Here is a 50,747-nt window from a genome sequence, read left to right as displayed (position 1 = left end):
CCACAGACCGGCCCCTTCCGCGGATCCCGGTCCGCCCGGAACACGTGGCCGGGACCGCATGACGAACGCCCCCGGTTCGGGCCGGGGGCGTTTCGACGGCGTGTGTCAGGGGGCCTCGGTGGGGTCCTCTTCGAGGAGGTCGTCGAATTCGCCGTCCTTGACGCCCGCGATGAAGGCGTCCCACTCGGCCTCGGTGAAGTAGAGGATGGGGCCCTCGGGCTTCTTGGCGTCGCGCATGACGACGGCCCTCTCACCGAAATCCTTGTGCTGGACGGGGACGTCCTTGCCATCGATGAACTCGATGATGACCCCGTCGCTGAGGATCGGTTCCTGCTCGGTCACTGGCACACCTTCTTCGTCCTGGCGCTGTCAGCCCCCAAGGTTAGTGCGTGAGGGGCCGGTGACACAGCGGAAAGCGGCCGGTCAGGTGTCGATGAGAAGGCGGGCGGCGGAGATCTCCAGCCGGGCCTGAATCTCCTCGGCGGTGGCGTTGCCGCGGAGCATCTCGATCATCTCCATGGTCCAGATGCCCGACAGCGCGCGGGCGACCAGGCGGCGCGGGTCGTCGGCGGCGATGGCGTCCGGGCGGCCGGACGCGGCGAGCAGCAGCAGCCCGGTCATCCGCTCGCCGAAGTCGGTCTTGACGTCCGAGAGCAGCAGCGAGCGGATCAGCGCCTCGGCGAGCTCCGGCTCGCGCATCAGCCCGCGGGTGGCGCGCATCAGCACCTCGACCGCGCGCTGCGGCGGGTCGCCCGCCCGGGGCGGGCGGCGCTCGATGCTGCGCTCCAGGAGGTCGAGCTCCTCGCCGACGACGGCGACGACCAGGTCCATCTTGGACGGGAAGTAGCGGTACAGCGTGCCGAGGGCGACCCCCGCGCGTTCGGAGACGGTGCGCATCTGCATCGCCTCGATGCCGCCGCGCGACGCCAGCGCCGCGGCGGCCTGCACGATACGCTTGCGCCGCTGGTGCTGGCTGCGGGAGCGCACGCTCTGCCCCGGCTGCTCGGCCGCCTGTCCCGGGGTCCCGTTCCCGTCCCCGGTCACCGTCGGCTCTGCGGTCACGGTGATCCCTCCTGAGCGGGCGCGGTCGCCCGACGTGTCCTGCCAAGGATACAGCCCGCGTGAGAACGTGTTATCTGATCGGTGCGGGCGGCGGTCCGGGCCGGATCTCTCTCTCCGGTCGATTGACCCTGACATGCTAGGCGAATCTGCCCGGGAACGAGCCCGATCATGCCTCTGGACACAGACTAGAATCTGTTCTACTTTTTCGCCGTGGGGTCGGCCCGGGAGGTGGCAGGGTGAGCGTCGCGGCACTGCTGGAGGCAAGGGCGGACGACGACCGCCCCGGGCTGCGTTCGGCCGACGACGGCCGGTCCTGGACCTGGCGCGAGGTCGTCGCCGAATGCGCGTCCCGCGCCGCCTGGATGGCGGACCGGCGGGTCCAGGGACGTCCCGTTCACGTGGGCGTGCTCCTCGACAACACGCCTGAGCTGGTGTTCCTCCTCGGCGGGGCGGCGCTGTCGGGGTCGGTCGCGGTCGCGCTGAACCCGACCCGGAGCGCCGCCGAACTCGCGGGCGACGCCGAGCGCGCCGACTGCGACCTCGTCCTCACCCAGCCCCGGTACGCGAGGACCGCCGCCGAGCTGGGGCTCCCCGTCCGGGACGTCGAGGGCGACGAGTACCGGACGTCGCTCGCCCCCTTCGCGGGCTCCCCGCTCCCGGACACCTCGGATTTGGGCGACGCCACCCTGCTCATGCTGATCTTCACGTCCGGTACGTCGGGACGCCCGCGCGCCGTCCGCGTCACCCACCGCAAGGTGCGCGTGCCGGGCGTGATGCTCGCCGAGCGCATGCTGTCCGCGGAGTCGGTCGTCTACTGCCCGATGCCGCTGTTCCACTCGGGCGCGGTCATGGCGGCGTACGCGCCCGCGCTGGCCGCCGGCGCCGAGCTGGTGCTGCGCGGACGGTTCTCGGCGTCCGCCTTCCTGCCGGACGTGCGCGCACACGGCTGCACCTACCTGCACTACGTCGGCAAGGCGCTGTCGTACGTGCTGGCGACGCCCCGGAGGGAGGACGACGCCGACAACCCCGTCCAGTTCGCGTTCGGGAACGAGGCCGCGCCGCTGGAGCAGAAGACGTTCGGGGAGCGGTTCGGCTGCTTCGTCATCGACGGCTACGGCTCGACCGAGACGGCGATCTCGCTGGTGCCCGACCCGTTCGGCCCGGACGGCGCCATCGGCAGGCTGGCCGACGGGGTCGCGATCCTCGATCCGGCGACCGGCCGCCCGTGCCCGCCCGCGGTGCTCGACGAGGCCGGACGGCTCGTGAACGGGGACGAGGCCATCGGCGAGCTGGTCGGCACCGGAGACCTCGGCCTGTTCGACGGCTACTACAAGGAGGACGCCCCCGACCGGCTCCGCGACGGCATGTACTGGAGCGGGGACTTCGCCTACGCCGACGCGGACGGCTACGTGTTCTTCGCCGGGCGCGACGCCGACCGGCTCCGCGTGGACGGCGAGAACTTCGGCGCCGCCCAGGTCGAGCGCGTCCTGGCGGAGCTGCCCGGCGTCCGCCAGCTCGCCGTGTACGGGGTGCCGGACGCGGCGTCCGGAGACCAGGTGATGCTGGCGATCGCCGCCGACGGGTTCGACCCCGAGGCGTTCGCGGGCTACCTGCGCGGGCGCGCCGACCTGAGCCCGAAGTGGCCCCCGCGGTACGTGCGGGTGGCGCGGGAGCTGCCCGCGACCGCCTCCAACAAGATCCTCAAGCGCCGGCTGGTGAAGGACGGCTGGCGCACCGACGACCCGGTGTGGTGGCGGCCCGGACGCGACCTCGACTACCGCCCGATGACCGCGGAGGACGCGGCCCGCATCCGGTCGGAGTTCGAGCGCAGCGGACGGCTTCACCTCCTGGAAGGGAGCGGATGAGTGGACTTCAACCTCGACGAGACCCAGCAGGAGATCAAGGGTCTCGCCGCCGGAGTGCTCGGGCGTGAGGCCGCGCAGGAGCGCCTGGAGGCGTTCGAGAAGAGCGGGGCCCCCTACGACGACGTGACGTGGAAGGCGCTGGCCCAAGCGGGGCTGCTCGGGATCGTCCTGCCCGAGGAGTCCGGTGGCGCCGGGCTAGGCCCGGTGGAGCTGGCGGTCATCCTGCGCGAGGTCGGCCTCCATGTCGCGCCCGTCCCGGTGTACGCGTCACTCGCGCTGGCGGCCGTCCCGATCGGCGCGCACGGGACGGCGGAGCAGCGCGCACTGCTGGCGCCGCTGACCGAGGGCGCCGCGGTCCTGACCGGCGCGTACCGCGAGGCCGGCCCGGCGGGCGAGGTCGCGACGACGGCGCGGCGGGACGGCGGCGGGTACGTCCTCGACGGCGTGAAGACCTTCGTCCCGTACGCGCGGGAGGCGTCGCGGATCCTCGTGCCCGCCCGGGTCGAGGGCGAGGGCGTCGGGGTCTTCCTGATCGAGCCCGGCGCCGCGGCGGTCACCGCCCAGCCGTCCGCGACGAGCGAGCCCCTGTCACGGGTCGAGCTGGACGGCACGAGGGCCGGCCCCGAAGCCCTGCTGGGCGGGACGGCGGACGGCGCCGCCTGGGACACCCTCCGCCGCTCGGCCGTCGCGGGCGCGGTGGCCATCGCGTCCGGCGTCATCGAGGGCGCGCTGGAGCTGACCAAGGAGTACACCCGGACCCGCGAGCAGTTCGACCGGGCGCTCGCGCAGTTCCAGGCGGTCACGATGCAGATCAGCGACGTCTACATCGCGAAGCGCGCGCTGGACGTCGCCGTCTGGGCGGGCGTCTGGCGGCTGGCCGAGGGGGCCGGCGACGCCGAGGAACTGCTGACGATCGCCTCCTACAACGCGTGCGATCCCGTCGTCAGGGCCCTTTACACCTGCCAGCACCTGCACGGCGGCATCGGCCTGGACGTCACCTATCCGCTGCACCGCTACTTCGCCTGGGGCAAGCACTGCGGACACCTGCTCGGCGGCGCGGAAGACCGCCTCGACGCACTCGGCTCGCTCGTCGCCCAGGAGGCCTGAATGTTCATCGACCTGACCGCCGAGCAGAAGAGGCTCCGCGACGAGCTGCGCGAGTACTTCGAGAACTGCCTGACCGCCGAGCAGCGCGCCGCGATCGGGGCCGACCCGTTCGGCGCCGCCTACATGGAGCACTGCAAGCGGCTCGGCCGCGACGGGATGCTCGGCGTCGCGCTGCCGAAGGAGTACGGCGGCCGCGGGTTCGGCCCGGTCGAGCAGACGATCTTCGCCAACGAGATCGCCCGCGCCGACGTCACCTACCCGCTCATCACGCTGAACTCGGTCGCGCCGACGATCCTGCAGTACGGGTCGGACGCCCACAAGGAGTACTTCATCCCGCGCATCCTCGCGGGGGAGTGCCACTTCGCGATCGGCTACAGCGAGCCGGGCGCCGGCACGGACCTCGCGGCCCTGCGCACCACCGCGGTCAGGGACGGCGACCACTACGTCGTGAACGGCCAGAAGATCTTCACCTCCGGCGCGCACCACGCCGACTACGTGTGGCTCGCCGCGCGCACCGACCCGTCCGCGAAGAAGCACAAGGGCATCTCGATGCTCATCGTCGACTGCGAGGACCCGGGCTTCTCCTGGACGCCGATCATCACGATGGACGGCGCGCACCACACCAACTCGACGTACTTCCAGGACATCCGCGTCCCGGCGGACATGCTGATCGGCGAGGAGAACAAGGGCTGGGACCTCATCGTCAACCAGCTCAACCACGAGCGGGTGACGCTGGGCCCGGCCGGGCACATCGGGCACACCCTCATCCGGTTCGAGCGCTGGGCCCGCACCACGACCGGACGGGACGGGCGCCCGCTCATCGAGGAGCCCGCCGTCCGCCGCGCGCTCGCCCGGGTGCACGCCTACACGCGCGTCAACGAGATCCTCAACTGGCAGGTCGCCGCGAACCAGGACCTCGGCTGGCTCGGCGCCGCCGACGCGTCCGCCACGAAGATCTACTCGTCGGAGCGGATGCAGGACGTCGGCCGCGTCTTCGGCGACGTCCTGGCCCGCTACGGCGACCCGGGCGACCCGGAGACGGCGGACTTCACGGCGGCGCTCGACCGCCTGGCCAAGGGCGCGCTGGTGCTGACGTTCGGCGGCGGCGTCAACGAGATCCAGCGCGAGCTGATCGCGATGATCGGGCTCGGGCTGCCCCGCGCGCCCCGCTGAGGGTCACGCGCCCGCCTGCGGCGGGTTGAGGCCGTCCTCCAGGATGGCGAAGGTCCTGTCGACCGTTTCGGAGAGCGAGCCGAACGCGCCGTCATGGCTGCGCATCGCGTCGGCCGCGGACTGGAACCCGCAGGTGGCGGCGGCGGCGATGACGTGCGGGCGCAGGTCGGCGGCAGGGTCGGCCCCGAGCCGCTCGGCGACGAACTCGATCAGGATCGCCTGCTTGCGCTGCGCGTGCTCCAGGCTGCTCGCCATGAGCGCCGGGCTCGCGTTCATCATCGACATCAGGCACTGGAAGCGCCCGGGGTCGAAGCCGAGCTCACCGGCCTCGCAGGCGCGGGCGATGCCGACGACGGCGCGCCGCAGCGCCGTCATGATCGGCTCGTCGGCGGGGCGCTCGTTCAGCGCCGCCATGACGGCGCGGGTCTGCTCCTCCTGGAAGGTGAGCGCGACGTCCTCCTTCGAGGCGAAGTAGCGGAAGAACGTCCGGGACGAGACGTCCACGGCGTCGGCGATCTCCTCGACGGTCGTGGCGTCGAACCCCTTCTCGGCGAAGAGGGCGAACGCCGCGTCGACGAGTGCCTCCCGCGTGCGCTGCTTCTTGCGTTCGCGCCGGCCCGGGGGCTGGGGCCCGGGACCGGCGGCGCCGGTCTCGGGGGCGGTCGCGGTCATGTGCGCAGTGTAGCCGCCACGCCATCGCCTGCCAAGAGACAGAGCATGAACAATGTCTTTGAGTGACTCATGTCGCTTCGCAACGCACGGCAGTTGACGACAAGTGTCGTGCTATGCCACTTTGAGGGCTGGCCTGCCAACCGGAGGTTTCCTCGATGAGCCACTCTCCAGGCGCCGGAACACTGGATCCCGGCGCCGTCTCCGTACAGCCGGACGACGCGTCCTCGGACCACAGGCCGCCGCGCACCCGGTCCCGAGAGCGAACCGCCAGGCGGGGGCGCGGCCATCCGTGGCTGACGCTCGTGGCCGTCGCGCTCGGCGTGATGATGGTCGGGCTGGACGCGACCGTCGTGACCATCGCCAACCCCGCGATCGCCGCGGACCTCGGCGCGAGCCTGTCCGGCCTCCAGTGGGTGACCAACGCCTACCTGCTGGCGCTCGCCGTCACGCTGATCCCGGCCGGCAAGATCGCCGACCGGTTCGGGCGCAGGCGGACCTTCCTCGCCGGGGTGGTCGGGTTCGCCATCTCCTCGGTGCTGATCGGCCTGTCCGGCGGCCTCGGGGCGGTCATCTTCTGGCGGGTCGTGCAGGGCTTCGCGGGGGCGCTCCTGCAGCCCGCGAGCCTCGCCATCCTGCGCAACACGTTTCCGGCCGAGCGGCTCAACACCGCGATCGGCGTCTGGGGCTCCACGCTCGGCGTCTCCATCGCGGGCGGGCCGATCGTCGCCGGGCTGCTGGTCGAGCACGTCAACTGGGAGTCGGTCTTCTTCCTCAACGCCCCGCTCGGCCTGGTCGCCCTCCTCGCCGGCCTGTGGGTGATCCGCGAGTCGCGGGACGAGGAGGCCGCCGGGTCGTTCGACCTGCCCGGCGTCGCGCTGCTCAGCGGTGCGCTGTTCGCCCTCGTCTGGGGCCTGATCAAGGCCGGTGAGGACGGGTTCGGGGCGACGGTCCCGCTGGTGTCGTTCGCCGCCGCCGTCGTGCTGTTCGCCGTGTTCGTCTGGAACGAGCTGCGCGTCGAGCGTCCGCTGCTCCCGCTCGGGCTGTTCCGCTCGGTGTCGCTGTCGGCGGCGACCGGGCTCATCGTCCTCGGCTTCTTCGCGATGTTCGGGACGATCTTCTTCATCACCCTCTACCTGCAGCAGGTCCACGGCATGAGCCCGGTGGACGCGGGCGTGCGGATGCTGCCGATGACCGCCGTGTTCATCGTCGCCTCACCGGTCGCGGGCGCGCTGACCAGCCGGTTCGGGCCGCGGGTGCCGCTCGTGGTCGGAATGGCCTTCACCGCGACGGCGCTGTTCGGGCTGTCGCGCATCGGGGTGGAGGCCCCCTACGTCCAGCTCTGGCCCTGGTTCGTGCTGCTCGGCACGGCGTTCGGGATGGTCATCGTCGCCGGCACCGAGGCCATCGTCGGCAACGCCCCCGCCCACCTCGCCGGTGTCGCGGGAGGGCTCCAGCAGACCGCCGCGCAGGTGGGCGGCGTCCTCGGCACGTCCGTCCTCGGGGTGCTGCTGTCCACCAGGGTCGGCGACGTGCTCGCCGGACGGCTGGCGGACGCGGGCGTCCCCGGCGGCGCGGCGCAGCGGCTCGCGGGTCAGGAGGGGCTCGTCTCCCAGGGCGTGGCGCCCGTCCCGCCGGGCACACCGGCTCCGGCCGCCGAGTCGATCACCACCGGGAGCCACCTCGCGTTCATGGACGGCTTCCAGACCTCGCTGACCGTCGCCGGGGCGGTGGCCCTCGCCGCGGTCCTCGCGGCCCTGCTCGTCCGGCGCGGCACCTCCCCGGTCGAAGGTGCCCCCGTGGTTTGAGGGCCCGTGGTTTGAGGGCCCGTGGTTCGAGGGCCCGCGGTTCGAGGGCCGGCGGTTCGAGGGCCGGGCCGCTCAGTTCCCGCTCGGCGACGGCGTGGGGTTGGCCGTCGGGCTGGGGCCGGGCGTGCCCGGCTCCTCCGGCGGGTCCGTCGGGGTGTCCGGCGGCGGCGTGGTCGGGGTGCCGGAGCCGTCGCCGGGCGGGGTCGTCGGGTCGTCCGGCGTGGTCGGGGGAGTGGTCGGGGACCCGCTGGTCGGCGGGGCCGACGGGCGGTCCGGCCGCGACGGCGTGCCCGGCGACCACGAGCCGGTCTCCCGCGAGGGACCGCCGGGCGGGGACGTCGCCGGCGGCGCGGCGCCGTCCGGGGTCCCACCGGCCGGCGGGGCCGGGTCGCCGCTCGTGGCCGGGTCGCGCGGGGTTCCGGGCGGCCCGCCCGTCGCCTTCTCGGTGCCGGACAGGCCGGGCATCGGGTGCCGCGGGACGCCGGTGCTCGTGGTGGACGCCGGGTTCGTCTGGCCGTTGCTCGCCGTCGGGACCATCGACGCGGCGCCCGCGCCGCCCTTCGCCGAGGGCCAGGTGGCGAGCAGGCCGACGACCGCCGCGACCGAGGCGGCGACGCCCGCCGCGGCGCCGATGCCCTTCTGGAGGCCGCCGGACAGTCCGCGCTTCGGGTTCGCGCCGGTCCCGCCCCGGCGCCCCGGGTGCGGCCGGTCCGGGCCGATCACCACGAGCGGGCTCGGCACGGTGACGCTCGGCAGCGGCCGGACGGCCTCGTCCTCGCAGGCGGCCAGGACCCGGTCGCGCAGCCAGCCGGGCGCGCGGGCCGGCGCCCGGTCGGCGAGCAGCCGCGGGAGCCGCTTCTTCTCGAACGCGGTGATGAGGTCGTGCCGCGCCTCGGTCGTGCCGCGCATCAGGATCTCGAGGACGGACCGCTCCAGCCGGATCCGGGCCGCGTCGAGCAGCTGCACGACCGTGTCCGGCGCGATGCCGAGGACGCGGGCGATGTCGTGGGGTTCGAGCCATTCGCTCGCCCACAGCAGCAGTACCTCGCGGTGGTCGGGGCGCAGGGCGCCCGCGGCGCGCAGCAGCGGGTCGGAGCCGGCGAACAGCATGCCGCCCCGCCCGTCGAGGTGGCCGGCGAAGGCGCCGCGCTCGGTGCAGGCCGAACGGGCGAGGGAGTACAGCCACAGGACGCTGTCGCCGCGCGGCGGCTGGCGGACGGCCGCGGTGAAGGCGTCCCCGACGGCGGCCGCGGCGAGCTGGTCGCCAACGAGTGACCAGCAGTAGGCGTACAGGCGGTCGGCGTGCGCGTCGTAGAGCGAACCCATGTCCCCGCGCATGTGACCTCCCGATCTTCGGCCCGGTAATCGGCAAATGGTGCATACCGCTGGTTGACGGACTCTAGCGTCTCCGGTCAATGCCTGAGAAGTCGGGGATTAGGCGAAACGTCGAATAGTACGGAAAGTAACCGTTGCACATGCGGACGGTGATGTTCACGGAGATTTAAGGAAGTTCACGTATTTCGTCGGATTCCTGATCCGGTTCAGCGGGGAAGGTTCGCCTCCGCTATCACCGAGGTGAGGAGACCGCCGTGACGCGGCTGACCGTGGACGACGTCTACCAGCACATTCGAGGTGTCTGCTTCAAGACCGGCCCGCCCGGGACGGTCGGCGCGGAGACCGAGTGGTTCGTGATCGACTCCGCCGACCAGAGCGCCCACGTGCCCGCCGGCCGGGTGCGCGCCCTCGTCGGCGAGGCCGGCCCGCCCCCCGGCGGAAGCAAGATCACCTACGAGCCCGGAGGGCAGCTGGAGCTCAGCTCCGCTCCGTTCGGCGGGCTCGCCGAACTCCACACCGCGCTCGACGGGGACACCGCGCACGTGCGCGGCGCCCTCGCCTCGGACGGGCTGTCGCTCGTCGGCCAGGGCGTCGACCCCGTCCGGCGGCCGCGGTTCCAGGCCGACCATCCCCGCTACGCCTGCATGCGCGACTACTTCTGCGCGGGCGGCTTCCCCGACGCCGGTCTGGCGATGATGTGCTCGACCGCGTCCGTCCAGGTCAACCTGGACATCGGCGCCGACCACACCGACGCGTTCCGGCGCTGGCGGCTCGCGCACGCGCTCGGCCCGGTGTTCGTCGCCGCGTTCGCCAACTCGCCGCTCCGCGCCGGCCGGCCCACCGGGATGCGCTCCTCCCGGCAGGGCATCTGGACCGAGCTCGACCCGTGCCGCACCCTCCCCGTCCTGCGCGACGGCGCGGACGGCGACCCCGCCGAGGCGTGGACGCGGTACGCGCTCGACGCCCAGGTCATGCTCGTCCACACCGCGGAGGGCGAGTGGACCTCCGCCCCCGGGATGTCGTTCCTGGAGTGGCTGAACAAGGGCGAGCCGGGCGAGGACGACCTGTCCTACCACCTGTCCACGCTGTTCCCGCCGGTCCGGCCGCGGGGCTGGCTGGAGCTGCGCATGATCGACGCGCTGCCCGGCCCGTACTGGCCCGTCCCCGTCGCCGTCGCCACCGCTCTGCTGGACGACCCCGCGGCGTCCCGGGCCGCCGAGGCCGCGGCCGAGCCCGTCGCGCACCTGTGGGCGGAGGCGGCCCGCCGCGGGCTGTCCGACCCGGCCCTGGCCGCCGCGTCGCGGGCCTGCTTCGCCGCCGCGCTGGAGGCGCTGCCCCGGCTCGGCGCACCCGGCCTCGTCGCGCTGGTGGACGACTACGCCCGCCGGTACGTCGAGCGGGGACGCACCCCCGCCGACGACCCCGCTTCCGATTCGCCGGACGCGCACCCGCCCCTGGAATCCGCCCAGACCGAGGAGGCCCCGGCATGGCCCCGATGAACCCCCCGGCCGCCCGCGACGAGGACGCCCTGAAGGAACTGATCGCCGGCGAACTCGGCGCGGTGCGGGACCGCAGCTTCGGCCTCACCACCGACGTCCTGGGCGGCGACGGCCTCACGTCCCAGGTGTCGCCGCTCATGTCGCCGCTCGTGTGGGACCTCGCGCACGTCGGCAACTACGAGGAGCTGTGGCTGCTGCGCGCGGCGGCGGGCGAGGACGCGATGCGCCCGGAGATCGACGGCCTGTACGACGCGTTCGAGCATCCGCGCGCCGAACGGCCGTCCCTGCCGCTCCTGTCACCGGACGAGGCCCGCGCCTACATCGGCACGGTGCGCGCCAAGGTGCTCGACTCGCTGCCCGCGGCGCGGTTCGACACGGCGGATCCGCTCATGTCGGGCGGATTCGTGTACGGGATGGTCGTCCAGCACGAGCACATGCACGACGAGACCATGCTGGCCACCCATCAGCTGCGCAAAGGCGCTCCCGCGCTGCTCGATCCTGTGGCCGGGACAATCCCGCACGTGTCCTCCGTCCGTTCTCCTGTGGACGAGATCCTGATCGACGCGGGGCCATTCCGAATGGGCACGTCGGACGATCCGTGGGCTTACGACAATGAGCGTCCCGTGCACGTTGTCGACCTCCCCGCGTACTACATCGACGCCGAGCCGGTGACCAACGCCGCCTACATCGCCTTCATGGAAGCCGGTGGCTACGACGACCCGCGCTGGTGGGACCCCGCCGGGTGGGAGTGGCGCACAAGCAGCGGCAAGCGCGCCCCCGCCTTCTGGACGCGGGAGGGCGGTCGGTGGACGCGGCGCCGGTTCGGGCGGACGGAATCCGTCCCGCCCGGCGAGCCCGTCCAGCACGTGTGCTGGTACGAAGCGGACGCCTACGCGCGCTGGGCCGGGAAGCGGCTCCCGACCGAGGCCGAGTGGGAGAAGGCCGCCCGCTGGGACCCGGCCACCGGACGGTCGCGCCGCTACCCTTGGGGCGAGGTCTACGAAGAGGGACGTGCCAACCTGGGCCAGCGAGCACTCCGTCCGTCGGACACGGGCTCCTATCCGTCTGGTGCGTCGGCCTACGGGGTCAGGCGCCTCCTAGGGGACGTATGGGAGTGGACATCGTCCGACTTCAGCGGCTACCCGGGTTTTCGCTCCTTTCCTTACAAGGAGTATTCGGAAGTCTTCTTCGGCCCCGAGTACAAAGTGCTCCGGGGCGGTTCATGGGCGACGCACCCACTCGCGATACGCGGGTCGTTCCGCAACTGGGACTACCCCATCAGGCGGCAGATCTTCTCCGGTTTCCGCTGCGCCCGATCCGTCCCAGGGGAGGCCCGCTGATGTGCCGCCATCTCGGCTACCTGGGCCCCGAACGGACGTTGCACTCGCTCATCTACGACGGTGAGCACTCGCTGGAGAGCCAGTCGTACGCGCCGCGCATGACGCAGGGATGCCTCCTCAACGCCGACGGGTACGGAGCCGGCTGGTACCAGCACGGCGAGGCCGTCCGGTTCCGGCGCGCCCAGCCCATCTGGACCGACCAGTCGTTCCGCGAGATCGCCGGGGCGGTCCGGGCGTCCTGTGCGATCGCGGCGATCCGCTCGGCGACGGCCGGGTTCCCGGTGGACGAGGCGTGCGCCCAGCCGTTCCGCGCCGGGACCCGGCTGTTCAGCCACAACGGGAGGATCGACGACTTCGGCGGCGCCGAGGGCCGGCTCCGGGAGCTGGCCGGAGACCTCGCCGGGGTCCCGGACGCCCGTGCCCCGGTCGACTCCGCGCCGCTGTTCGCCCTCGCCGCCCGGTACTGGCGGGACGGGCTGCCGCTCGGCGAGGGCCTCGCCGCCGTGATCGGCGCGGTCACCGCGTTCGCCCCCGGCCGCTACAACCTCCTAGCCTCGGACGGCACGTCGCTGGCGGCCACGACCTGGGGCGACTCCCTGTTCGTCCGCGAGGACGCGGACGAGATCCGGATCGCGTCCGAGCCGCTCGACGACGACGCGGGCTGGAAGTCCGTCCCCGACCGCTCGCTCGTCACCGCCGACCTCGCCTCCGGCGTTTCCGTCATCCCCCTCTGAAAGCACGTCCCTCTGAAGCACAGCCCTCTGAAGGAGAGAACCACGTGGACCGGTTCCTGACCGCCGACGACCTCGCCAAGACGCTCCGCCAGGACGTCAGGGAGGGGCTCACCGGCACGCCCAAGACCCTGCCGCCCAAGTGGTTCTACGACGAGCGCGGCAGCGCGCTCTTCGAGGAGATCACGAAGCTGGAGGAGTACTACCCGACCCGCCGCGAGCGCGAGATCCTCGTCGCGCGGGCGCCCGACATCGCCGCCGCCACCGGCGCCCGCACGCTGCTGGAGCTCGGCGCGGGGTCGGGGGAGAAGACCCGGCTGCTGCTCGACGCGCTCGCCGGCACGCTGCGCTCGTACGTGCCCGTGGACGTGAGCGGCGACTTCCTGGAGGAGGCCGCGGCCGGGATCGCCTCCGACCATCCCGGTCTCGACGTCCGGACCGTCGTCGCCGACTACGAGCAGCACCTCCACCTGCTGCCGGGCGGCGAGCGCCGCCTCGTCGCCTTCCTCGGCGGGACGATCGGCAACATGCCGCCCGCCTCGCGGATCGGGTTCCTCGGCGGCGTCCGCGCGGCCATGACCGGCGGCGACTTCCTGCTGCTCGGCGCCGACCTGGTCAAGGCCCCGGAACGGCTCGTCCGCGCCTACGACGACGCCGCCGGGGTCACCGCCCAGTTCAACCGCAACGTCCTGTACGTGATCAACCAGGAGCTGGACGCGGACTTCGACCCGGAGGCGTTCGAGCACCTCGCGGTCTGGAACGAGACCGAGGAGTGGATCGAGATGCGGCTGCGGTCGACCCGCGACCAGGACGTCCGGATCGGCGGCCTGGACCTGGAGGTGTCGTTCGCCGCCGGCGAGGAGATGCGCACCGAGGTCTCCGCCAAGTTCCGGCGGGAGCGCCTGGAGGCCGAACTCGGCGCGGCGGGGATGGAACTCGCCGAGTTCTGGACGGACCCCGAGGGCGACTTCTCCCTCACGCTCGCCCGTCCCGCCGCCGGCTGAGCCGGGCCCGCCGGCCGGTCCGGAGGCTCAGTCCTTCCGGGCCGGCCGGGCGAGGCCCATCCGCTTCAGGTCCCCCGCCAGGCGCGTCGCGACGTACCGGTGGCCGGCCGGGTTCGGGTGGGTGCGGTCCTTCTTGATGTACTGCGGCGCGTTGCCCACGCCGGTCAGCGGGTTGCCGGTGACCCACCGCTCGCCGATCGGGTCGACGAACGGGACGCCGAGCTGCCCGCTCAGGTTCTTCAGCGCGTCCCGGACGGCGGTCGCGCCCTGCGGCGGCGTCCCCGTCCCCCAGATCGGCCCCATCAGGACGATGTGCGTGCCGGGCCAGCGCTGCCGGACGCGTTCGAGCAGCACGTGCGCGGCGGCGGCGACCTGCTGCGGCGCGACGCGCCAGTCGTTGTGGCCGCCGGACACGATGAGCATGTCGGGCGCGGGCCGCCAGCCGAGCTGGCTCTCGAACAGGGCGAGGAACGCCTGCTGCCCCCGGCCCTTCACGACGAAACCGGACCCGGCCCGCCCGCCGACGACGACCTGCCAGCCGAGCAGCCGCGCCGTGGCGGACGCGTACGTCGACTCCGGCTGGACGCGCCCGTCGCCGACCGTGTAGCTGTCGCCGAGGAACATCACCACGGACGGGGTGTCGCGGGGCTCGCCCTCACCGCCCCGCCCCGGGCTGTCCGCCGCCGCGGACCGGTGCACCGGGCCCCCGACCGGGGAGCATCCGGTCGCGGCCAGGGCCGCCGCAAGGCTCAGGCACAGCACGAGCGTCGCCGCGCCGCGGCGGGCGCGGCGAGATGTCATCGATGACCACCTATCGTCCAGAGCCCCTCCGGGCTCGGATCTGCCCCCCGCATCTTACTGATCCGCCGCCCCCGCCGGGGCCGCGTCCACGACGCCGAAGCGGCGGCGGACGCGCAATCGCGGTCTCGCCTCCACCCGCCGTTCACTTCGCGGCTCAGGGCGGGCAACCTGCCGCCGAGAGGGTGCGGCGGTGACTCGACGGGAACGGCTGCGTGAACTCGATCTGCTGCGCTTTCTGGCCGCGCTGGCGGTGGTGCTGTACCACTTCACCGGATTCGGCGGGGCGGGCGCCTGGCCCGAACCGGCGTACGACGTCTTCCCCGAGATCGCCCCGCTCACCCGGTTCGGGTACCTCGGCGTCGACCTGTTCTTCGTCATCAGCGGGTTCGTGATCCTGATGAGCGCCTGGGGACGCGGGCCGGGAGAGTTCGGGATCTCCCGGCTCGTCAGGCTGATGCCCGCGTACTGGGTCAGCGTTCTGCTCGGTGCCTTCGTGTACGCGGTGTTCCGGCAGGGGCACGGCGTTCCCGGCGTGGTCATCCCGAACCTCACCATGCTGCAGGGCGGGCTCGGCGTACGGAACCTGGACGCCGTCTACTGGACGCTCTGGGTCGAGCTCCACTTCTACGTGCTCATCGCCGTTCTCGCGGCGATCGGAATCACCTACCGCTCCTGCCTCGTCTTCATGGCGGTCTGGATGTTCGGCGGCCTCTTCGCCGAGCAGGCCGACCACAAGCTGCTCCAGGTGATGCTGGTGCCGACGTGGAGCCCGTACTTCATCGCGGGCATGGCGCTCTACATGATCTACCGGTTCGGCCCGACGCTGCTGCTGTGGGGATACGTGGCCGTGACGTACCTGATGGCGCTGCGCTACGGCGCGTGGCGCGCGGAGGACGTCTTCCGCGGCGCCGACGAGATCGTGGTCAGCGCCATCATCACCGCGATCTACGCGGTGATGATCCTCGTCGCGACGGGGCGGCTGAGCCGGCTCCGGTGGAGCGGGCTGACGCTCCTCGGGGCGCTGACCTATCCGCTGTACCTCGTCCATTCGCAGCTCGCGCTCCCGCTGCTCGACGCGATGTACCCCGGAATCGACAAGTGGGCCGCGCTCGCGGTGGCCGTCGCGGCGTCCCTGCTGGCCGCCTACGCCGTGCACCGCTTGGTCGAGCGTCCGGGCGCGGCATGGATGCGGACCCGGCTGCGCGCGTCACTGGAGCCGATGCGGCCGCCGCCCGTGGAAGCGTCTACGTTGGTCGACCATGGCGATGGGGGTGGACGCGGCCGTGCTCGCGTCGACGGCGGTGAGCCTCGGGACCGCACCCCGGCTGATGCGGCGCAGAGGTGACCTCGGAGCGGCCGCCGGACGGCGGTCCTGGGCGCGCCCAGAAGCGTTCCTGGCCTTGGTGGTCGCACTCGTCTATGTGAACCAGGTGCTGTTCAGCGTCTACGTCCTGCGTGTGCACGGCGGTGACGCGTCGTTCATCGCGAGGTATCTGCCCGAGGGATGGTTCGCGCTCGCCGACGGCCCGGCCATGCGCGGTGTCGCGGAACGCTTCCCGATGCCTGAGTCGCTGGAGCCGTCCGTCCTGCGGGTGCAGGCGTTCCTGGAACTGCCGCTGGTGCTCCTGGCCTACGTCACGGTGCTGCGGTGGCTGGATCGCGGCCTGTATCGGCGCCTTGCGCGTTCATGGCTGGTGTGGGCGGCATCGTTCTCGTACACGTTCGTCTTCTGCGCGGTCGAATGGGATCTGCACAACCCCTACACGGTGGACGACATCGTGATCCGAGCCTGCTCGGCTGTGGTGACACCCCCGCTGCTCTGGTGGCTCGCAGGTCAGGAAGAGGACGAGACCACGGCGCCATCGGCCGTGCGGATGCTCCTCTTCGCCGTCTCGGTCTGGGCGCTGGGGCATCTCGTGTTGACCGTCTACGACACCGCCCTGCTCTACAACCTCGGTCATCTGGGTGGACGGCTCCCAGGCGCGGTGATCGCGATGTGCGTTCTCGTGGGGGCGCGCTGGGCGACGTCCCGGCTGCGACCGGGCGGAGAAGCCGGTGTCGCGCTGTCGTCCGTCGCCGGCGGGTTGCGGTGGGCGTTCGTCGTGTTCTTCGTCCCGGCCCTGGCCGTCCGGTACGGGCCCAACGTGGGTGCGCCGCTCGTCGCGGCCGTCGCGGCGCTGGCCGTGTGCCTCGTCGCCGCCGTGTGCGCGCTGCGGGACGCGCTCGCGGGAGCCGGGACGAGACGCATCGCGCTCTGGGCGGTGCAGGCGGTCGCGGCGCTGGCCGCCGGGGGTGCGGCCGGTTCCGCGGCCGTCCTGCTGGTGACCGACGCCTACTACGAGGCCGGGCTCCTCAGAGGAGCGGGGGTCTGCCTCGCCGCCATGGTCGCGGTGTGCGCCCTCACGGACCGCTGGTGTGACACTCCGGTGGCGGTGGGCGCTGGAGGAGGTAAGGGCGTCCGGCCGATGTGAGCGGGCTTCGGCCGGACGCGCTGCCTCCGGCGGGTCCGCTGTCCCCCGGTCGGGCCCGCCGGAGGTTCCAGCCGTCCCGGAGGCCGCCGTCGATCAGGGCGCGGCCGGTCCGCCCTCCTCGTCCATCGGGCGCAGTTCCTCGGTGTAGGCGACCGACAGGCGGCGCATCACCCCCGACCCGTCGACGGAGTACTGGCCGAGGCGCAGCAGCGGCGGCGAGTACGCGTGGATCGAGACGCTGGCGTCGTCCACGCCGGTGAGCCGGTGGATGTGGTCGGGACCGAAGCAGAACGACCGGCCCTCCGTGACCACCGTCCGCAGGGGCTCGCCGCCGAGGCGCGGGTTGTTCTCCTCCACGGCCCCGGCCACGACGCGGACGGCGCCGGACGACACGTCGTGGTCATGCCAGCCGGTGTCGTTCTGCGGCGTCCAGCACAGCAGCCAGACGTCCACGTGCTCGTCCCTGTAGAGCGAGGCGTAGTGGCGCTGTCCGTCGGAGAACGCGACGTGCCGGCGCCACAGGTCCGGCCGCTCCGCCACCTCGTCGACCAGCTCGCGCAGTTCGCGCTTGTCGAGGGTGCGGCCGGGCAGGCTCTCGAAGCCGGCGGCACGGGGGATGACCTCGGATGACACGGGTTGGCTCCTCTCCGGTGTCTCGTGGTCGCGGTGCCGTTCACGCAGGGAGTATGCGTGATCTTCACCATGCGCGAACGGGCAGGACACGGCTACTGAACCGCATCACTGAACCGTATCAGTTAAGCGATTCAGTGAACCGGTTCAGAGGAGCGCCGTCAAGTCGGTTCGCCGCGCTCTCGGCGGCGGGCTCTAGGGTTGGAGAGGTGTCGGACAAGCGCAAGCGCGCGACCATCCGGGAAGTGGCGCAGGCGACGGGGCTGTCGCCCGCCGCCGTGTCGTACGCGCTGCGCGGCATCCAGACGTCGGAGGAGACGCAGGAGCGGGTCCGCGCGGCGGCGGACGAGCTCGGCTACGAGGCGCACCCGATCGCCCGCGCCCTCGCCAGCGGCCGCACCGCCCAGGTCGGCATGCTGTGCGGCTCCCTGGAGGACTACTGGCAGCAGTCCCTGGCCATCGGCATCGGCCGCGCGCTGCTGGCCCGTGACCGCTACGCCCTGATCGTCGACGCGGGCGGCGAACCCGAGCGGGAGCTGGCCCTCGCCCGCCGGCTCCGCGACCAGCGGGTGGACGGCCTGATCGTCCAGCCGCTCGACCCGTCCGCCGCGCTGTGGACGGAGCTGGCCGCGTCGATCCCGGTGGTGTCCATCGGCGACGCGCTGCACGGCGGGCAGGCGCAGGGCGAGGTCGTCTTCGACAACCGGCGGGGCGTCACGCTCGCGCTGGAGCACCTGCGCGACCTCGGGCACCAGCGCCTCACCGTGTTCACCCCGACGGGCGCCAGCACCCCCGACCGGCCCGCCGACGTGCACGTCAACGCCGAAGCCGAGCGTCTCGGCCTCCACGTCGACGTGGTCGTCGTGCCGCAGTCGCTCGCCGCCGCCACCGAGGTCGCCCTCCGGGTGCTCGACAGCCCCGACCGCCCCTCGGCGGTGTTCTGCTTCGCCGACTCCATCGCCTACGGCGTCTACGCCGCGACCCGCGAGCTGGGCCTCGCGGTCCCCGGCGACGTCGCCGTCTGCGGATACGACAACCATCCGATGTCGGCGCTGCTCACCCCGCCGCTCACCACCGTCGACTGGGACATCGACGGCATCGTGCACGCCGCCGTCCGGCTCGTCGTGGACGTCATCGACGGCAAGCCCCGCAAGCGCCGCGTGGTCCGCGAGCCGTCCCTGTTCGTCCGCGCCTCGACCGGCGAAGCGCCGCGGTAGGGGGTCAGGGGTGCAGCCGGGCCAGGCCGGGCAGCAGGTCTGCGGCGGCGGCGATGTCGGAGTCGAGCGGCCGGTCCTCCACGCGCGGGTCGAGCACGGCGTCGGCCATGTCGTACGCCGCCCGCAGCGGGCCGCCGGACGGCGCGCGTCCCTGCATCCGCAGCGCCCGGACGGCGGCGACCAGCTCGCAGCCGAGTCCGAGCCGGTAGGCGGCGACGGCGTCGGTCGTCGCGCGGGCCGACTGGGTGGAGAATCCCGCGTGCTCCTCGACGCCGCGCGACAGCACAGCGCTGCCGAGCGCCGCCGGCGTCGCGAGGCGCCGGACGTCGGCGAGGCACGAGTGCGCCACGTACTCCAGGATCATCATCCCCGAGGAGGCCTCCGTCGCGCCCTGGAACGGGTAGAGGCCGGTGAACGCCGGCTCGGCGAGCGTCCCGAGGCGGGCGGCGGCGAGCGCCATCGTCTGGAACAGGGCCGCGCGGGCGGAGTCCAGCGCGAGACCGGCGTAGGCGGTGTGGAAGTTGCCGTTGTGCCAGGCCGCACGGCCCTCGACGTCGATGAGCGGGTTCTCGGCCGCCGCGTTGATCTCCCGGGTGACGACCTCCTCGGCGTAGGCGGCCGCCTCCAGCGCCGGGCCGTGCACCTGCGGGAACGCCCGGTAGCCGTAGGGGTCCTGGATGCGCATCGGCGCGGGCTGGTCGAACGCGAGCAGCGCCCGCGCCGCCGCGGCGGCCTCCCGCTGGCCCGGATGGGGGCACGCGTCCTGCACCGCCTGCGCGTACGGCTCCGTCGAGCCCCGGACGGCGAAGTGCGACAGCGCGGCGGCCACCGTGGACGCGCGGAGCAGCTCCCGCAGGTCGGCCACCGCGAGCGCCGACTCCCCGAGCGTGGCCGCGTTGGAGCTGATGAACGCCAGCGCGTCCGGCGAGCGCAGCCGGTAGCCGGGGCCGGGCCGCAGCACTCCCTCCTCGTCGGTGAGCCACGCCCGCTCGCCGAGCAGGCACAGCGCGGTCGAGGCCAGCGCGGTCAGGTCGCCGGTGCCGATCGCCCCGTGCACCGGTACCGGGGGAAGGAGACCCAGGTTGAGCGCGTCCGCGAGGGCCCGCAGCACGCCCGGCTCGACGCCCGAGCCGCCCGCCGCGATCTGGTTCAGCCGGATCGTCAGCATCGCCCGGACGATCTCCGGCGCGACCAGCGGTCCCGCCCCGGCCGCGTGGCTGCGCAGGAGCCGCAGGCCGTGCGCGTCGGCGTCCTCCCACTCCACGTCCACCACGCGGTTCGCGCCGACGCCCGTGGTGCGCCCGTACACCGGCTGCGCCTCGGCGAGCTCGCCCGCCACCCGCCAGGCCCGCCGAGCCCGCGCGACGCCTTCCGGGGCTATGGCGATCGTCACATCCTCGCGGGCGGCGCGGACGACCTGCGCGCATGTGAGCGCGGTTCCATCGATAACGATTCGGCTGTTCTCCACAGCGCGAGGCTACTTTCCCCGGAATACAGGTAGGTATGCTCCAGATTCCATGTTCCGGACACGCTGCGACACGTCGCCGACCGTACCTGTCGCTACGGTTGGTGAGAAGGCCGTACCGATCACCCGGCGTCGCGGGCGCCCCGACGAGGACGTGAATCGTTGATCACCTTTGAGGGCGTCACCAAGCGCTACCCCGGCGGCACCGTCGCCCTGGACGACGTCAGCCTCGACTGCCCCACCGGCCGCATCACCGTGTTCGTCGGCACGTCCGGGGGCGGCAAGACCACCGCGCTGCGCACCATCAACCGCATGGTGGAGCCGACGTCCGGCCGCGTGCTCATCGACGGGCAGGACGTCCGCGAGCACAAGCCCGCCGAGCTGCGGCGCGGCATCGGCTACGTCATCCAGCACGCCGGGCTGTTCCCGCACCGCACCATCGAGGACAACATCGCGACGGTCCCGCACCTGCTGCGCTGGAACAAGAAGAAGGCGCGGGACCGGGCCCACGAGCTGATGGAGCGGGTCGGGCTGGAGCACTCCATGGCGCGGCGCTACCCGTTCCAGCTGTCCGGCGGCCAGCAGCAGCGCGTCGGCGTCGCCCGCGCCCTCGCCGCCGACCCGCCGATCATGCTGATGGACGAGCCGTTCAGCGCCGTCGACCCCGTCGTCCGCGCCGAGCTCCAGGACGAGTTCCTGCGCCTCCAGGACGAGCTCCACAAGACGATCGTGTTCGTCACCCACGACATCGACGAGGCCATCAAGCTCGGCGACCGGATCGGGGTGTTCCAGACCGGCGGGAAGCTCGTCCAGGTCGACAGCCCCGAGGCGCTGCTCGCCCGGCCCGCCGACGACTTCGTCGCCGGGTTCATCGGGCACGACCGCGGCTTCCGGCGGCTCTCGTTCGTCCCGGCCTCGGCCGCGCCGCTCAGCGACCGGGGCGTCCTGCCCGCCGACGCGCCGGTCGGCCGGGCCCGCGACGCGGAGGACGGCTGGGTACTGGTCGTCGACGCCGACCGCCGCCCGCTCGGCTGGGCCGCGGAGGGCGTGCTGCCCGAGTCGGGCGTGCTGGGCGACGTGCGGCTCGCGCCGATCGGGCACACGTTCGACGTCGAGGGCGACTCGATGCGGGCCGCGCTCGACGCCGCGATCCTGTCGCCGTCCGGCCGCGCGGTCGGGGTGGACGGGGCGGGGCGGCTCGCCGGGGTCGCCGACCAGCGGGACCTCAGCACCGCCATCGCCCGCTCCGGCACCGGCGTCGCCCCCGAGCCCGCCGCCCGCGACGAGCCCGCCGGTCACGGGCCCGCCGCCTCGAAGGACGGTGGCTGATGGAGATCGACTGGGGCTGGATCGCGGACCACACCGACTCGCTCGGCGAGCACGCCCTCATCCACCTGCGGCTCGCGCTGCTCCCGGTGCTGTTCGGCCTGCTGATCTCCATCCCGGTCGGGGTGCTGTGCCGCCGCTGGGGCTGGCTCTACCCGCCGACGCTGACGATCTCGAACGTGTTCTACGCAATCCCGTCGCTGGCCCTGTTCATGATCTTCATCCAGTACACCGGGCTCACGCCGTCCACGGTCATGATCCCGCTGACGCTCTACAGCCTGTCGGTGCTCATCCCGAACGTGGTGGACGGCCTGGCGTCGGTGTCCGAACCCGTCCGGCAGGCGGCCACCGCCATGGGATTCGGCCCGCTGCGCCGCCTCCTGCGCGTCGAGCTGCCGATCGCCGTCCCCATCGTCATCGCCGGGACGCGCGTCGCCGCCGTCTCGTCCATCAGCCTCGTCGCGGTCGGGCAGCTGATCGGCCAGGGCGGGCTCGGTTACGACATCATCCGGGGCTACCAGCTGTCGTTCCAGACCCAGATCATCGCGGCGACCGTCCTGATCGTGCTGCTGGCCCTCGTCACCGACGCGATCCTGGTCACCGTCCAGCGGCTGCTCACCCCGTGGGCCCGAGCCCGGGGGAAGGCCTCATGAACGACCTGTGGAACCAGATCGACCTGTTCTGGGGCTGGCTGACCGCGTCGTCCCAGTGGCAGGGCGACGACGGCATCCCGCACCGGCTGCTGGAGCACCTCTACTACACCGGGGTGGCGATGCTGTTCGCCGCGCTGATCGGCCTCGCGCTCGGCCTGCTCGTCGGGCACACCGGCCGCGGCGGCTTCCTCGCCGTCAGCCTCGCCAACGTCGCCCGCGCGATCCCCACGTTCGGCCTGGTGCTGTTCATCGTCGTCATCGACTACAGCATCACCCCCGTGCTGGTCGCGCTCGTCGCGCTGGCCGTCCCGCCCATCCTCGTCAACACCTTCGAGGGCGTCCGCGGCGTCGACGCCGACGCCAAGGACGCCGCCCGCGGCATGGGCATGACCGGCTGGGGGGTGCTGTGGCGGGCCGAGCTGCCGATGGCGCTGCCGCTGATCCTGCTCGGGCTGCGCACGTCCGCGATCCAGGTCGTCGCCACCGCCACCATCGCCGCCTACCCGGGCTTCGGTGGCCTCGGCCGCTACATCATCGACGGGCTGGCCCGCAACGACTACCAGCTCGTCGTCGGCGGCACCGTCCTGGTCGTGCTGCTCGCGCTGATCGTCCAGCTGGTCTTCGCGGCGCTCCGCCGCGCCGTCGTCTCCCCGGGCCTGCTCGGCTCCGCCCGTTCCTCCTGACCACCTAACAGAGGAAGACCCATGAAGAAACTCATCCGTGGCGCGGTCGTCGGCCTCGTTGCTGCCCTCACCCTGTCCGCCTGCGGCGGCGGGGACTCCGGCGACGACAACCCGCTCGCCGGCGGGGGCGCGGGCGGCACCGTCACCGTCGGCGGCGCGAACTTCCCCGAGAGCAACCTCCTCGCCGAGCTGTACGCCCAGGCACTCGAGGCCAAGGGCGTGAAGGTCACCCGCAAGTTCAACATCGGCGCCCGCGAGGTCTACTACGACCAGGTCGTCAAGGGCGGCATCAGCGTCATGCCCGAGTACAACGGCGCCCTGCTGGTCACCTCCGTGGACGAGAACAGCAAGGCCGCCACCACCGAGGAGATCAACGCGGAGCTGAAGTCGAAGCTGCCCGCGTCGGTCGAGATGCTCGCCTCGGCCGAGGCCGAGGACAAGGACTCCGTCACCGTCAACCCGCAGACGGCGGCCAAGCACGACCTGAAGTCCATCGCCGACCTCGAAGGCGTCGCCAAGGACCTGGTCATCGCCGGGCCGTCGGAGTTCGAGACCCGGCAGCAGGGCCTCAAGGGCCTCAAGGAGGCCTACGGGATCGAGTTCAAGGAGTTCAAGCCGTTCGACGCCGGAGCCCAGTCCACGCTGGTGAAGCTGCTCGTCGAGGACGAGATCCAGGCCGCCGACCTGTTCACCACCGACCCCACCATCGAGCAGAACAAGCTGGTCGTCCTCGAAGACCCGAAGAACGTCTTCAACGCCCAGAACGTCACCCCGCTCGTCCACAAGGAGTCGGTGGACCAGACGGCGCGGGCGGCCCTCGACGCCGTCTCCGCCAAGCTCACCACCCAGGACCTGCTCGACATGATGAAGCGCGTCGTCATCGACAAGGACGACCAGGAGAAGGTCGCCGAGGACTGGCTCAAGAAGTCCGGCCTCGTCTGATCATCCCGCTGCCGGAGCCCGCCGTCCCTCGTGACGGCGGGCTTCCGCGCGTCCGGTCACCCCGTCGACCTGACGTACTGGCGGCGCTTCCGGTCCTTCACGACGATGCCGAGACGGGACAGTTCCTCACGGAGCTCCCGCACGTCGCCGTGACCGGAGCCCTTCTCGTCCAGAACCTTCTGGCGGGCTTTGAGGAGGGCGTTGACCCCTTCCGGAAGCCCGGGAAGATCGGGTACCCAGAGGCGGAACTCGTCCTCGTACGGATCGGCGTCCGCCCACGGGTAGCCGTGCCGGACGACGGCGCCGGCCACGCGCCCGAAGGGGAGGCCGCATTCGTGCCGCGCGAGTTCCCCGCCTTCGGTGCCGAGGACGACCAGATGCCTGCCGTCACGGCAGACGGTGGCGATGTCCGCACGGGAGAGCCGCTCCTGACGACCCTTGCGGGTGAGCACGACCTCATCGCCGTCCAGGCGCATCACCGTTTGCTCGTACTGGGCGACGACTCCCAGCACCGCCCCGGCCAGGACGCCCACGGCGGGCAGGACCGCGGCGGGAATCGACGTGACCAGCTCGGCCGGACCCTGCATCGGCGCCCACGGCAGCGTCACGAGCCAGTCGGCCAGCAGGCCGAGAAGCCGGCCGAGGCCCGCGCCCCCCAGCATGGCGACGACATAGAGCCCCACCGTGCTCCAGACCGGCTCACGCAGCACGGTGACCTTGCCGCCCCGCTCGGACGTCTTGCCCACGCCGTCTCCCCTTGCTCTCGCGGTAGGTCGACCGGCCTCACCGGCTGACCTTCACCACGAAGGATCGTCCTCCACCCGCCACGCCCGCGAGAGCCCCTCGGCCAGACCCCACCGACCAAGGTCGACGCGCCGACCGCCTTCGGTTCAACGCGGCGACGCGGCTTCCTGACGATGAAGCGGCTCGTCATCGACAAGAGCTTCGCGGAGGAGCTGTGGGGACTCTGACGCGCGGGGACGTCATCTCTTCGTAAGAAGCGGCGGCGGCCTCGGCCGCTAGCGTTGCCGGCATGAACAAGGCGATCGTGCTGATGGTCGGTGCCGCGCTGCTCGCGACCGGATGCGGTGGTGGCGGCGACGCGACGAGCGCCGTCGAACCCCGGAGCGAGGCGCCCAGGAGCCCCGCCGCGCAGAGCCCCGACGCGATGGGCCGGGATGTCCCGGCGGCGCTGGAGTTCAAGGGCGAGACGCTGGACGGCGAGGCGTTCGACGGTGCGAGCCTGGCCGGCAGGCCGGTGGTGTTCTGGTTCTGGGCGCCCTGGTGCCCCAAGTGCCTCTCCGAAGGCCCCGACGTGGCGAAGGCCGCCGGGAAGCACGGAGACCGGGTCTCGTTCGTCGGCGTCGGGGGGCTGGAGAAGGACAAGAGCCGGTTGGGTGACTTCGTGTCCCGGACCGGCACCGGGAAGCTCACCCAACTGGACGACCGGACCGGCAAGCTGTACTCCCACTTCAAGGTGACCTCGCAGTCCTCGTTCGTCTTCATGGCGACCGACGGCAGGACGAGCAAGGAGTCCGGGCCGCTCGACGAGAACGAGCTGGACCGGCACGTCGACGACCTGCTCGGCTGATGGAGCAGATCTCGCTCGCCCTGGCCGCCGGGCTGGTCGCGGCGTTCAACCCGTGCGGTTTCGCGCTGCTGCCCTCCTACCTGACGCTGCTGGTCGCGACGCCGGGGGCGGGCGGCGTCTGGCGGGCGCTGCGGCTCTCGGCCGCGATGACCGCTGGGTTCGTCACCGTGTTCGGCGTGTTCGGCCTGCTCATCTCCGTTGTGGCGACCTCCGTCCAGCAGTACCTGCCCTGGTTCACCATCGTCGTCGGCCTTGCCCTGCTGGTGCTCGGCGCATGGCTGGTGACCGGACGGGAACTGCTGCTACGGCTGCCCCGCGTCCAGACGGGCGGGCTGACGGGTTCGCCGGTCGGGCTGTACGGCTACGGCGTCTCGTACGCCGTCGCCTCCCTCTCGTGCACGATCGCGCCGTTCCTGGCCGTCACCGGACTGGTGTCCGGCGGCACGGGCATCGCCGCCGGGCTCGCGGCGTTCGCCGCGTACGGCGTCGGCATGGGCGTGGTCGTAGGGCTCCTGTCGATGCTGGTGGCGCTGGCACGCGAGGCGGCCGTGGCGCGCACCCGCCGGGTCCTGCCGCACGTCTCCCGGGTCAGCGGCGCCCTTCTTCTCCCGGCCGGGCTCTACGTCACCTACTACGGCTGGTACGAGACACGCCTCAACGCGGGAGCCTCGGCCGACTCCGCGGTCGTGGACACCGCCACCGGCATCCAGGGCGCGCTCACCACCTGGCTGGACCAGATCGGCGTCTGGTGGATCGCCGCCGCCTTCACCGCCCTCGTGGCCGCGACCGTGGCGGCGCACCGCCTGCGGCGTCATCGGCAAGCATCCGAGAAGGACGTCGTCCAACGGTGACCCGGACCGGGGCTCGTACAGCACCGCTTGGCTTCAGGAGCCGAAGTGCTTGTCCAGGCGGGGGTAGCGCATGGTGTGGGCGCCGCCGTCGACCAGAAGGAGGTCGCCGGTCATCCACGCGGAGCCGTCGCCGGCGAGGAACAGGACCACCGAGGCGATGTCGGCGGGGGCGCCGGTCCGGCCGAGCGGAGTGTTCTCCAGGTACTCCTGCTCGGCCTCGGTGCCGGTGATGGCGGCGGTGAGCGGCGTGTCGACGAGCCCGGGGGCGATCGCGTTGACCCGGATGCCCCGCGGACCCAGCTCCATGGCCGCGACCTTGGTCAGCATCTCGACGCCGGACTTGCTCGCGCAGTAGGCGGCGAAGCCCGCCGCCGGCCGGCGCGCGTTCAGCGAGGCGATGTTGATGATCGACCCTCCGTCCGCCATCAGCCGCGCCTCGTGCTTCACCGACAGGAACACGCCGGTCAGGTTGAGGTCGATCACCCGGCGCCATTCGGACAGGGGCAGCTCGGTCACCACCCCGAACGTGCCCGAGCCCGCGGCGTTCACTGCCACGTGCAGCGGCCCGGAGGCGTCGGCCGCCGCACGTATCGCCTGTTCGAGGCGTTCTTCGTCGGTGACGTCCGCGACCAGTGCGTGCGCGCCGCCGCCGAGTTCACCGGCGTTCTTTTCGACGGCGTCCTCCGCGACGTCGACGAGGGTCACTGCCGCCCCAGCCCGCGACAGCGCCCGGGCGCATTCGAGCCCGATTCCCGAGCCCGCGCCGGTGATCAGGGCGTGCTTTCCGTCCATGCCGTTCATCGGAGCGGGATGTTCTCGTAGTAGGGGATGACGATCTCGTCCGTGGTGGTGACGTCACCCAGCATCGACGTGGTGACGGGGTGGACGACCTCGTTGGAGATGGCGACGTTGATCAGGGCGGGTCTGCCGGAGTCGAGGGCGCGGCGGATGGCCGGGCCGATCTCGCCCGGTTTCTCGACGTGCTCGCCGTAGGCGCCGAACGCTTCGGCGACCTTCTCGTACCGGGTCGGGGCCAGCCGGGTGACGATGTCGTTGCCCGCGCCGAACAGGACGTCCTGGCTGTGGATCGACATGCCCCACGTGTCGTTGGACAGGACCACGGTCACGATGGGCAGCTCGTGGCGGACCATGGTGTCGAGTTCCTGGATGTGGAAGCCGACCGCGCCGTCTCCGGTGATCTGGACGACCCGCCGGCCGGGTTCGGCGCGCTGGGCGCCGATGGCGAAGCCGTGCCCGACGCCGAGGTGCCCCTGGTGGCCGAGGCCGACGACGAGGTCGATGTCGGCCGAGAAGGCGGCCGACATGGTCCAGGCGAGCGACTCTCCGCCGTCGGCGACGACGATCGAGCCGGGGTCGAGGGCGGCGAGCGCCTCCCGCGTGGCGTGGTGCGGGTGGATCCGCCCGTTGACCACGTCGGGGGCGTCCGCGAACAGCAGGTCCGGGAGCCTGCTCGCGCCCATCAGAGTCTCCGCCCACTCCTTGCGCGCGGGCCACGGCCCGTCGTGGGCCGCGAGCATGGCGGCGAGGGTTTCGGCGGGGTCGGCCTGGACCGCGACGTGGACGGGCCCGAGGCGTCCGATCTCGGCCGCGTCCGGGTCCACCTGGACGATCTCGGCGTCGGCGGGGATGACCGCGCCGGGGCGTCCGCCGCTGTGCATGCCCGGGGTGAAGCCGAGCAGCATGACCACGTCAGGGGTGGCGCCGCCCGACATCGCCAGCGCGGCGAGGGTCGCGACGCCGCGTCCGTTGAGCGGATGGCCCGGCGGCAGGCCGCGCGAGGCGGGACCGCCGGACAGTACGGGGATGCCGCTGGCCTCGGCGAAGTCGATGAGGATCCGGCGGTCGCGCGACCACCGCAGCCCCTCGCCCGCCAGGACGACGGGGCGTTCGGCGCCGTCCAGCGCCCGTAGCGCGCCGGCGAGCGCCCGGCGGCCCGGACCGGTGCGGGCCCCGAGGTCCGGCCGTCCGGCCGGGCGGACCCGGGCCGGGTCGACCGGCGCGAACGCCACGTCGATCGGCAGTTCGAGCGCGACCGGCCCCGGACGGTCCGACAGGGCCCGCCGGACGGCCAGCCCGACCAGGTCGGGAATGCGCGCGGGGTCGGTGATGCGGTGCGCCCACTTGGTGACCGGTTTCAAAGCGGCGATCTGGTCGATGCCTCCCTGCAGTTCCCGGGTCTCGGCCTCGCGCAGCGGGGGAGCGGCGACGACGACCAGCAGGGGGACGCCGTCGGCGTAGGCGTTGGTGATCCCCGCGAAGCCGTTGGCGAAGCCCGGCCCGCTGGTCACCGCGGCGACGCCGAGCCCGCCGGTCACCCGCGCGTATCCGTCGGCGGCGTTGACGGCGGCGGCCTCGTGCCGGAAGTCCAGCAGCTCGATGCCCTCGTCCGCGCAGCCTCGGTAGAAGGAGTCCAGGTGGCCGCCGTGCAGGGTGAACACGATGGGAGCGATCTCCGCCAGAGTCCTGGCCAGGAGAATGCCGCCGTTGGGATCCACGAGCCCTCCTCGACCGGAGACTTCGATCTCCACAGATACTTGAGTTCCCCTCGGGTGACAAGGGTCCGCGGACGGCTGCGGCCGCCTACCCGGGCCGTACGACGATCTTCACGTGGTCGCCCGGGGAGTGCAGATCGGCGAAGGCCCCGGCGACGCCGTCGAGCCCCACGGCACCGGTGACGAAGGCGTCCGCGTCGATGCGCCCGGCGGAGAGCAGTCCCAGCGCGTGCGCGAACTCCTCCTGCCGGTAGCCGTAGACGAAGCTGATCGACACCTCCTTCAGGACGGCCGTCACCGGTGCGATCGTCTCCGGCTCGGTGGCGACGCCCACGCCGACGATCCGGGTGTGCCGCGGAACCCCGTCGATGACCTGCTGGATCAGCCCCGCGGCGCCGACGCACTCGAACGCGATGACGTTCCCGGGCGGCACGCCGTCCGCCAGCAGCGGCGAGGGCGGCCTCTCGACGACGCCCAGATCGTCCCACCGCCCGTAGGGGGAGGACTCGGCGGGATCCAGCACGATGTCCGCCCCCAGGTGCCCGGCCAGCGCCCGCCGCGCCGCCGAGAAGTCGCAGGCGATCACCGGCCCGTGCCCGCCGGCCCTGAGCGCCGCGATCACCGCCAGGCCGATCGGCCCGCATCCCACGACGAGCGCCGCGTCGCCGGAGCGCGGGCGGGCGGCGGCCACCGCGTGCACGCCCACCGCGAGCGGCTCGGTCAGCGCCGCGTGGTGACTGGGCAGGTCGTCCGGTACGGGCAGGAGCAGCGACTCCTGCATCACCGCCCGCTCGGCGAACGCGCCCGGGAGGACGGTCGACAGCCCGAGCGGCTCGGGGCCGGACGGACCGTCGGCATAGGGCACCGACACGACACGCGTCCCCGGCGGGAACCGGCCCGAGGCCCCCGGCCCGGCCTCCAGGACCTCCGTGCAGAACTCGTGCCCCATGACGATGCGCGGGGCGTCCTCGCCGAACGCCGCGAGTGCGTCGGCCATGTGCAGGTCGGACCCGCAGATCCCCGCCGCCAGGGGCGCGACCAGCACCTGCCCCTCGCCGGCGACCGGCTCCGGAACGTCCCCGACCCGGACCCCGGTTCCCGAGGTGTACGCAGCGATCATCCGGCACTCCTCATCCGCTACGGCCTGTGACCTTCAGGTGGGCGATCACGGGATAGTGGTCGGACGCGTAGAGCCCCCCGACGCGGTAAGGGTCGATCTCGGTCCACACGGTCTCGACCTCCCCACGCGCCAGGATCCAGTCGACCCGCTTGCCGCCCCGCTTCGGGGGGCGCCACCGCCCGATGGTGCGGTATTGCGGGCCGCGCCGCTGAGCCGTCGTCCAGGTGTCCTGGAACGCGCCTGGCCCGGTGAGGATCGTGTAGACGGGCGACGCCCCGGCGGTGGAGTTGAAGTCCCCGGTCAGCACCACCGGAACGCCGCTCTGGAACCCGCGCACCCGGTCGAGGATCAGCCCGGCGCTCTTGACCCGGGAGCCCGCCGACGCGTTGTCCAGATGTGTGTTGGCCTGGTAGAGGACCGTTCCGGTGCGACGATCGCGGAACTTGGCCCACGTCACCATCCGGACGTACTTGTTGCCCCACGTCGACGAGCCGATGACGTCGGGGGTGTCCGACAGCCAGAAATGGCCGAAGTCCAGAACCTCGAACCGCCGCTCGGCGTAGAAGATCGCGAGGAACTGGTCCTTGGTGCCGCCCTGGGTGCCCAGCCCGATCCAGCCGTGGTCCGGCAGCGCCTCGGCCAGGTCGCGGACCTGGTGCCACCGCGCCTCCTGGACCCCCAGCAGGTCCGGATCATGACGTCCGAGCAGATGCCCGACGAGCTTGCGCCGGGTGCGCCAGTCCCGCGGCGGCTGATCGTCCACGCCCCGCACGTTGTAGCTCATCACCCGCACCGTCCCGTCCCCCTGCGCCGGCTCGACCAGCACGAACCCGGAGACGAGCACCAGCGCCCCGCCCGCCGCCGCCGCCCAGAACCACCGATGCCGCAGGAGGCGTCCGCGCATCTCGCCCCCCTCGCCGAAGTCGGGACCGGCCGCTCCCTTCACCTTCGCCGCACGACACCCATCGATCAAGAGCGCCGGTGCCGACCGTCCCGGCGGGCACCCGTCGATCCGATCGGGCACCGCCCCGCCGGCGGGACGGCGGGGCGGTGCCCGTCACCGCGGTGTCACCAGTTCTTGTACCGGACGTCGCCGAGGTCGCAGAAGGTGCAGGTGGAGCTCAGGAAGTCGTCCGCGCGGCGGAACTCCTCGTCGGCGAGCAGCCACCTCAGCCAGGCGGTGATGATGTGCTGCCCGTTCCGGGTGGCGAGGATGTGGTCGGTGTCGTCGAGGATGTTGAACCACACCGGCACGTCGGTGTTGGTGTAGTCGCGCTCCATGTTCCCGGTGGCGAAGTCGTCGTCGCCGCCGATGTAGAGGGCCGGTCTCCGGAGGTTGTCCGGGCCGCCGCCGTCGAAGGAGCCGCCGGCCACGTGGACGGTGGTCGCCAGCCGCGGCTCGTCGGCCACGTCGAACGTTCCGAGCGACCCGCGGGAATGGCCGCCGAAGGCCACCTCGGAGGTGTCGAGGTCCTGGTACAGGGGACTGGCCGGACTGGCGTTCCGGGTCTCGAGCCAGTCGAGGGCGTCGACCATGTAGCCGCCGTCGCTGGAGGACACCTCGCTGTAGACGACGAACCCGTGCGAGGCCCACTGGCGCAGCATGTCCTCGTAGTCGGCCGGGTCGGATCCCGCGCCCGGACCCCACACGAGGATCGGGTGGTCCACACCGTCCCGGCCGGCGTCCGCCGGGTACACCAGCCATCCGTCGTCGCCGGGCCCGGCGGACTCGTCGACGGCCACCGCGTACGGTCCGGGTTCGGTGACGTCGTCCACGGGCGGCAGCGACCCGCCCGGGGGCGCATCGCCGTCCCCGGCCTCGACGAGCACGTCGTCGACGGTCAGGGTCTCCAGGAGCCCGTCCGCGTCCAGGGAGAACCGCAGCCGCAGGTCACCGCCCTCGACCGACGCCGGCAGCCGGAACGACGCCGCGCCGGTGGCGGCGCGCGACGATTCCAGCGCGGTGAACGCGCCGCCGTCGACCGAGTAGGCCGCGGTGAAGGTCTCACCGAGGTCGAGTCCGGACGCCGCCCGTGTGTAGGAGACCGTCACGTCGCCGTGCCCGGTCAGGTCGATGGCCGCGGACGTCATGGACGATCCGGAGAAACGCGACCCGCGCAGCCGGGCGCCGTAGGCGCCGGTGCTCACCGAACCGGTGGCGGTGAAGGTGCCGAGCCCGTCGGAGAAGTCCTCGGCGTAGACCGGCTGCGCGGCGGAGGCGGGGGCCGTGACGGCGCCCGCGGCGCCCATGGCCAGCACACCGATGGCCACCGCGCCGGTTCTCCGCAGGCGTCCGCTGATGCGAGACATGTCTGAGTTCCCTTCTGGCCGCGCCGGTCGACCGCGCCGGCGCACCGTTGTACCGAGTGCGTCCCTCGGCCCTGCTCCCGGACCGGAAGCAGACCGTCCCGAGTCAAGCCGCGATCTCGGAAACGGGAATCAGCGAAATCGCCGGTGCGGCGCCGGTGGCGCCGAGTGCGCGATCCGCGGACGGGGGGCCGGGCGCACCGCGTGGCCGGGAACGGCGCCCTCGATCGCGCGGCTAGCCGTGGCCGGGGTAGGCGGCCAGGTCGCCGTGGCGGATCCTGCGCGGGTCGGCGTCGAGCGCGATGCGCCGGCGCGGGTCGCGGTCCCACTCGGGGACCAGGCCGTGGTCGCGGAGCACGCCGACGACCTCGTCGCCCAGCGCGACGCGGGTCTCCTCCGAGCCGTCAGGGGTGTCGAAGGCGAGGTACAGGGGGCGCCGGACGGTGTCCTGCTGGTGGTAGAAGACGTAGCCGCGGGCCTGCTCGGCGCCGCCGTCGTGGGGCTCGTCGCGGATCTCCAGCAGGCCGCACCTCTGGCAGCAGGCGAAGTTCTCGCGCGCGACGATCGACCGGGCGTTGAGCTCGTCGAAGGCGTCGCTCAGCCGGTCGCCGTCGGCCGGACGCCCGCCCAGGCTCTCCTGCCAGGCGAGGTGCCGGGCGAACTCGTGCCTGAGCAGGTCCACGAGCCAGGCGCGCAGGTCGTCCTCGCCCACCCCTTCGAGGTCCTCGTACTCGCCCGCCTCGATCTCCAGGGGCAGGTCGATCATCAGGTGGCCGTCGACGACCTCCTCGACGATCTCGTCGAACGTGCCGTCGGCCAGCGCCACCGGTACGGCCAGCTCGTCGTACATGACGTCGAGGACTTCGCGGGCGTTCAGCTCGGAAAGAGGGGTGGGCATCGTGCTCTCTCACGGTCCGGGGGGCAGGGCGGACGGGCCGCCGTGGTCCCGGACGGCCCGCTCCGATACTGACGCCGGTCGCGCCCGTCGCGTTCCATGCCCGGGAGGTCCGCGGCGCGCTAGCGGTAGCCCCGCTTGATGAGGTGCTCGGCTCCCGCCTCGAAACCCTCGGGGGAGGGCAGCTCGAATCCGAAGGCGTCGGCGAGCCGGTTGGTGACGTTGAAGGCGGCGCAGACCGCGAGCGCGTCCCTGACCTGCTCGGGTGAGGCGCCGGCGGCCAGCACTTCCCGCATGTCGCCGGCGCTCGCCGTGCCCTCCCGGGTCAGCTTGCCGAGCATCCGCAGCGTGGCCCGCAGCGGGTCCCCGACGGGGGCCGATTCCAGGTCGTCCAGCACCGCCGCGACCCGCGGCCCGTCCCGGTACGCCTGCCTTGCGGTCGCGGTGTGCGCGCCGACGCAGAACGCGCACTCGTTCACCTTGGACACGTAGGCCGCCATCAGCTCGCGGTCGCCGACCGACCAGGCGGACGGCCCGCGCATCGCCTCCTGGGTGAAGTCCCTGGCTCGTGCACCGTAGAAATCCGGTCGGTAGAAGACCAGCCTGGCGGCGTCCGGCAGCGGATGCCCGGAGAAGACCCGGATGAGCGCGAACATCAGCTTGGTCCCGGGACGGTAGCCGCGGTTGAGGATGTCAAGTCGCATGGCCCGGCCTCTCCGTGTCCGTCGCTTCGGCCAGTGCCGCCAGACCGGCGTCGTACTGTCTGGCGGACTGCCCGACCGCGGCGCAGATGACCAGCTCGAACACCTGGTCCTCGGTGCAGCCGGATGCCTTCGCCGCCTCCAGGTCCGCGGCGGTGACCCGCGCCGGGCTGTCGGCGACCTTGCCGATCAGCGCGTCCAGCGGCGGGGAGACCGCCTCTTTGTCGTAGGCACGTGCCCGCTGCTCCGCGGATGTCGTGCCTTTCCCGGTCAGCACACGTTCCACCAGGGCCTGGTGCGCTGCTCGCTTGCTGTCCTCCGGCACTGTGTCCTCCGTGTTCTCGGGTTGCCCGCTCTCAGGTATAAGACGATCGGCGCGCCGCCGGTTACGACACGCGGCCGAAGAAGACCGGCCTGCTGCGGTCATTCCTCCTGTGGTTCCGGTGGCGGGAGGTAGGGGCGGAAGTGGTCGGCGACCGCGACGGCGACGGCGCCGAGGGTTCCGTCGATCTCCATCACGCGGATGCCGAGGCGCCGGGCGGTGCGGACGGCGTCGGCGGCGACGAGGCGGTCCCGTTCGACCCGGTTGCGCTGGGCCCGCTCGGGGTCGCCGACGTCCAGTCCGAGGGCGCCGGCGCGGTCGAGTTCGCGCAGTTGCCTGGCGCGGAACGCCTCGGTGGGCACCATCACGAGCATGCGCCGGGGCGAGTCGATGATCGGTGCGACCAGCTCGGGGCGGAGCCCCCAGCCTTCGGCGACGACGGGACGTCCGGAGAACAGAGCGCGCAGGTCGTCCAGCGCCCATTCGAAGCGGTCCGGGAACCCTTCCAGCGTCTCGGCGGCCATGTCCTGCGGGGTGGTGTCCACCCAGGCGGCATCGGGGTCCGGGTCGGCGGGAGGCAGGCCGAGCCTGACGCGGCGGGCGATCCGGCGATCGTCGTGGCCGCGGGCGTCGTGGAGGTCGTAGTGGTAGGCGGTCATCCCGTGGCGGACGGCCAGCAGCCGGGCCACGGTGGACTTGCCCGCCCACTGGCCGCCGCCGATCCACAGGACCCGCCGGAGCGTGCCGAACGGATCCCAGATCTCGGTGCCCGTGTCGTCCCCGGCCACAGGTCTCCTTCTCGCGGCGAAGCGGACCGGTCGTCGATCACTCAGCGTAGTGGCCGGTGTGCCTCCTCCGTGGCCGGACCGCGGTCACGAGGGGCTGATGATCGTGCGGTCTCCGTCCAGCTCGTAGGCGATGACCTGGACGACCGGGAGCCGGTCGGTTTCGCGGGGCCCGCCGCCGGTGCTCGGCCCGGTCACCGTCAGCAGGCGTGTCCCGCCCGGCCGGTTCGCCTTCTTCTCGTGGGTGCCCAGTTCGCCGACCGTCTTCAGCCGTGTGACGTCCGGGCCCGCGGCCGCCACCAGATGCCAGTTCCGGGACGAGCGCCACCACAGGACCGTGGCCAGGGTCCGGGGGGAGGATACGGCGTCGCTGTTCGTCCTGCCCCGCTCGGACAGGGCCCGCCCGTCGCCGGAGATCAGGATCGAGGTGCCCGGGGTGCTCTCCGGGGAGGACGTGTCCACCGTCAGCAGCGTCGCCCGGCCTCCGCCGTCGGGGAGGTCGCCGCTCCACAGATGGCCCAGCAGCAGGTCCCCCGACTCGGTCAGCGTCTTCCCGCCGTCGCAGGCGACGGCGTGCAGCGCCGCCCACCGGAACCGCTCCGGCTGCTCCGGAGGGTCGCGGAACGACACCCGCGGCGCGGCGGAGGCCGGGTCGTGCGAGGCGAGCTGGGTGATGGTCCGTCCCTCGCCGATGGCCGGCCGGAACGCCATCCGGAACGCCACGAAGTTCTGGCAGCGCCGCGTGAACCAGGGCCAGGGCAGCGGATCGCTCAGCCCGTCCCGGACCGCCAGCGGTGCCCAGGCCGGAGCGTTCCGGGACGGCACCGCCGCGCGCACGTCCCGCAACCACGGCGGGACGAGGTACCGCCACGTCATGCCCAGCGTGATGAGCTGCCCGGCGCCCGTCCCGAGCTTGCGGACCGACTCCACGCCGCGCGACAGGCGCCGCTCGAAGTACTGCGCCACGCTGGGCGTGTCGTGCGGGCCCGGGGAGTCGCGCAGCACGACCAGGGACGCGTCGTCCACCGTCCCGGCGTACAGCAGGACGACGCGGCCGAGCGGCGGGTGGCGATCGTGGGCCCGCCAGGCGCCGGCGGCCCGGCGCAGCAGCCCGGTGTCGTGGCGCAGCGCGCCTTGGGCGGGCCATTCGTCGATCGTCGGCTCGCCGGTCGCCCGCCACGCGCGCGGGTCGATCGCGACCGGCTCGCCGGGTCTCTCGTCCCGCTGGGCGAGGACGAATCCGGTGACGGCCAGTAGTACGGCGGCGAGCACGGCCGCCAGGGCGGGGCGCCGGCCGGGCGTGGGACGGAGGCGGACGAGGTCGGGCTCGAACGCGTCGATCTCGGCACGCTGCGCGGCCTCGTCCAGCCCGGTTCGGTCGTCCACCGCGGCGGTGGCCTCGTCCACGTCACGGAAGTCGGTCCGCAGGTGGATGCTCATCTCGGCGGCGACCTCGGGTGCGGTGAGGCCGTCGCGGCGCAGCAGGTAGGCGACGCGGTCCTGCGGCGGCAGTTCCCGCAGCGCCGCCCGGACGGGGCCCGGCGGGGTCCGCACGGGTTCGAAGAGCAGCCGCTCCGGCCGGAGCCTCCCGGGAGGCGGGCCGGTGAGCAGGATCGCGACGAGCCGCGCCCGCATGGCCGGGTAACCGCCGTGCCGTACCCGCGCGGCCCTGGCGGCGACGCCGCGGGCGCGCGTGAGCGGGGCGTCGCCGTCGTCCAGCACCAGGTACGCGAACCGCAGAAGGCCGGCGTAGTGCGCGCGATCCACCGTCCGCACGGGGCACCTCCAGCCCGCATTATGCGCCGCCCCAGATAACGACGAGATGGAGCCCTTCCTTGAAAGCGGCGGCGTGACGAACCGTCAAGATCGCGTTCGGCTCTGCCCGGGACGTCGGCGTGCCGTCGTGTTCTGCGGTGGGCGGAATGGCTGGGAGCCGGCGGGGTGTCCGGCTTACGATGCGGGCATGGCCGAGATCGTCCGACCGCTGATGCCCGCCGATGAGACACCGCCCGAGCCGAACGCGGCACGTCCGCCGGACGGGGCCGGCCACGAGCCGCTCTGGCGTGACGCGCTCGGCCGCTGCCTGCGGAGCCTGCGGCACGAACGCGGCGAGACGCTGATCGAGACCGCCCGCCGTGCCGGGGTCTCGCCGCAGTACCTCTCCGAGATCGAGCGCGGGGTCAAGGAGCCGTCGAGCGAGATGATCGCCGCGGTCGCCGGCGCTCTGGACGTGACCCTCGCCGATCTGACGCTGGCGGTCGGCACGAGCCTGAGCGGTGCGCCGGCGAGGGCCGCCGCCCCGGCCGGTCACACCGCTTACGCCCTGGCCGCATAGGCGGGACTCACCGCGCTACACGGGCATCGGCTGCCGTTCCTCGATGACGTGGTCGATGAGGCCGTAGTCCAGCGCCGCGTTCGCCGTGAACACGCGGTCGCGGTCGGTGTCCGTGCGCAGCGTCGCGGTGTCCTGCCCGGTGTGCCGGGAGAGGATCTGCTCGATGTCCGCGCGGACGCGGACGACCTCGTCCGCCTGGAGGATGAGGTCGGGGATCGCTCCGCGGCCCTGCCCCATCGGCTGGTGCAGGACCACCCGGGTGTGCGGCAGCGCGGCGCGCTTCCCGGCGGTGCCCGCCGCGAGCAGGACGGCGCCGACGGCGACCGCCTGCCCCACGCACGTCGTCGCGACCTGCGGGCGGATGTAGCGCAGGGTGTCGTAGACGGCGAGCATCGCGCTCGGGTCTCCGCCTTCGCAGTTGATGTACAGCTGGATGTCGCGGTCGGGGCCGTCGGCCTCCAGGTGCAGCAGCTGCGCGACGAGGGCGTTGGCGACCCCCGCGTCGATCGCGGTGCCGAGATAGATGATCCGCTCGGTCAGCAGGTGCGAGTAGACGTCCATGATCCGCTCGCCGCGGGGGTTCTGCGAGATCACGTTCGGGATCGTGTAGGTGCTCATCGAGTCGCTCCTTCGCGGGGGACGCCGAGCCCGATGGGGCGGTGGTCGGCGGGGACGACATCGTCGAGCGTGCTGACGATCGAGTCGATGAAGCCGTACTCGAGCGCCTCCTGCGCGGTGTACCAGCGGTCGTGCAGCGAGTCCTCGAAGACCCGTTCAAGGGGCTGCCCGGTGTCCTCGGCGATGAGCCCGAGCACGGTGTCGCGGGTGTGGCGCAGGTCGTTGGCCTGCAGTTCGATGTCGACGGCGGCGCCGGCGATCCCGGCGGAGCCCTGGTGCATGAGGACGCGGGCGTGCGGCATGGCGCGGCGCTTGCCGCGGGTGCCCGACGACAGCAGGAACTGGCCGGCGCTGTAGGCGATGCCGAGCACCGTCGTGGCGACGTCGCACGGGACGAGCCGCATGACGTCGCGGATCGCGAGCATCGACGGCACCGATCCGCCGGGGGAGTGGATCCACAGCGCGATGTCGGTCGACGCGTCCTCCCTCGCCAGCGTGATCAGCTGCGTCGCCAGCAGGGTGCCGTTGTCGTCGTCGAGTGCACCGTCGAGCACGAGAACGCGCTGCCGGTACAGCTCGCGCCGCACACGTTCGTTGAACAACGGGAGTTTCTGTTCCTCGCTCATGCCTCAACCCTGCGTCGGCGCGCCGGCCGGCGACAGCCGGATCTGCCCACGGCGGATCCGCTCAGAGCAGCGTCCGCCGGCCGTGGCCGGTCCGCGTGCGGGAAGTGCCGCCGGGCGGGCGGCCGGTCAGGCGGGTGGTCAGGGAGTCGGCCGTGCGCCGGACCGGGGCCGCCAGCGCGGGCCAGGTCCGCTCCGGATGCGCCTCGCGGCGGAAGGTGGCGGTGATCGCGGCGGTGGGGCGGGCGGTGTGGTCGAAGGCGCAGGCGGCGATGCTGGCGAAGCCCTCGGTGATGTGGCCGTCCTCCACCGACCATCCCCGGCGGGCGTCCTCGGAGAGGGTGCGGCGGAGCTCGCGGAGGGATGCCGGGCCCTGGCCCGTGCGGTCGACGAAGCGGCCGGGGAACAGGGCGCGGACCTGGGCCGCGGGCAGGTGGGCGAGCATCGAGCGGCCGCTGGCGGTGAGGTGGGCGGGCATCCGGACGCCCACGTCGGTGAGCAGGGTGGCGTGCCCGGGGGGCTGCTCCTTGAGCAGGTAGAGCGTCTCGGCGCCGTGCAGGACGCCCAGCTGGACGATCTCGCCCACCTGGTCCACCAGGCGGCGGAGGAGGGGTCGGGCCAGCCGTTCCAGGGGCTCGTGGCGCAGGTAGGCGGAGCCGACCTCGAAGGCGGCGACGCCCAGGCCCCAGCGGCGCTCTTCCGGGATGTAGGTGACGAAGCCGTCCTCGGCCATGGCGGTCAGGAGGTGGTACGTGCTGGAGCGGGGGAGATCCAGCGAGCGGGCGATCGCCGGGGCGGGCAGGGGCCCGGGCGCGGCGGCCAGCAGGCGCAGGACCGCGAGGGCGCGCCGGGCGGCGGGGACCTGGCTCATGGCCGCATTGTCTCGTATCCGAGACGGATAGCGCCTCGCGGGGCTGGGGGACGGGACGGCCGGGCGGTCCAATGGTGGGTATGAGTTTCGGCATGGCGGATGCAGAGGTCGAGGTCCGACCGGAAGCGCTGACGTTCGGGCAGGTCGTGGCGGTGGCGCGGGGCGGCGCGCGGGTCTCGCTCTCGGACGAGGCGCTGAAGCTGGTCGGCGAGGCGCGGGCGCATGTCGAGGAGCTGTCGGCCCGCCCGACCCCCGTCTACGGGGTCTCCACCGGGTTCGGGGCCCTCGCCACCCGGCACATCGCCCCGGACCTGCGGGCGCAGTTGCAGCTCAACATCGTCCGGTCGCACGCGGCGGGATCCGGGCCCGAGGTCGAGCGGGAGGTCGTCCGGGCGCTGATGCTGCTCAGGCTGCGCACGCTCGCCACGGGACGGACCGGGGTGCAGCCCACCACGGCGCGGACGCTGGCCGGGCTGCTGAACGCGGGGATCACGCCCCAGGTCTTCGAGCACGGCAGCCTCGGATGCTCCGGAGATCTCGCGCCGCTCGCGCACGTGGCGCTGGCGCTGATCGGCGAGGGCTCGGTCAGGGACGCCGGCGGCGAGCTGAAACCGGCGGCGGAGGCGCTGGGCGAGGCCGGGATCACGCCGGTCAAGCTCGGCGCCAAGGAAGGGCTCGCCCTCCTGAACGGGACGGACGGGATGCTCGGCATGCTCGTCCTGGCCATCCACGACCTGCGGAGACTTCTCGTCGCGGCGGACGTCGCCGCCGCGATGACCGTGGAGGCGCTGCTCGGCACCGACCGGGTCTTCGCCGCCGACCTGCAGAGCCTGCGGCCGCATCCGGGGCAGGCCGCCTCGGCCGCCAACCTGCGGGCGCTGCTCGGCGACTCGGAGATCATGGACTCGCATCGCGGGCCCGACTGCACCCGGGTCCAGGACGCGTACTCGCTGCGCTGCGCCCCGCAGGTGAACGGCGCGGCGCGGGACACGGTCGAGCACGCCGAACTCGTCGCGCGCAGGGAGCTGGCGTCCGCCATCGACAACCCGGTCGTCCTGCCCGACGGACGGGTCGAGTCCAACGGCAACTTCCACGGCGCGCCCATCGCGTACGTGCTGGACTTCCTCGCGGTGCCGACGGCCGACGTCGCGTCGATGTCGGAGCGCCGCACCGACCGGATGCTCGACAAGGCCCGCTCGGCCGGGCTGCCCGCCTTCCTCGCCGACGACCCCGGCGTCGACTCCGGTCACATGATCGCCCAGTACACGCAGGCCGCGATCGTCTCGGACCTGAAGCGGCGGGCCGCGCCGGCCAGCGCCGACTCGATCCCGAGCTCGGCCATGCAGGAGGACCACGTGTCGATGGGCTGGAACGCGGCCCGCAAGCTGCGCCGGTCGGTCGACGGGCTGGCGCAGGTGGTCGCCATCGAGATCCTCACCGCCGCGCGGGCCCTGGACCTGCGCACCCCGCTGCGTCCGGGCCCGGCGACCGCGGCCGTCGTCGCGAAGCTGCGGGAGGCGGTCCCGCCGCCCGGCCCGGACCGCTACCTCGCGCCCGAGATGGCCGCCGCGACCGGGATGGTCGTGGACGGCTCGCTGGTCGCCGCCGCCGAGGCCGTCACCGGTCCCCTGTCCTGAAGGAGTTCGCATGTCAGGTCCACGTCCCGTCCGCGCGCCGCGCGGCACCGGCCTCACCGCCAAGGGCTGGCCACAGGAGGCCGCCCTGCGCATGATCCAGAACAACCTCGACCCGGAGGTCGCCGAGCACCCCGACGAGCTGGTCGTCTACGGCGGCTCGGGCAAGGCGGCCCGGAACTGGGACGCCTTCGACGGCATCGTCCGGTCGCTGGCCGACCTCGCGGGGGACGAGACGCTGCTCGTCCAGAGCGGCAAGCCGGTCGGGATCTTCCGGACGCACGAGTGGGCCCCGCGCGTGCTCATCGCGAACTCCAACCTGGTGCCGCAGTGGGGGACGTGGGAGGAGTTCCGCCGGCTGGAGTCGCTCGGCCTGACGATGTTCGGCCAGATGACCGCCGGGTCGTGGATCTACATCGGCACCCAGGGCATCCTCCAGGGCACCTACGAGACCTTCGCCGCCGTCGCCGAGAAGCGCTTCGGCGGCACGCTGGCGGGGACGGTCACGCTGACCGCCGGGCTCGGCGGGATGGGCGGCGCGCAGCCCCTCGCCGTCACGATGAACGGCGGCGTCGCGATCTGCGTCGAGTGCGACCCGTCCCGGATCGCGCGGCGCGTCGAGCACCGGTACTGCGACGTCCAGGCCGCGTCGCTGGACGAGGCGCTGCGGCTCGCCGAGGAGGCCAGGGCCGAGCGGCGGCCCCTGTCGATCGCGGTGCTCGGGAACGCGGCCGACGCCGTCCCCGCCCTGCTGGCCCGCGGCGCGCCGATCGACATCGTCACCGACCAGACCAGCGCGCACGACCCGCTCGCCTACCTGCCGCGGGGCGTCGCGTTCGGCGACATGGCCGCCGAGCGCGACAAGGACCCGGCCGCGTTCATCGACCGGGCCCGTGCCTCGATGGCCGCGCACGTCGAGGCGATGGTCGGGTTCCGCGACGCGGGGGCCGAGGTCTTCGACTACGGCAACTCGATCCGGGGCGAGGCGCAGCTCGCCGGGTACGCGCGGGCGTTCGACTTCCCCGGCTTCGTGCCCGCCTACATCAGGCCGCTCTTCTGCGAGGGCAAGGGCCCGTTCCGGTGGGCCGCGCTCTCCGGCGACCCGAGGGACATCGCCCGCACCGACCGGGCGATCCTCGACCTGTTCCCCGACAACGAGCCGCTGACCAGGTGGATCAGGATGGCGGGGGAGAAGGTCCGGTTCCAGGGCCTTCCGTCCCGGATCTGCTGGCTCGGCTACGGCGAGCGCGACCGGGCCGGCGAGGCGTTCAACGACCTGGTGGCGCGCGGCGAGATCAGCGCGCCGATCGTGCTGGGCCGCGACCACCTCGACTGCGGGTCCGTCGCCAGCCCGTACCGGGAGACCGAGGGCATGGCGGACGGGTCGGACGCGATCGCCGACTGGCCGCTGCTGAACGCGATGCTCAACGCCTCGTCGGGTGCCACATGGGTGTCCATCCACCACGGCGGAGGCGTCGGCATCGGCCGCTCCCTCCACGCCGGCCAGGTCTGCGTGGCCGACGGGACGGCCCTGGCGGCCGAGAAACTCCAGCGCGTCCTGACCAACGACCCCGGCACCGGCGTGATGCGCCACGTCGACGCGGGCTACCCACGAGCCGAAGAGGTGGCGCAGGAGCGAGGAGTCAGAATCCCGATGCGTTGACTTGCGGCGTGTTGTTGTTATGGCGCGCTCCAAAACAACAACACGCCGCAAGTCGACGTTGGGGAGGAGGAGGGGTATGAGCTTCGAGGAGATGTGGGCGGCGCTGCTGCCCGTCGGGCGGGACGAGGCGACCGGCGGGTACCACCGGTTCGCCTGGACGCCGCCGGAACTGGAGTGCCGCGCCTGGTTCGTGGACGAGGCGCGCCGCCGTGACCTGCACGTCGAGCACGACCCCAACGGGAACATGGTCGCCTGGTGGTGGCCTGGGGACGGGTCGCGCGGCGACGCCGTCCTGACCGGGAGCCACCTGGACTCGGTGCCCGGCGGCGGGGCGTTCGACGGGCCGCTCGGCGTCGTGTCGGCGTTCGCGGCCGTCGACCGGCTCCGGGAGCGGGGCGCCGTGCTCACCCGGCCGATCGGCATCGGGGCGTTCGCCGAGGAGGAGGGCGCGCGGTTCGGGGTGGCGTGCCTCGGGTCGCGGCTGCTGTCCGGGGCGATCGACCCGGCGCGGGCCCGCGCGCTCACCGACGGCGACGGCCACACGTTCGCCGAGGTCATGCACGGCGCCGGGCTCGACCCCGCCGCGATCGGCCCGGACGACGACCTCCTCGGGCGCATCGGCTGCTTCGTCGAACTCCACGTCGAGCAGGGCCGGGCGCTCCGGGAACCGGTCGGCGTGGCGAGCGCGATCGTCCCGCACGGCCGGTGGCGGTTCGATTTCGGCGGCGAGGGCAACCACGCGGGCACGACCGGGTTGCCCGACCGGCGCGACCCGATGCTGCCGTTCGCGGGCATGGTGATCGCCGCGCGGGAGGCGGCGGAGCGGAACGGGACCGTCGCGACCGTGGGCAAGGTCCGGGTGGTGCCGGGCGGGGTGAACGCGATCGCGTCCTCGGTCACGGCGTGGCTGGACGCCCGCGGCCCGGCCGACGAGGCGGTCCGGCGGACGGTGAAGCAGATCGACGAGGCGGCGCGGGTCGCCGCGCGCCCGCACCGGGTGAGCGTCGACCTCGCCGAGGAGTCCTACACCGAGATCGTCGACTTCAACGCGGCCCTCCGCGACCGGATCGCCGGGACGCTCGGCGGGGCGCCCGTCCTGCCGACCGGCGCGGGGCACGACGCGGGCATCCTCTCGGCGCGGCTGCCCACGGCGATGCTGTTCGTCCGCAACCCGACCGGGGTCTCGCACGACCCCGCGGAGTTCGCCGAACCGGCGGACCGCCTGGTCGGAGTCGAGGCCCTCACGGCGGTACTGGACGACCTGGCGTGCGGGTAGGAGTCCCGTTATGCAGTGGCATGCCCAGTTCGCCTGGCTCGGCGACGGAGTGGCGTCCGACGTGCTCATCGAGGCCGACGGCGAGCGGATCACCCGCGTCGCCGCCGGCGTCCCCGCCCCGCGGAACGCGGGACGCCTGCCCGGCCTGACCCTGCCGGGCCTCGCCGACGCGCACTCCCACGCCTTCCACCGGGCCCTCCGCTCCCGCGCGCAAGCGCACACCGGGGGGTGGCGGGGCGAAGCCATGGGGGCGAAACACGGCACCTTCTGGACGTGGCGCGAGCAGATGTACGGCATCGCCGACCGTCTCGACCCCGCCTCCTACCGCTCCCTCGCCACCGCCGTGTTCGCCGAGATGGCCCTCGCCGGGATCAGCTGCGTCGGCGAGTTCCACTACCTGCACCACAGGCCCGGCGGCGCCCCCTACGGCGAGCCGAACGCGATGGGCGAGGCGCTGATCGCCGCCGCGTCCGACGCGGGCATCCGTATCACGCTCCTGGACGCCTGCTACCTCGCCGGCGGCATCGGCGAGCCGCTCACGGGCCCGCAGCTCCGCTTCGGCGACGGGACCGCCGGCAACTGGGCGCGCCGCGTCGACAGCCTCTACGAGGCGACGGACAAGGGGGGACGGCTGCACGCCCGGGTCGGGGCCGCGATCCACTCCGTCCGCGCCGTGCCCCGCGAGCAGCTCCGGGCGGTCGCGTCCTGGGCGAAGGAGCACCGCGCGCCCCTGCACGTCCACCTGTCGGAGCAGCCCGCCGAGAACGAGGCGTGCCTGGACGCCTACGGCATGACGCCCACCCGCGTCCTGGCCGAGGCCGGGGCGCTGGGTGCGCTGACCACGGCCGTCCACGCGACGCACCTCACCGGCGAGGACATCGGCCTCCTCGGCACGACCATGACCGGCGTGTGCATGTGCCCGACGACCGAACGGGACCTCGCCGACGGCATCGGCCGCGCCCGCGACCTGGCGGACGCCGGCGCGCCGATCTGCCTGGGCTCCGACCAGCACGCCGTCATCGACATGTTCGAGGAGGCCCGCGCGGTCGAGCTGGACGAGCGGCTCCGCACCCGCCTCCGCGGCCACTGGACGGCCGGGGAGCTGCTCGCCGCCGCCACGTCCAACGGCCACTACGCGCTCGGCTGGCCCGAGGCGGGACGGCTGGAGCCCGGCGCGTACGCCGACCTCGTCACCGTGGCCCTCGACTCGGTCCGCACGGTCGGCGCCGCCCCCGAGCACGCCGCCGAGGCCGCCGTGTTCGCCGCCACCGCCGCCGACGTCCGCGAGGTGGTCGTCTCCGGGCGCCAGATCGTCCACGACGGCCGCCACCTGCTGATCGAGGACGTTCCCGGCGCCCTCGCCGATGCGATCACCGCCGTCACCCGAGAGGAGCCCGGTTGAGCACCGCCATCGTGAACATCGGTGAGCTGGTCACCAACGACCCCGCCCTGGGGGGCCTGGGCGTCGTCCATGACGCCGCCCTGGTGATCGAGGACGGCCGGGTCGCGTGGACGGGCCCGTCCGCGAAGGCCCCCGCGGCCGACACCGCCGTCGACGCCGCCGGACGGGCCGTCCTGCCGGGCTTCGTCGACTCCCACGCCCACCTCGTCTTCGCCGGCGAGCGCGCCGAGGAGTTCGCCGCGCGGATGAGCGGCCGGAAGTACGCCGCGGGCGGCATCCGCACGACCGTGGCACGCACCCGCGCCGCGTCCGACGACGACCTCCGCGCCACCGTCCGCCGCCTGATCACCGAGATGGCGCGCCAGGGCACGACGACCGTCGAATGCAAGTCGGGCTACGGCCTCACGGTCGACCAGGAGGAGCGCGCCGTCCGCATCGCCGCCGAACTGGCGGACGAGGTCACCTACCTGGGCGCCCACATCGTCCCCGCCGAATACGAGGACGACACCGCCGCCTACACGCACTTGGCCGCCACCGACATGCTCGCGGCCTGCGCACCTCACGCCCGCTGGGTGGACGTCTTCTGCGAGGAGGGCGCCTTCGACGCCGACCAGGCCCGCGAAGTCCTCGAAGCTGGCGTCAAAGCGGGCCTGAGCCCCCGCATGCACGCGAACCAGCTCACCCAAGGCCCCGCCGTGCAACTCGCCGTCGAACTGGACGCCGCGTCCGCCGACCACTGCACGTTCCTCAGCGACTCGGACATCGACGCCTTGGCGTCGTCCGAGACCGTCGCGACCCTCCTGCCGGGCGTCGAGTTCTCCACCCGCCAGCCCTACCCCGACGCCCGCCGCCTCCTGGACGCGGGCGCGACCGTCGCGCTCGCCTCCGACTGCAACCCCGGCTCCTGCTACAGCTCGAGCATGGCCTTCTGTATCGCGGTCGCGGTCCGCGACATGCACATGACCCCCGCCGAGGCCGTCTGGTCCGCCACGGCGGGCGGCGCCCGAGCCCTGCGCCGCACCGACGTGGGCCACCTCACCCCAGGCGCCCGCGCGGACGTCCACGTCCTGGACGCCCCCTCCCACATCCACCTGGCCTACCGCCCCGGCGTCCCCCAGACCGCCACCGTCTGGAAGTCCGGCCGTCAGGTCAGGTAGCGGCGGTTGACCCTTATCAAGGAGTCCTGGTCGCGGGACACGTAGTCGGTGGAGAGGATGCCTGCGACGAAAAGGGTGTGGTCGCCCGCTTCCACCCTCCGGCGGGTTTCGCATTCCAGGGCGGATCGGCCCGATTCGGGGATCAGGGCGTCCGAGTGTTCGCCTCGGTGGTGGGGTTCGCTCGCGAGGAGGATGCGGGCGCCGGGGCGGCCCTCGGCGGCGAAGCGCCCGGCCAGGGCGCGCTGGCCGGAGGACAGGATGGTCGCCGCCCAGCGGTCCTGGCGGCCCAGGACCTCGGTCAGGTAGGAGGACGTCGTCACGCTCGCCAGCACCATCGGCGGGTCCAGGGACACCGACATGAACGACGTCACGGTCGTCCCGAGGTCGTCGCGGCCGTCGCGGACGGTCAGGACGACGACGCCCGTGGCGAAGCCCGCGACGGCCTCGGCGAACTCCGCGGTCAGCGGATCTCCCAGGTGCCGGGGAGCGTCAGCGGGCCGGCGGCGGGCAGGCCCAGGCGGGCGGCGAGGCCGCCGAGGGAGCCCCAGCCGTCGAAGCGGGCCGAGGCGGCGGTGCGGTCCTCGCTGGACTCCGGCGGGCGGAGGCGCTCCAGGGGAGAGGAGTGCGGGTAGACGCGGACCGGGGCGTCGGCGGCGAGACCCGCCTTCTTGCGGGCCACGTCGAGGGCCCTGTCGATCCCGCCCAGCTCGTCGACGAGGCCTTGCTCCTTGGCGTCGGCGCCCGTCCAGACACGGCCGCGGGCCAGTTCGTGGACGCGTTCGCGGGACAGGCCGCGGCCCTCCGCCACCCGCGAGGTGAAATCGTCGTAGATCTTGTCGAGGGAGGCGTTGACGCGTTCCCACTCGGAGTCGCTGAAGTCCTTCGTGGCGCTGGACATGCGGGCGTGGTCGCCCACGGCGACGCTGCCGAAGTTCACGCCGATCCGGTCGAGGAGGCCGTTCACCACGGCCTTGCCGGTGACGACGCCGATCGAGCCGGTGAGGGTGCCGGGCTGCGCGACGATCGTGTCGGCGCCCGCCGCGACGTAGTAGCCGCCGGACGCGGCGGCGTTGCCCATGGAGACGATCACGGGCTTGCCCGCCCGGCCGGCCAGGACCACCTCGCGCCAGATCGCGTCGGACGCGACGGCGGACCCGCCCGGACTGTTGATCCGGAAGACGATCGCCTTGACGTTGTCGTCCTTCACGGCGGCGCGGAACGCCGCGCCGATGGTGTCCGAGCCCATCGCGGGACCGGAGCCCGGGAGCGGGCCGCCGCGGCCGCTGCGGCCGAGCCGGATCGGGCCGTGCCCGTTGATCAGCGCGACGACGTCCTGCTTGCCGGGCTGGGGAAGCATGCTCGCGATGCCGTGCGCGCGGTTGTAGCGGCTGACGTAGCGGAGCTGGATGTCGTCGCCGAACTCCTCGCGCAGGTCGGCGTAGACCTCGTCGCGGTAGCCGAGGCGGTCGACCAGGTTCTCCTCCAGCGCCTCGCCGGCGAGGAAGGGGCCGCGGTCCATGAGTTCGCGGACCTTGTCCTCGGGGAGCCCGCGGGCGGCGGCGACGGCGGCGGTGACCTGCTCGCCGAGCGAGGTGACGAGGCGCCGCGAGGACTCCTCGTGCTCGGGGGTATAGGTCTTCTCCACGAACGTGTTCGCCATGGTCTTGTACTCGTGGCGCTTGGCGAAGCGGGGCTCGACGCCCGCCTTCTCCAGCGCGCCCGCGAAGAACGGCTCTTCGAGGGCCATGCCGACCAGGCCGACGTCCCCGGTGGGCTGCAGGTACACCTTGTCGAAGGCGGTGGCCAGGTAGTACGGGACGGTGCCGCGCCCGCCCTCGCCGTACGTCTCGGCCCACGCGACGGTGAGCTTGCCGGCGTCCCGCAGCGCCTGCACGGCCTCGCGCAGCTCCTGGACGAGCGCCAGCCCGATGCCGCCGCCGACCTTCACGACGAGCGCGCGGACCCGGCTGTCGGAGCGGGCGCGCCGCAGCCCGTCCAGGACGTCCCGCAGGTTCGTCCTGCGCATGGACAGGATCGCGGAGATGGGGTCGGCCGGCGAGGTCTCCACGATGCCTTCGGTGAGGTCCAGTTCGAGGATCAGCGGAGCCGTCCGCCGGTCGCGGGCCTGTTTGATGACGTTGAGGACTGTGCCGGGATCCACCATGGACCTAGCCTATGCGCTCGACTACGGGGGTCCCTGGACCGTTGGTACAAGCCGTCTCAGACCGGAGGACGAGAACACGGCCGAAGCGCGCGTCAGCGGGCGAACGCCTTGTTGGGGATGACGCTCGCCGACGCCTGCGCCAGCGGACGCCCGCGCGTGTCGGTGATCACCGCGTTGCTGACCATGCGGGTGCCGCCCGGATGCACGCAGGTCCCGGTCACCGTGTACGTCTCACCGGCCTGGACGCCGCGCAGGTAGTCGATGTTGAGGTTGAGCGTGAGCATCGGCATGAAGTGGTCGCACGTGCTGCTCGCCGCGAGGCAGACCGCGTTGTCGAGGATCATCGCGATGTAGCCGCCGTGGACGGTGCCGCCCGGGTTGCACAGCTTCTCGCCGGGCGTCCAGGCGATCTCCAGCCGGCCCGGCTCGGCGGACGTGACGGCCTGCCCGATGTGGTCGCTGATGTCGGAGAACTCGGGGACCCGCTTGTCGCGCATCGCCCGGATGAACTCCGCTCCGGACAGCGTGTTCCACAGGTCGGCGGCCTCCCGCAGGGCCTCCGCCCGCCGGCCCTCCGGGCTCGCCTCGACGCTCAACTCACCACTCCTTGATCACACCGACTTTAGAATGCTATTCGGTGATCGGCGGCGCGGTGCTGTGCCGTTCGTCACGGGTCGGGCCCGGCCGGGCGTCAGCCGGCGCGGCGCAGGGTGCCCGCGGTGGTGGTGCCGAGACCGCCCGGAGACGTGTACTCCAGGCCGTCCCCGGCCTTCTTGAGCGTCAGGGTGCCGCCGATGCAGAAACCCTGGCTCCCCTGGCTGTTCTTCGGGGTCTCCTGGAACTGGAGGCTGGTGGCGGACGCGCTCGTGATGATCAGGGTGTCGTGGCAACCCCAGTCGTGGTAGTCGGACGTGCCGTCCGTGGCGCCCGCCTCCAGCTTGATCGTCACCTTGGTGCTGCTGTCGCCCGTGGTCAGCCCGCCGGTCTGGGTCAGGGTGCCCGTCCAGGTGCCGGCGAAGTCCGCCGGGATCTTCGCGGCGCCCGGTCCGCCGCCCGGAGACGGCCGCGCCGTCTGCGAGGAGCCCGTCGTTGCCGAAGGCGATGTCGGCTCGTCCGCGACGCTCGACGAGAGGCCGGGGCCCGGCGATCCGTCGTCCCCGGTGTTCGCGAGGACGAAGGCCGCGGCGGCGATCGCGGCGACGGCGAGCGCGGCGGCGCCCGCGATGATCCACCCGCGGCCCCTGCCGGGCGCGGGAGCGGGACCGGCGGGAGCCGTGGGCGCGGAACCGGCGGGCGGCTGCCCCTGGACGACGGGAGGCGGCTGCGTGACCGGGGCCGGGCCGCTCGCCGCGGACGGGTCGACCAGGCGCACCATCAGGTCGCGGGCGGACGGGCGGCGGGCCGGGTCCTTGGCCAGGCACTCGGTGATCAGGGGGAGCAGCGAGGGCGGCACCCCGCCGAGATCGGGCTCGCCGTTGGCGATGCGGTGCATGGTCGCCGGGATGCTGGTCGCCGGGCCGAACGGCGGGTGCCCGGTCGCCGCGTACACGATGGTGCCCGCCCACGCGAAGACGTCCGACCTGTCCGTCGGCGGGTGCCCGTGCAGCCATTCGGGGGCGAAGTAGGCGGGGGTGCCGACGACCTGGGTGTGGGTCTCGGCGTCGATGGCGCGGGCGATGCCGAAGTCGACGACGCGCGGGCCGTCCGGGCCCAGGAGGACGTTCGCGGGCTTCAGGTCGCGGTGGACGATCCCCGCGCCGTGGATCGCCGCCAGCGCGCTCGCGGTGTTGACGGCCAGCCGCTCCAGGTCGCCGCCGCGCAGCGGCCCGCTCTCCCGGACGCGCTGCTGGAGCGACGGCCCGTCGATGAACTCGCTGACCACGTACGGTGCCTCGCCGTCCGCGGACGCGTCGAGGACGGCGGCCGTGCAGAAGGGGGCGACCTGCTGCGCCGCCCGCATCTCGCGCGCGAAGCGGCCGCGGGCGGCGGCGTCGGTGGTCTTGAGCGTCTTGACGGCGACGCGTTCCCCGGACGGCCCTTCCCCGAGGTAGACGACGCCCTGGCCGCCCTCGCCGAGGCGCCCGGTCAGCCGGTAGCCGCCGATGGCGCGGGGATCGTCGTGGTCCAGGGGCTGGGCG

At 73.0% G+C, this 50,747-nt stretch carries 48 protein-coding genes; 23 read left to right on the top strand and 25 right to left on the bottom strand.

Features of this window, described 5'->3' with window-relative positions; genetic code table 11:
• Window positions 1–105: 105 nt before the first annotated feature.
• A complete protein-coding gene (locus E1281_RS41075; RefSeq protein WP_207933618.1) occupies window positions 106–342 on the bottom strand; it encodes a DUF397 domain-containing protein in 237 nt (78 codons plus the stop codon).
• Between the two features lie 81 nt (window positions 343–423).
• Window positions 424–987, bottom strand: a complete 564-nt coding sequence (locus E1281_RS04550; protein WP_131875860.1) for a TetR family transcriptional regulator — start codon at window positions 985–987, stop codon at window positions 424–426.
• Between the two features lie 311 nt (window positions 988–1,298).
• On the opposite strand from E1281_RS04550, the gene E1281_RS04545 reads away from it, so the two are divergent.
• Genes E1281_RS04545 through E1281_RS04535 form a run of 3 tightly spaced genes read left to right on the top strand, consistent with a single transcriptional unit; the run spans window position 1,299 to window position 5,207 of the window.
• Window positions 1,299–2,927, top strand: coding sequence for an AMP-binding protein (locus E1281_RS04545; protein WP_131875856.1), 1,629 nt, complete (start codon window positions 1,299–1,301; stop codon window positions 2,925–2,927).
• Window positions 2,928–4,034, top strand: coding sequence for an acyl-CoA dehydrogenase family protein (locus E1281_RS04540; protein ID WP_131875855.1), 1,107 nt, complete (start codon window positions 2,928–2,930; stop codon window positions 4,032–4,034).
• On the top strand, window positions 4,035–5,207 hold the full coding sequence (locus E1281_RS04535; RefSeq protein ID WP_131875854.1) for an acyl-CoA dehydrogenase family protein: 1,173 nt from the start codon (window positions 4,035–4,037) through the stop codon (window positions 5,205–5,207).
• A 3-nt stretch (window positions 5,208–5,210) separates the two neighbouring features.
• Here E1281_RS04535 and E1281_RS04530 read toward each other — a convergent pair whose 3' ends face one another.
• Window positions 5,211–5,879, bottom strand: coding sequence for a TetR family transcriptional regulator (locus E1281_RS04530; protein WP_131875853.1), 669 nt, complete (start codon window positions 5,877–5,879; stop codon window positions 5,211–5,213).
• A gap of 155 nt (window positions 5,880–6,034) precedes the next feature.
• Here E1281_RS04530 and E1281_RS04525 point away from each other — a divergent pair, with 155 nt between their 5' ends.
• Window positions 6,035–7,684, top strand: a complete 1,650-nt coding sequence (locus tag E1281_RS04525; RefSeq protein ID WP_131875852.1) for an MFS transporter — start codon at window positions 6,035–6,037, stop codon at window positions 7,682–7,684.
• A gap of 72 nt (window positions 7,685–7,756) precedes the next feature.
• On the opposite strand, the gene E1281_RS04520 is transcribed toward E1281_RS04525, so the two are convergent.
• Window positions 7,757–9,022, bottom strand: coding sequence for a hypothetical protein (locus E1281_RS04520; RefSeq protein WP_131875851.1), 1,266 nt, complete (start codon window positions 9,020–9,022; stop codon window positions 7,757–7,759).
• Window positions 9,023–9,273: 251 nt separating this feature from the next.
• Between E1281_RS04520 and egtA the strand changes: the two genes are divergently transcribed.
• From egtA to egtD, 4 genes are read left to right on the top strand one after another with little or no spacing between them, the layout of a single operon-like run.
• A complete protein-coding gene (gene egtA / locus E1281_RS04515) occupies window positions 9,274–10,518 on the top strand; it encodes an ergothioneine biosynthesis glutamate--cysteine ligase EgtA (RefSeq protein WP_131875850.1) in 1,245 nt (414 codons plus the stop codon).
• Window positions 10,506–11,858 carry an ergothioneine biosynthesis protein EgtB gene (gene egtB, locus E1281_RS04510; protein ID WP_243716579.1) on the top strand — a complete coding sequence of 451 codons (1,353 nt, stop codon included), beginning with the start codon at window positions 10,506–10,508 and terminating at the stop codon, window positions 11,856–11,858. Before egtA ends, egtB begins: the two co-directional genes overlap by 13 nt.
• The gene (gene egtC / locus E1281_RS04505) at window positions 11,858–12,592 is read left to right on the top strand and encodes an ergothioneine biosynthesis protein EgtC (protein ID WP_131875849.1); all 735 of its coding nucleotides are present in this window, start codon (window positions 11,858–11,860) and stop codon (window positions 12,590–12,592) included. The genes egtB and egtC overlap by 1 nt, the downstream gene beginning before the upstream one ends.
• Before the next feature lie 44 nt (window positions 12,593–12,636).
• A complete protein-coding gene (gene egtD / locus E1281_RS04500) occupies window positions 12,637–13,593 on the top strand; it encodes an L-histidine N(alpha)-methyltransferase (RefSeq protein WP_131875848.1) in 957 nt (318 codons plus the stop codon).
• A 27-nt stretch (window positions 13,594–13,620) separates the two neighbouring features.
• Here egtD and E1281_RS04495 read toward each other — a convergent pair whose 3' ends face one another.
• On the bottom strand, window positions 13,621–14,394 hold the full coding sequence (locus E1281_RS04495; RefSeq protein ID WP_131875847.1) for an SGNH/GDSL hydrolase family protein: 774 nt from the start codon (window positions 14,392–14,394) through the stop codon (window positions 13,621–13,623).
• Window positions 14,395–14,584: 190 nt separating this feature from the next.
• Between E1281_RS04495 and E1281_RS04490 the strand changes: the two genes are divergently transcribed.
• Together E1281_RS04490 and E1281_RS04485 are read left to right on the top strand one after the other, a co-directional pair.
• Window positions 14,585–15,739 (top strand): acyltransferase, encoded by a 1,155-nt coding sequence (locus E1281_RS04490; RefSeq protein WP_131875846.1) that lies wholly within the window; start codon window positions 14,585–14,587, stop codon window positions 15,737–15,739.
• Window positions 15,654–16,865: a hypothetical protein gene (locus E1281_RS04485; protein ID WP_131875845.1), complete on the top strand. Its 1,212-nt coding sequence runs from the start codon at window positions 15,654–15,656 to the stop codon at window positions 16,863–16,865. Before E1281_RS04490 ends, E1281_RS04485 begins: the two co-directional genes overlap by 86 nt.
• 93 nt (window positions 16,866–16,958) lie before the next feature.
• Here the strand turns inward: E1281_RS04485 and E1281_RS04480 are convergent, their stop codons facing one another.
• Complete coding sequence (locus E1281_RS04480) at window positions 16,959–17,498, bottom strand: cysteine dioxygenase family protein (protein ID WP_131875844.1); 540 nt, start codon at window positions 17,496–17,498, stop codon at window positions 16,959–16,961.
• Window positions 17,499–17,704: 206 nt separating this feature from the next.
• Between E1281_RS04480 and E1281_RS04475 the strand changes: the two genes are divergently transcribed.
• Window positions 17,705–18,712, top strand: a complete 1,008-nt coding sequence (locus E1281_RS04475) for a LacI family DNA-binding transcriptional regulator (protein WP_131875843.1) — start codon at window positions 17,705–17,707, stop codon at window positions 18,710–18,712.
• Window positions 18,713–18,716: 4 nt separating this feature from the next.
• Here E1281_RS04475 and E1281_RS04470 read toward each other — a convergent pair whose 3' ends face one another.
• The gene (locus E1281_RS04470) at window positions 18,717–20,180 is read right to left on the bottom strand and encodes an aromatic amino acid ammonia-lyase (RefSeq protein WP_131875842.1); all 1,464 of its coding nucleotides are present in this window, start codon (window positions 20,178–20,180) and stop codon (window positions 18,717–18,719) included.
• 159 nt (window positions 20,181–20,339) lie between these two features.
• Between E1281_RS04470 and E1281_RS04465 the strand changes: the two genes are divergently transcribed.
• From E1281_RS04465 to E1281_RS04450, 4 genes are read left to right on the top strand one after another with little or no spacing between them, the layout of a single operon-like run.
• Complete coding sequence (locus tag E1281_RS04465; protein WP_131875841.1) at window positions 20,340–21,506, top strand: ATP-binding cassette domain-containing protein; 1,167 nt, start codon at window positions 20,340–20,342, stop codon at window positions 21,504–21,506.
• Window positions 21,506–22,156 (top strand): ABC transporter permease, encoded by a 651-nt coding sequence (locus E1281_RS04460; protein WP_131875840.1) that lies wholly within the window; start codon window positions 21,506–21,508, stop codon window positions 22,154–22,156. The genes E1281_RS04465 and E1281_RS04460 overlap by 1 nt, the downstream gene beginning before the upstream one ends.
• Entirely contained in the window at window positions 22,153–22,839 is a 687-nt protein-coding gene (locus E1281_RS04455; protein ID WP_131875839.1) for an ABC transporter permease subunit, read from the top strand. Before E1281_RS04460 ends, E1281_RS04455 begins: the two co-directional genes overlap by 4 nt.
• Window positions 22,840–22,860: 21 nt before the next feature.
• The gene (locus E1281_RS04450) at window positions 22,861–23,781 is read left to right on the top strand and encodes an ABC transporter substrate-binding protein (RefSeq protein WP_131875838.1); all 921 of its coding nucleotides are present in this window, start codon (window positions 22,861–22,863) and stop codon (window positions 23,779–23,781) included.
• Window positions 23,782–23,837: 56 nt separating this feature from the next.
• Here E1281_RS04450 and E1281_RS04445 read toward each other — a convergent pair whose 3' ends face one another.
• Window positions 23,838–24,527, bottom strand: a complete 690-nt coding sequence (locus E1281_RS04445) for a hypothetical protein (RefSeq protein ID WP_131875837.1) — start codon at window positions 24,525–24,527, stop codon at window positions 23,838–23,840.
• Between the two features lie 287 nt (window positions 24,528–24,814).
• Between E1281_RS04445 and E1281_RS04440 the strand changes: the two genes are divergently transcribed.
• Together E1281_RS04440 and E1281_RS04435 are read left to right on the top strand one after the other, a co-directional pair.
• Window positions 24,815–25,372, top strand: coding sequence for a redoxin domain-containing protein (locus E1281_RS04440; RefSeq protein WP_131875836.1), 558 nt, complete (start codon window positions 24,815–24,817; stop codon window positions 25,370–25,372).
• Entirely contained in the window at window positions 25,372–26,223 is an 852-nt protein-coding gene (locus tag E1281_RS04435) for a cytochrome c biogenesis CcdA family protein (protein ID WP_131875835.1), read from the top strand. The genes E1281_RS04440 and E1281_RS04435 overlap by 1 nt, the downstream gene beginning before the upstream one ends.
• Before the next feature lie 33 nt (window positions 26,224–26,256).
• Here E1281_RS04435 and E1281_RS04430 read toward each other — a convergent pair whose 3' ends face one another.
• From E1281_RS04430 to E1281_RS04385, 10 genes are all read right to left on the bottom strand, one after another.
• Window positions 26,257–27,015 (bottom strand): SDR family NAD(P)-dependent oxidoreductase, encoded by a 759-nt coding sequence (locus E1281_RS04430; RefSeq protein WP_131875834.1) that lies wholly within the window; start codon window positions 27,013–27,015, stop codon window positions 26,257–26,259.
• Window positions 27,016–27,020: 5 nt separating this feature from the next.
• A complete protein-coding gene (locus tag E1281_RS04425) occupies window positions 27,021–28,739 on the bottom strand; it encodes a thiamine pyrophosphate-binding protein (RefSeq protein WP_131875833.1) in 1,719 nt (572 codons plus the stop codon).
• A gap of 85 nt (window positions 28,740–28,824) precedes the next feature.
• The gene (locus E1281_RS04420) at window positions 28,825–29,856 is read right to left on the bottom strand and encodes a zinc-binding dehydrogenase (RefSeq protein WP_131875832.1); all 1,032 of its coding nucleotides are present in this window, start codon (window positions 29,854–29,856) and stop codon (window positions 28,825–28,827) included.
• A 10-nt stretch (window positions 29,857–29,866) separates the two neighbouring features.
• Complete coding sequence (locus tag E1281_RS04415) at window positions 29,867–30,760, bottom strand: endonuclease/exonuclease/phosphatase family protein (protein ID WP_131875831.1); 894 nt, start codon at window positions 30,758–30,760, stop codon at window positions 29,867–29,869.
• A 164-nt stretch (window positions 30,761–30,924) separates the two neighbouring features.
• A complete protein-coding gene (locus tag E1281_RS04410) occupies window positions 30,925–32,166 on the bottom strand; it encodes a hypothetical protein (RefSeq protein ID WP_131875830.1) in 1,242 nt (413 codons plus the stop codon).
• 232 nt (window positions 32,167–32,398) lie between these two features.
• Entirely contained in the window at window positions 32,399–33,061 is a 663-nt protein-coding gene (locus tag E1281_RS04405; RefSeq protein ID WP_131875829.1) for a hypothetical protein, read from the bottom strand.
• Window positions 33,062–33,180: 119 nt separating this feature from the next.
• Complete coding sequence (locus tag E1281_RS04400) at window positions 33,181–33,762, bottom strand: carboxymuconolactone decarboxylase family protein (RefSeq protein ID WP_131875828.1); 582 nt, start codon at window positions 33,760–33,762, stop codon at window positions 33,181–33,183.
• On the bottom strand, window positions 33,752–34,084 hold the full coding sequence (locus tag E1281_RS04395; RefSeq protein WP_131875827.1) for a hypothetical protein: 333 nt from the start codon (window positions 34,082–34,084) through the stop codon (window positions 33,752–33,754). The genes E1281_RS04400 and E1281_RS04395 overlap by 11 nt, the downstream gene beginning before the upstream one ends.
• Before the next feature lie 98 nt (window positions 34,085–34,182).
• Window positions 34,183–34,869 (bottom strand): hypothetical protein, encoded by a 687-nt coding sequence (locus E1281_RS04390; protein ID WP_131875826.1) that lies wholly within the window; start codon window positions 34,867–34,869, stop codon window positions 34,183–34,185.
• A gap of 84 nt (window positions 34,870–34,953) precedes the next feature.
• Window positions 34,954–36,642, bottom strand: coding sequence for a sigma-70 region 4 domain-containing protein (locus E1281_RS04385; protein ID WP_131875825.1), 1,689 nt, complete (start codon window positions 36,640–36,642; stop codon window positions 34,954–34,956).
• 187 nt (window positions 36,643–36,829) lie between these two features.
• Between E1281_RS04385 and E1281_RS04380 the strand changes: the two genes are divergently transcribed.
• Window positions 36,830–37,201 carry a helix-turn-helix transcriptional regulator gene (locus E1281_RS04380; protein WP_131875824.1) on the top strand — a complete coding sequence of 124 codons (372 nt, stop codon included), beginning with the start codon at window positions 36,830–36,832 and terminating at the stop codon, window positions 37,199–37,201.
• Window positions 37,202–37,216: 15 nt separating this feature from the next.
• Here E1281_RS04380 and E1281_RS04375 read toward each other — a convergent pair whose 3' ends face one another.
• The 3 genes from E1281_RS04375 to E1281_RS04365 form a co-directional block, all read right to left on the bottom strand.
• Complete coding sequence (locus E1281_RS04375) at window positions 37,217–37,819, bottom strand: ATP-dependent Clp protease proteolytic subunit (protein ID WP_131875823.1); 603 nt, start codon at window positions 37,817–37,819, stop codon at window positions 37,217–37,219.
• Window positions 37,816–38,445: an ATP-dependent Clp protease proteolytic subunit gene (locus tag E1281_RS04370; RefSeq protein WP_131875822.1), complete on the bottom strand. Its 630-nt coding sequence runs from the start codon at window positions 38,443–38,445 to the stop codon at window positions 37,816–37,818. Before E1281_RS04370 ends, E1281_RS04375 begins: the two co-directional genes overlap by 4 nt.
• 61 nt (window positions 38,446–38,506) lie before the next feature.
• Window positions 38,507–39,313 carry an IclR family transcriptional regulator gene (locus E1281_RS04365; RefSeq protein ID WP_131875821.1) on the bottom strand — a complete coding sequence of 269 codons (807 nt, stop codon included), beginning with the start codon at window positions 39,311–39,313 and terminating at the stop codon, window positions 38,507–38,509.
• Between the two features lie 92 nt (window positions 39,314–39,405).
• Here E1281_RS04365 and hutH point away from each other — a divergent pair, with 92 nt between their 5' ends.
• The 5 genes from hutH to hutI all read left to right on the top strand — a co-directional run bounded on the left by hutH (window position 39,406) and on the right by hutI (window position 46,445).
• A complete protein-coding gene (gene hutH, locus E1281_RS04360) occupies window positions 39,406–40,950 on the top strand; it encodes a histidine ammonia-lyase (RefSeq protein ID WP_131875820.1) in 1,545 nt (514 codons plus the stop codon).
• A gap of 10 nt (window positions 40,951–40,960) precedes the next feature.
• The gene (hutU, locus tag E1281_RS04355) at window positions 40,961–42,610 is read left to right on the top strand and encodes a urocanate hydratase (RefSeq protein WP_131875819.1); all 1,650 of its coding nucleotides are present in this window, start codon (window positions 40,961–40,963) and stop codon (window positions 42,608–42,610) included.
• A 76-nt stretch (window positions 42,611–42,686) separates the two neighbouring features.
• Complete coding sequence (locus E1281_RS04350; RefSeq protein ID WP_131875818.1) at window positions 42,687–43,886, top strand: allantoate amidohydrolase; 1,200 nt, start codon at window positions 42,687–42,689, stop codon at window positions 43,884–43,886.
• A gap of 10 nt (window positions 43,887–43,896) precedes the next feature.
• The gene (locus E1281_RS04345; RefSeq protein ID WP_131875817.1) at window positions 43,897–45,288 is read left to right on the top strand and encodes a formimidoylglutamate deiminase; all 1,392 of its coding nucleotides are present in this window, start codon (window positions 43,897–43,899) and stop codon (window positions 45,286–45,288) included.
• Window positions 45,285–46,445: an imidazolonepropionase gene (hutI, locus tag E1281_RS04340; protein ID WP_131875816.1), complete on the top strand. Its 1,161-nt coding sequence runs from the start codon at window positions 45,285–45,287 to the stop codon at window positions 46,443–46,445. The genes E1281_RS04345 and hutI overlap by 4 nt, the downstream gene beginning before the upstream one ends.
• Here hutI and E1281_RS04335 read toward each other — a convergent pair.
• The 4 genes from E1281_RS04335 to E1281_RS04320 form a co-directional block, all read right to left on the bottom strand.
• Window positions 46,433–46,855 (bottom strand): flavin reductase family protein, encoded by a 423-nt coding sequence (locus E1281_RS04335; RefSeq protein ID WP_243716581.1) that lies wholly within the window; start codon window positions 46,853–46,855, stop codon window positions 46,433–46,435. The two genes, hutI and E1281_RS04335, sit on opposite strands and share 13 nt — an antisense overlap.
• 50 nt (window positions 46,856–46,905) lie before the next feature.
• Complete coding sequence (sppA, locus tag E1281_RS04330; protein WP_131875815.1) at window positions 46,906–48,609, bottom strand: signal peptide peptidase SppA; 1,704 nt, start codon at window positions 48,607–48,609, stop codon at window positions 46,906–46,908.
• Between the two features lie 92 nt (window positions 48,610–48,701).
• Window positions 48,702–49,205, bottom strand: a complete 504-nt coding sequence (locus E1281_RS04325) for a PaaI family thioesterase (RefSeq protein ID WP_243716577.1) — start codon at window positions 49,203–49,205, stop codon at window positions 48,702–48,704.
• Window positions 49,206–49,300: 95 nt separating this feature from the next.
• Window positions 49,301–50,747: serine/threonine-protein kinase (locus tag E1281_RS04320; RefSeq protein WP_131875814.1), on the bottom strand; the 1,447-nt coding region annotated here is incomplete at its 5' end.

It is taken from the genome of Actinomadura sp. KC345 (assembly GCF_004348515.1).
Taxonomy (GTDB): Bacteria; Actinomycetota; Actinomycetes; order Streptosporangiales; family Streptosporangiaceae; genus Spirillospora.
This window is presented reverse-complemented; position numbering and strand designations above follow the sequence as displayed.

Bases quoted from the DNA above. Each gene is read 5' to 3' on its own strand.
- E1281_RS04535 (WP_131875854.1), top strand. From the start codon at position 4,035: ATGTTCATCGACCTGACCGCCGAGCAGAAGAGGCTCCGCGACGAGCTG.
- E1281_RS04530 (WP_131875853.1), bottom strand. From the start codon at position 5,879: ATGACCGCGACCGCCCCCGAGACCGGCGCCGCCGGTCCCGGGCCCCAG.
- E1281_RS04525 (WP_131875852.1), top strand. From the start codon at position 6,035: ATGAGCCACTCTCCAGGCGCCGGAACACTGGATCCCGGCGCCGTCTCC.
- E1281_RS04520 (WP_131875851.1), bottom strand. From the start codon at position 9,022: ATGCGCGGGGACATGGGTTCGCTCTACGACGCGCACGCCGACCGCCTG.
- egtB (WP_243716579.1), top strand. From the start codon at position 10,506: ATGGCCCCGATGAACCCCCCGGCCGCCCGCGACGAGGACGCCCTGAAG.
- egtC (WP_131875849.1), top strand. From the start codon at position 11,858: ATGTGCCGCCATCTCGGCTACCTGGGCCCCGAACGGACGTTGCACTCG.
- E1281_RS04495 (WP_131875847.1), bottom strand. From the start codon at position 14,394: ATGACATCTCGCCGCGCCCGCCGCGGCGCGGCGACGCTCGTGCTGTGC.
- E1281_RS04485 (WP_131875845.1), top strand. From the start codon at position 15,654: ATGGCGATGGGGGTGGACGCGGCCGTGCTCGCGTCGACGGCGGTGAGC.
- E1281_RS04460 (WP_131875840.1), top strand. From the start codon at position 21,506: ATGGAGATCGACTGGGGCTGGATCGCGGACCACACCGACTCGCTCGGC.
- E1281_RS04455 (WP_131875839.1), top strand. From the start codon at position 22,153: ATGAACGACCTGTGGAACCAGATCGACCTGTTCTGGGGCTGGCTGACC.
- E1281_RS04450 (WP_131875838.1), top strand. From the start codon at position 22,861: ATGAAGAAACTCATCCGTGGCGCGGTCGTCGGCCTCGTTGCTGCCCTC.
- E1281_RS04440 (WP_131875836.1), top strand. From the start codon at position 24,815: ATGAACAAGGCGATCGTGCTGATGGTCGGTGCCGCGCTGCTCGCGACC.
- E1281_RS04435 (WP_131875835.1), top strand. From the start codon at position 25,372: ATGGAGCAGATCTCGCTCGCCCTGGCCGCCGGGCTGGTCGCGGCGTTC.
- E1281_RS04430 (WP_131875834.1), bottom strand. From the start codon at position 27,015: ATGGACGGAAAGCACGCCCTGATCACCGGCGCGGGCTCGGGAATCGGG.
- E1281_RS04420 (WP_131875832.1), bottom strand. From the start codon at position 29,856: ATGATCGCTGCGTACACCTCGGGAACCGGGGTCCGGGTCGGGGACGTT.
- E1281_RS04415 (WP_131875831.1), bottom strand. From the start codon at position 30,760: ATGCGCGGACGCCTCCTGCGGCATCGGTGGTTCTGGGCGGCGGCGGCG.
- E1281_RS04410 (WP_131875830.1), bottom strand. From the start codon at position 32,166: ATGTCTCGCATCAGCGGACGCCTGCGGAGAACCGGCGCGGTGGCCATC.
- E1281_RS04405 (WP_131875829.1), bottom strand. From the start codon at position 33,061: ATGCCCACCCCTCTTTCCGAGCTGAACGCCCGCGAAGTCCTCGACGTC.
- E1281_RS04400 (WP_131875828.1), bottom strand. From the start codon at position 33,762: ATGCGACTTGACATCCTCAACCGCGGCTACCGTCCCGGGACCAAGCTG.
- E1281_RS04380 (WP_131875824.1), top strand. From the start codon at position 36,830: ATGGCCGAGATCGTCCGACCGCTGATGCCCGCCGATGAGACACCGCCC.
- E1281_RS04375 (WP_131875823.1), bottom strand. From the start codon at position 37,819: ATGAGCACCTACACGATCCCGAACGTGATCTCGCAGAACCCCCGCGGC.
- E1281_RS04370 (WP_131875822.1), bottom strand. From the start codon at position 38,445: ATGAGCGAGGAACAGAAACTCCCGTTGTTCAACGAACGTGTGCGGCGC.
- E1281_RS04365 (WP_131875821.1), bottom strand. From the start codon at position 39,313: ATGAGCCAGGTCCCCGCCGCCCGGCGCGCCCTCGCGGTCCTGCGCCTG.
- hutH (WP_131875820.1), top strand. From the start codon at position 39,406: ATGGCGGATGCAGAGGTCGAGGTCCGACCGGAAGCGCTGACGTTCGGG.
- hutU (WP_131875819.1), top strand. From the start codon at position 40,961: ATGTCAGGTCCACGTCCCGTCCGCGCGCCGCGCGGCACCGGCCTCACC.
- E1281_RS04350 (WP_131875818.1), top strand. From the start codon at position 42,687: ATGAGCTTCGAGGAGATGTGGGCGGCGCTGCTGCCCGTCGGGCGGGAC.
- E1281_RS04345 (WP_131875817.1), top strand. From the start codon at position 43,897: ATGCAGTGGCATGCCCAGTTCGCCTGGCTCGGCGACGGAGTGGCGTCC.
- sppA (WP_131875815.1), bottom strand. From the start codon at position 48,609: ATGGTGGATCCCGGCACAGTCCTCAACGTCATCAAACAGGCCCGCGAC.